This is a genomic window from Pseudomonas sp. Pmew2 (assembly GCF_058129885.1).
This window is the reverse complement of record NZ_CM176702.1, coordinates 4,669,072-4,726,742: the sequence shown is the minus strand read 5'-3', so window position 1 is coordinate 4,726,742 and position 57,671 is coordinate 4,669,072. Positions and strand designations below refer to the sequence as shown.

The 57,671-nt window shown below is 57.8% G+C and carries 41 protein-coding genes and 5 pseudogenes (2 of these 46 only partly in view); 36 read left to right on the top strand and 10 right to left on the bottom strand.

The features are described 5' to 3' along the window. The 11 genes and pseudogenes from hmpA to tadA form a co-directional block, all read left to right on the top strand. A protein-coding gene (gene hmpA / locus AC4ANK_RS21800) for an NO-inducible flavohemoprotein (protein ID WP_057425446.1) crosses the window boundary here: on the top strand, positions 1 to 220 show its end. It extends 968 nt beyond the left edge of the window; only the last 220 of its 1,188 coding nucleotides appear in the window; its start codon lies off the left edge, out of view; its stop codon occupies positions 218 to 220. Between the two features lie 152 nt (positions 221 to 372). After that, a pseudogene (locus tag AC4ANK_RS21795) lies at positions 373 to 612 on the top strand (YbfB/YjiJ family MFS transporter); the annotation flags it as partial. Positions 613 to 641: 29 nt separating this feature from the next. Beyond that, positions 642 to 1,622 (top strand): IS5 family transposase, encoded by a 981-nt coding sequence (locus AC4ANK_RS21790; protein ID WP_044424202.1) that lies wholly within the window; start codon positions 642 to 644, stop codon positions 1,620 to 1,622. Positions 1,623 to 1,690: 68 nt separating this feature from the next. Continuing rightward, a complete protein-coding gene (locus tag AC4ANK_RS21785) occupies positions 1,691 to 2,728 on the top strand; it encodes a YbfB/YjiJ family MFS transporter (protein ID WP_460414672.1) in 1,038 nt (345 codons plus the stop codon). 4 nt (positions 2,729 to 2,732) lie between these two features. Continuing rightward, positions 2,733 to 3,791 (top strand): NAD(P)H-dependent flavin oxidoreductase, encoded by a 1,059-nt coding sequence (locus tag AC4ANK_RS21780; protein WP_002552503.1) that lies wholly within the window; start codon positions 2,733 to 2,735, stop codon positions 3,789 to 3,791. Between the two features lie 93 nt (positions 3,792 to 3,884). Then, the gene (locus AC4ANK_RS21775; protein WP_235805484.1) at positions 3,885 to 4,220 is read left to right on the top strand and encodes a tautomerase family protein; all 336 of its coding nucleotides are present in this window, start codon (positions 3,885 to 3,887) and stop codon (positions 4,218 to 4,220) included. A gap of 252 nt (positions 4,221 to 4,472) precedes the next feature. Then, positions 4,473 to 4,718, top strand: coding sequence for a hypothetical protein (locus tag AC4ANK_RS21770; protein WP_044323872.1), 246 nt, complete (start codon positions 4,473 to 4,475; stop codon positions 4,716 to 4,718). Between the two features lie 135 nt (positions 4,719 to 4,853). Further along, the gene (locus AC4ANK_RS21765; protein WP_460384506.1) at positions 4,854 to 6,425 is read left to right on the top strand and encodes a phage tail sheath family protein; all 1,572 of its coding nucleotides are present in this window, start codon (positions 4,854 to 4,856) and stop codon (positions 6,423 to 6,425) included. A gap of 144 nt (positions 6,426 to 6,569) precedes the next feature. Further along, entirely contained in the window at positions 6,570 to 8,552 is a 1,983-nt protein-coding gene (locus AC4ANK_RS21760) for a tetratricopeptide repeat protein (RefSeq protein WP_002552505.1), read from the top strand. A 178-nt stretch (positions 8,553 to 8,730) separates the two neighbouring features. Further along, positions 8,731 to 10,104: a multicopper oxidase family protein gene (locus AC4ANK_RS21755; protein ID WP_002552506.1), complete on the top strand. Its 1,374-nt coding sequence runs from the start codon at positions 8,731 to 8,733 to the stop codon at positions 10,102 to 10,104. Beyond that, a complete protein-coding gene (tadA, locus tag AC4ANK_RS21750; protein WP_002552507.1) occupies positions 10,104 to 10,613 on the top strand; it encodes a tRNA adenosine(34) deaminase TadA in 510 nt (169 codons plus the stop codon). The genes AC4ANK_RS21755 and tadA overlap by 1 nt, the downstream gene beginning before the upstream one ends. Here the strand turns inward: tadA and mltF are convergent. Further along, on the bottom strand, positions 10,610 to 12,100 hold the full coding sequence (mltF, locus tag AC4ANK_RS21745) for a membrane-bound lytic murein transglycosylase MltF (protein WP_002552508.1): 1,491 nt from the start codon (positions 12,098 to 12,100) through the stop codon (positions 10,610 to 10,612). The two genes, tadA and mltF, sit on opposite strands and share 4 nt — an antisense overlap. Positions 12,101 to 12,313: 213 nt before the next feature. On the opposite strand from mltF, the gene purL reads away from it, so the two are divergent. Continuing rightward, positions 12,314 to 16,210 (top strand): phosphoribosylformylglycinamidine synthase, encoded by a 3,897-nt coding sequence (gene purL, locus AC4ANK_RS21740; RefSeq protein ID WP_460384510.1) that lies wholly within the window; start codon positions 12,314 to 12,316, stop codon positions 16,208 to 16,210. A gap of 5 nt (positions 16,211 to 16,215) precedes the next feature. Beyond that, on the top strand, positions 16,216 to 16,515 hold the full coding sequence (locus AC4ANK_RS21735) for a YqfO family protein (protein WP_460384512.1): 300 nt from the start codon (positions 16,216 to 16,218) through the stop codon (positions 16,513 to 16,515). Between the two features lie 147 nt (positions 16,516 to 16,662). Here the strand turns inward: AC4ANK_RS21735 and AC4ANK_RS21730 are convergent. Next, positions 16,663 to 17,085: pseudogene (locus tag AC4ANK_RS21730) on the bottom strand (L,D-transpeptidase family protein); the annotation flags it as partial. A 204-nt stretch (positions 17,086 to 17,289) separates the two neighbouring features. After that, entirely contained in the window at positions 17,290 to 17,841 is a 552-nt protein-coding gene (locus AC4ANK_RS21725; RefSeq protein ID WP_002552512.1) for an NUDIX hydrolase, read from the bottom strand. A gap of 150 nt (positions 17,842 to 17,991) precedes the next feature. Here AC4ANK_RS21725 and AC4ANK_RS21720 point away from each other — a divergent pair, with 150 nt between their 5' ends. The 5 genes and pseudogenes from AC4ANK_RS21720 to purT all read left to right on the top strand — a co-directional run bounded on the left by AC4ANK_RS21720 (position 17,992) and on the right by purT (position 21,979). Then, the gene (locus AC4ANK_RS21720) at positions 17,992 to 18,588 is read left to right on the top strand and encodes a CoA pyrophosphatase (RefSeq protein WP_054097612.1); all 597 of its coding nucleotides are present in this window, start codon (positions 17,992 to 17,994) and stop codon (positions 18,586 to 18,588) included. Positions 18,589 to 18,679: 91 nt separating this feature from the next. Then, positions 18,680 to 19,204: a gamma carbonic anhydrase family protein gene (locus tag AC4ANK_RS21715; RefSeq protein WP_002552513.1), complete on the top strand. Its 525-nt coding sequence runs from the start codon at positions 18,680 to 18,682 to the stop codon at positions 19,202 to 19,204. Beyond that, positions 19,204 to 19,422, top strand: coding sequence for a DUF1289 domain-containing protein (locus AC4ANK_RS21710; RefSeq protein ID WP_002552514.1), 219 nt, complete (start codon positions 19,204 to 19,206; stop codon positions 19,420 to 19,422). Before AC4ANK_RS21715 ends, AC4ANK_RS21710 begins: the two co-directional genes overlap by 1 nt. An 805-nt stretch (positions 19,423 to 20,227) precedes the next feature. Further along, the gene (locus AC4ANK_RS21705) at positions 20,228 to 20,695 is read left to right on the top strand and encodes a hypothetical protein (protein ID WP_002552515.1); all 468 of its coding nucleotides are present in this window, start codon (positions 20,228 to 20,230) and stop codon (positions 20,693 to 20,695) included. Between the two features lie 103 nt (positions 20,696 to 20,798). After that, positions 20,799 to 21,979 (top strand): annotated as a pseudogene (purT, locus tag AC4ANK_RS21700) (formate-dependent phosphoribosylglycinamide formyltransferase). A gap of 56 nt (positions 21,980 to 22,035) precedes the next feature. Here the strand turns inward: purT and AC4ANK_RS21695 are convergent. The 3 genes from AC4ANK_RS21695 to AC4ANK_RS21685 form a co-directional block, all read right to left on the bottom strand. Then, positions 22,036 to 23,346 carry an MFS transporter gene (locus AC4ANK_RS21695; RefSeq protein ID WP_002552517.1) on the bottom strand — a complete coding sequence of 437 codons (1,311 nt, stop codon included), beginning with the start codon at positions 23,344 to 23,346 and terminating at the stop codon, positions 22,036 to 22,038. 149 nt (positions 23,347 to 23,495) lie between these two features. After that, positions 23,496 to 24,743, bottom strand: coding sequence for a CNNM domain-containing protein (locus tag AC4ANK_RS21690; RefSeq protein WP_002552518.1), 1,248 nt, complete (start codon positions 24,741 to 24,743; stop codon positions 23,496 to 23,498). A 12-nt stretch (positions 24,744 to 24,755) separates the two neighbouring features. Beyond that, on the bottom strand, positions 24,756 to 25,568 hold the full coding sequence (locus AC4ANK_RS21685) for a cytochrome C assembly family protein (RefSeq protein ID WP_002552519.1): 813 nt from the start codon (positions 25,566 to 25,568) through the stop codon (positions 24,756 to 24,758). A 213-nt stretch (positions 25,569 to 25,781) separates the two neighbouring features. Here AC4ANK_RS21685 and ffh point away from each other — a divergent pair, with 213 nt between their 5' ends. The 12 genes and pseudogenes from ffh (at position 25,782) to AC4ANK_RS21625 (ending at position 40,697) form a co-directional block, all read left to right on the top strand. Next, positions 25,782 to 27,158: a signal recognition particle protein gene (ffh, locus tag AC4ANK_RS21680; RefSeq protein ID WP_002552520.1), complete on the top strand. Its 1,377-nt coding sequence runs from the start codon at positions 25,782 to 25,784 to the stop codon at positions 27,156 to 27,158. A gap of 247 nt (positions 27,159 to 27,405) precedes the next feature. After that, positions 27,406 to 27,663 (top strand): 30S ribosomal protein S16, encoded by a 258-nt coding sequence (gene rpsP / locus AC4ANK_RS21675; RefSeq protein WP_002552521.1) that lies wholly within the window; start codon positions 27,406 to 27,408, stop codon positions 27,661 to 27,663. Between the two features lie 5 nt (positions 27,664 to 27,668). Further along, positions 27,669 to 28,208 (top strand): ribosome maturation factor RimM, encoded by a 540-nt coding sequence (rimM, locus tag AC4ANK_RS21670; RefSeq protein ID WP_002552522.1) that lies wholly within the window; start codon positions 27,669 to 27,671, stop codon positions 28,206 to 28,208. A gap of 5 nt (positions 28,209 to 28,213) precedes the next feature. After that, complete coding sequence (trmD, locus tag AC4ANK_RS21665) at positions 28,214 to 28,966, top strand: tRNA (guanosine(37)-N1)-methyltransferase TrmD (protein ID WP_002552523.1); 753 nt, start codon at positions 28,214 to 28,216, stop codon at positions 28,964 to 28,966. 44 nt (positions 28,967 to 29,010) lie between these two features. Next, positions 29,011 to 29,361 (top strand): 50S ribosomal protein L19, encoded by a 351-nt coding sequence (gene rplS, locus AC4ANK_RS21660; RefSeq protein ID WP_002552524.1) that lies wholly within the window; start codon positions 29,011 to 29,013, stop codon positions 29,359 to 29,361. Positions 29,362 to 29,463: 102 nt separating this feature from the next. Next, positions 29,464 to 30,360, top strand: coding sequence for a site-specific tyrosine recombinase XerD (gene xerD, locus AC4ANK_RS21655; protein ID WP_002552525.1), 897 nt, complete (start codon positions 29,464 to 29,466; stop codon positions 30,358 to 30,360). A gap of 547 nt (positions 30,361 to 30,907) precedes the next feature. Then, positions 30,908 to 31,636: a hypothetical protein gene (locus AC4ANK_RS21650; protein WP_031596216.1), complete on the top strand. Its 729-nt coding sequence runs from the start codon at positions 30,908 to 30,910 to the stop codon at positions 31,634 to 31,636. A 215-nt stretch (positions 31,637 to 31,851) separates the two neighbouring features. Continuing rightward, on the top strand, positions 31,852 to 32,592 hold the full coding sequence (dsbC, locus tag AC4ANK_RS21645) for a bifunctional protein-disulfide isomerase/oxidoreductase DsbC (protein ID WP_002552526.1): 741 nt from the start codon (positions 31,852 to 31,854) through the stop codon (positions 32,590 to 32,592). A gap of 145 nt (positions 32,593 to 32,737) precedes the next feature. After that, positions 32,738 to 34,042: a homoserine dehydrogenase gene (locus AC4ANK_RS21640; RefSeq protein WP_002552527.1), complete on the top strand. Its 1,305-nt coding sequence runs from the start codon at positions 32,738 to 32,740 to the stop codon at positions 34,040 to 34,042. 105 nt (positions 34,043 to 34,147) lie between these two features. After that, on the top strand, positions 34,148 to 35,557 hold the full coding sequence (gene thrC / locus AC4ANK_RS21635) for a threonine synthase (protein WP_002552528.1): 1,410 nt from the start codon (positions 34,148 to 34,150) through the stop codon (positions 35,555 to 35,557). A 182-nt stretch (positions 35,558 to 35,739) separates the two neighbouring features. Continuing rightward, positions 35,740 to 39,296: pseudogene (locus tag AC4ANK_RS21630) on the top strand (ATP-binding protein). A gap of 123 nt (positions 39,297 to 39,419) precedes the next feature. After that, on the top strand, positions 39,420 to 40,697 hold the full coding sequence (locus AC4ANK_RS21625; protein WP_002552530.1) for an EAL domain-containing response regulator: 1,278 nt from the start codon (positions 39,420 to 39,422) through the stop codon (positions 40,695 to 40,697). On the opposite strand, the gene AC4ANK_RS21620 is transcribed toward AC4ANK_RS21625, so the two are convergent. Then, positions 40,670 to 41,332, bottom strand: a complete 663-nt coding sequence (locus tag AC4ANK_RS21620) for a response regulator (protein WP_002552531.1) — start codon at positions 41,330 to 41,332, stop codon at positions 40,670 to 40,672. The two genes, AC4ANK_RS21625 and AC4ANK_RS21620, sit on opposite strands and share 28 nt — an antisense overlap. Before the next feature lie 287 nt (positions 41,333 to 41,619). Between AC4ANK_RS21620 and AC4ANK_RS21615 the strand changes: the two genes are divergently transcribed. Next, entirely contained in the window at positions 41,620 to 41,916 is a 297-nt protein-coding gene (locus AC4ANK_RS21615) for a DUF3509 domain-containing protein (RefSeq protein WP_002554776.1), read from the top strand. A gap of 182 nt (positions 41,917 to 42,098) precedes the next feature. On the opposite strand, the gene AC4ANK_RS21610 is transcribed toward AC4ANK_RS21615, so the two are convergent. Then, positions 42,099 to 42,938 (bottom strand): TIGR02285 family protein, encoded by an 840-nt coding sequence (locus AC4ANK_RS21610; protein ID WP_032074451.1) that lies wholly within the window; start codon positions 42,936 to 42,938, stop codon positions 42,099 to 42,101. Positions 42,939 to 43,271: 333 nt separating this feature from the next. On the opposite strand from AC4ANK_RS21610, the gene AC4ANK_RS21605 reads away from it, so the two are divergent. The 3 genes from AC4ANK_RS21605 to AC4ANK_RS21595 all read left to right on the top strand — a co-directional run bounded on the left by AC4ANK_RS21605 (position 43,272) and on the right by AC4ANK_RS21595 (position 46,812). Next, positions 43,272 to 43,814, top strand: coding sequence for a YaeQ family protein (locus AC4ANK_RS21605; RefSeq protein ID WP_002554774.1), 543 nt, complete (start codon positions 43,272 to 43,274; stop codon positions 43,812 to 43,814). 62 nt (positions 43,815 to 43,876) lie between these two features. Next, a complete protein-coding gene (gene recJ / locus AC4ANK_RS21600) occupies positions 43,877 to 45,592 on the top strand; it encodes a single-stranded-DNA-specific exonuclease RecJ (protein WP_002554773.1) in 1,716 nt (571 codons plus the stop codon). Between the two features lie 113 nt (positions 45,593 to 45,705). Beyond that, positions 45,706 to 46,812, top strand: a complete 1,107-nt coding sequence (locus AC4ANK_RS21595; RefSeq protein WP_002554772.1) for an NADH:flavin oxidoreductase/NADH oxidase — start codon at positions 45,706 to 45,708, stop codon at positions 46,810 to 46,812. A gap of 59 nt (positions 46,813 to 46,871) precedes the next feature. Here the strand turns inward: AC4ANK_RS21595 and AC4ANK_RS21590 are convergent, their stop codons facing one another. After that, positions 46,872 to 48,959, bottom strand: coding sequence for a hybrid sensor histidine kinase/response regulator (locus AC4ANK_RS21590; RefSeq protein ID WP_002554771.1), 2,088 nt, complete (start codon positions 48,957 to 48,959; stop codon positions 46,872 to 46,874). A 288-nt stretch (positions 48,960 to 49,247) separates the two neighbouring features. On the opposite strand from AC4ANK_RS21590, the pseudogene AC4ANK_RS21585 reads away from it, so the two are divergent. Next, positions 49,248 to 49,992 (top strand): annotated as a pseudogene (locus AC4ANK_RS21585) (tellurite resistance TerB family protein). 57 nt (positions 49,993 to 50,049) lie between these two features. Here the strand turns inward: AC4ANK_RS21585 and AC4ANK_RS21580 are convergent. Continuing rightward, positions 50,050 to 56,019 carry an NEL-type E3 ubiquitin ligase domain-containing protein gene (locus AC4ANK_RS21580; RefSeq protein WP_002554769.1) on the bottom strand — a complete coding sequence of 1,990 codons (5,970 nt, stop codon included), beginning with the start codon at positions 56,017 to 56,019 and terminating at the stop codon, positions 50,050 to 50,052. A gap of 290 nt (positions 56,020 to 56,309) precedes the next feature. On the opposite strand from AC4ANK_RS21580, the gene AC4ANK_RS21575 reads away from it, so the two are divergent. Beyond that, a protein-coding gene (locus AC4ANK_RS21575; protein ID WP_460384524.1) for a methyl-accepting chemotaxis protein crosses the window boundary here: on the top strand, positions 56,310 to 57,671 show its 5' portion. It continues 261 nt past the right edge of the window; the window shows 1,362 of its 1,623 coding nt (coding positions 1–1,362); it begins with the start codon at positions 56,310 to 56,312; the stop codon falls past the right edge of the window.

Genomic DNA, 57,671 nt, shown 5'->3' with positions numbered 1-57,671 from the left:
CGCGGAGCGGGCCGATCATGAGGTCTACACGCCGGACGCCATTGGCTTTCCCTCAATCACTCACCTTGAAAAATGGCTGCCTGCCGACCGCGATGTCGACGCTTATTTTCTGGGCCCCACACCCTTCATGGCATTCATGAAACGGGCCTTGAAGGATCTGGGAGTGCCAGAGAATCAGGCCCGGTATGAGTTTTTCGGCCCGGCGCAAGCCTTGGCGTGAAGTTGAAAGGCAAACATCTGACCAGGCAACAGAGCTGTTGACGCACGGTGCTTCAAGCCAAGTGCAATCGCACATACCTCCAGATCAGCGGCTAAAACATCCGTATTTGTTTTAGCCGATTTGGCTGGAAAGCAATAGTTGAGATCAAAGTGATGCACAACCAGCCGTTACCGGCACAAAATAATCAAGGTCAAAGCTTGCTATGGTCTGCTATCGCTGCGGCCATGGTGATGGCCATTGGCATGGGCTTTGGACGTTTTGCCTATACCGGTGTCTACCCTGCGATGGTTCACGAGGGCATAGTGAGCCTGCATGACGGGACATTGGCTGCATCAGCCAATTATGCCGGATACCTGTTAGGGAATCTCCGAACAAGTCCCGGTTATGCGAAAATCGCCTGACCACCTGATCCGAGCCTCCCATGAGCCAGATGAGCTTTTCCGATTTCGAATATGCCAGCAAGCGCAAGCAGACACGCCGCGAACGCTTCCTCGCCGAGATGGATCAGGTCGTCCCCTGGACAGGTCTGCTGGGCCTGATCGAACCGTTCTACCCCAAGGCCGGCGGTGGCAGAAAACCTTATCCGCTGGAAACCATGCTGCGCATTCACCTGCTGCAGAACTGGTTCTCCCTGAGTGATCCGGCCATGGAAGAAGCGCTCTACGAAATCACCCCCATGCGCCAGTTTGCACGCCTGACGTTGAGTGCGCCGATACCGGAAGACACCACGATCATGAACTTCCGGCACCTGCTGGAGAAACATCAACTGGCTCCTGCAATCCTCGCGGTCATCAACGGTTATTTGCAGGAAAAAGGCCTGTCGCTGCGCCAGGGCACCATCGTCGATGCCACCATTATTCATGCCCCAAGCTCGACCAAGAACAAAGACGGCGAGCGTGATCCCGAGATGCATCAGACAAAGAAGGGTAACCAGTATTTCTTCGGTATGAAGGCCCACATCGGCGCTGACGTTGAGTCTGGACTGGTTCATCACGTCCATGGCACTGCGGCCAATGTGGCCGATGTCACTCAAGTCGCCGAACTGCTCCACGGGGAAGAAAACGCGGTCTATGCGGACGCTGGCTACACCGGTGTCGAGAAGCGTGAAGAGCACGAAAATCGTAACGTGATCTGGCAAATCGCGGCGCGGCGCAGCACGTATTCCAAGCTGAACAAACGCAGCCTGTTGTACAAAGCCAAGCGCAAGATCGAGTACTGCAAAGCGCAGACACGCGCCAAGGTCGAGCATCCGTTTCGGGTCATCAAGCGCCAGTTTGGTTACGTGAAAGTACGCTTTCGTGGGCTGATGAAAAACACGGCCCAACTGACCACGCTGTTCGCCCTGTCGAACCTGTGGATGGCTCGAAAGCGACTAATGGGTTTGGGTGAGTTGCGCGCTTAACACGGAAAACCGAGCGAAAAACGCGCTCGACTCACACTGCATCAGACCGTTTTCAGAAAAATAGCGCTATGTGCCTGGCAAATTACGGCTTGCCACCGCTGCGCGGCAAGTTGATCGGAGCATCCTTAGGCGCTTTACTGGCTGCGCGCTTATCAAGCGGTCATTCACGCAAGTGGGTAATCGTGTCTATCCTCGCCAGCGTGGTAGGTCTGATTGCGCTGGCCTATATCGCACAGCCTTGGTTGATTATCAGCATTCGAGGCGTGGCAGGGCTGTTCAGTGCGCTGTCCATGATCGCTGTATCGCAGTGGTTATTGCAGCACAAGGGGCATCATGAGGGGGCCCCCATACTCTTTTCAGGAGTGGGCATAGGAATCTTCCTTTCAGCAGAAATACTGGCTATTGCTCAAGGCGTCGGATTCAACAGTTTCAACCTGTGGCTTACGCTGGGCGTGAGCAGCGCCGTACTAAGCGGCATTGCCATAAAGAAGCTGGATAAAAGCCCCACCCATTTGATGGCCCCTTCAGTGAGTGATGCTTCTGGGCGTCATATGCCATTAGGAGCATGGCCTTTGATTGCGGTCTATGGTTTGGCGGGTTTTGGCTACATTATCACGGCGACGTACCTTCCCATGCTGGTAAAAAGTGCCTTTGAAGATATGAACCCTGTTCACATCTGGGCTGTTTTCGGTCTTGGAGCCGCACCTTCCTGTTACCTCTGGCACAAACTTCACTTGAGATTTGGCACTCACGTTGCGCTCCGTGCAAACCTCCTGCTTCAAGCGTTCGGTGTCATTCTGCCTGTCATATCACCTAGCGTGGCGGGATACGTGGGCAGTGCGTTAATTGTCGGCGGAACATTCATGGGTACCGTAACCATAGCGATGCCCGCCGCAAAACGAGTGTCACACACGATTAAGCACAATCTTATCGCTGTCATGACTGCAGCCTACGGCATAGGTCAAATCATTGGCCCCTTATTAGCGAGCTACCTGTTCGCATACAGCGGCTCGTTCAACACTTCGCTGATCGCTGCGGGCGTTGGCCTGGTGCTCTCAACACTGCTGACCGTTCGATTTCCTTCACCGCTCCAGACAGATAGGTAGTTACATGAACAATACTGATTTCTGGACCAACATAGGGGTCCGGCTACCCATTATTCAGGCGCCGATGGTTGGCGTTTCAACTCCAACTCTTGCCGCCGAAGTTAGTAACGCAGGAGCCCTTGGATCAATCGGCCTTGGCGCTAGCACCCCGGACCAGGCACGAGCCCTTATAAGACGGACGCGCGAGCTAACTGACCAACCGTTCAACGTGAACATGTTCTGCCACAGCCCCGCTCGTTTTAACCAAGCGCAGAACGATGCCTGGCTGGCCTATAGTGCAAAATGGTTCGCCGAGTTCGATGCAGCGCCTCCTCAGGAAATACGCGAGATTTATACAAGCTTCCTGAGTGACCGGGCGATGCTTGAAGTGCTATTAGCCGAGCGGCCCGCTGTAGTCAGCTTTCACTTCGGCACACCCGAATCAGCATGGGTAGCTGAGCTGCGAGAGACGGGCATCGTTACACTGGGTTGTGCCACCACGCTCAAGGAAGCACAAATGCTTCAGAAGACAGGTGTAGACGCCATTGTCGCGCAAGGCTATGAGGCAGGAGGGCACCGTGGCGTATTCGACGATGCGCCTGATCAGGACCACGAGCTTGGGTTGTTCCCATTGACTCGCATGCTGACAACACACATAGGCTTACCGGTGATCGCAGCCGGTGGGATCATGGACGGCGCAGGCATTAAAGCGGCATTGGCACTGGGGGCCATAGGTGTACAAATGGGAACCGCCTTTATCCTGTGCCCCGAGTCCTCAGCTTCGCCCGAGCATCGCGCAGCGCTTGTCTGCGCAAGAGCCCATGAAACTCGAGTAACCAGCTATGTATCCGGCCGTCCTGCCCGTGGCTTGGCGAATCGTCTGTACCTGGAAAGCAGCGAACAAAAAATCCCTGTCCCAGCCGAATATCCGTTGGCTTATGACGTGGCCAAAGCACTGCATGCCGCCGCTGTTCTCAAAGGCTGTCATGATTTTGCCGCTCAATGGGCCGGGCAAGGGGCGCCGCTTGCACGCGCGCTACCTGCAGCAGAATTGATCAAAACCCTGGTGGAAGAGATGCGTTGAGCGTCTACATCCACACTCATCCTGTAGAGAGACAATCAATGCCATTGCTGAAAATTGATGTATATAGAAGGCCGCTCGGACCAAGAAATCGAGATGCTGCTGGACACTATCCATGAAGCCATGGTGAACGCATTCCAAGTCCCTGAGCGTGACCGTTACCAAGTGTTGAATGAACACAAAGCGAATCGACTGATCATTCAGGATACTGGTCTTGGGTTTACCCGGTCTGACAAAATGGTTGTCATCACCGTCATTAGCAGACCGCGTGCAGCAGAAATGAAAAAGCGGTTTTATGCCCTTATAGCAGAAGGGTTAGAGCGCAACTGCGGCATCGAAGCAGAGGACGTCATGGTTTCGATAGTCATAAACAGTGACGAAGACTGGAGTTTCGGTCTGGGGCGCGCTCAATTTCTAACAGGCGAGCTATAACAGTAATTCCGCAGACTAACCTCTGCGGAGTTTGTCAGTGCTTATGAGCTCGTCCGCAGACGGTCGGGCTCACAGGGCAGGCATTACTCACGACGGTGACGCCGGGCATGGTACAGAGGCGGGTAACTGGAAAGACTTTGTCGAGAAGGGCTACTCAGCCTTGAAGGGCGATCATCGTCTGGATAAGACCAGTGATTCACATGTTCGAGCGATGGTTCAAACAAGAATAATGTTCAGGCGTTTGCAGGGGAGTTGGGTAAAAAACTCTGGCATTTGCCTGGCATCAGTAATGTGCTGGTCGCAGTAGATAAGTCGAAAGTCGTATTGGCGGGTGCGGTGAAAGCCGGTGCAGGTGCTGCGATCGAGACCAGCATTGCGGCTGCTGAGGGCGCGCGAACGATAAAGCTCGCCACGAGCCTTTCAAAATCACATTCAGGTGTTGCTTTGTCCGTATTTTGCGGGCAAAACGATAACATCCAGGCACACGCGAACTCGTAAAAACAGGCAAACTTCACTTCAGGGTTCTGGCGTACGGTTGCGGGATCTCTCAGCAGGACAACCTGCTGAGCGTATTTCAGTAAAAGGCCTGCCGACACCGAGGCCGTTAACTCTAAACTCCATCAAGGACGAGCAATGGCTTCCAACTATCCTACGCCAGGTGTATACATCAATGAAGTTAACGGCTTTGCCAACTCGGTGGTGCCAATAGCCACTGCAGTGCCTGCTTTTATCGGCTACACACCGAGAGCGGATTACCAGGGCGAGTCGTATTACAACAAGCCTCAGAAGATCTCTTCGTTCATGGAGTTCCAGGCCTTTTTCATGCTGGACAACCTGCCGCCGCCTGCTGATCCTGCCAGGCAGTACAGTCCGGAGTATTACCTGGTTCAACAGAAGGAGCTGCCGACATCCGGCGAATACCTGACGCTGAACAATCAGTATTATTCCATCCTTCCAGACCCGAGTACGATCTACTACCTCTACAACAGCGTGCGCCTCTTCTATCAGAATGGCGGTGGTGATGCTTACATCGTGGCGGTCGGTCCCTATGGCCCGCCCAGCAAAAAACCTGCGACCGACCCGGCTGCTCCGGTAATCAATCCCAACGTCCAGCTGGCTGATCTGCAGCGCGGGCTGGCCCTGCTCAAGAATGAGCTGGAGCCGACAATGTATATCTGCCCCGAGGCAACGCTGTTGTCTGTGGCCGACAATGGCACATTGATGCAGGGTATGTTGTTGCAGGCACAGGAAATGGGCACTGCGATGTGCATATTCGACGTCATTGGCGGTGCCAACCCCGACCCTATCCTTTATACCCAGGACATCCAGACCTTCCGCGACAGCACAGGCAACACCGGGCTCGAGTACGGCGCCAGCTACTACCCGTTTATCGGCACCACGATCATGCAGCAGCCGGACATCGACTTCACCAATCTGTTTGGCGGCGATACGACTCAACTGGCTCCTTTGCTGAATCCGCCATCGGCACCCAATGCTGCGGTCGCCGCCCTGCTTGAGATGATCCAGAAGCCACCAGCCGACCCGATGACAAACAGTCAGTTGCAGGCCGCGCTGCTTGTCGCCAGTCCGCAGATTGTCACGCACGTGTTGTCGAGCGCCAACACGTTGCCTCCAAGCGGCGCCATCGCGGGAGTCTATACCGTCAACGACAATAACAACGGGGTGTGGGGTGCACCTGCAAACGTCAGCATCGTCGGGGTCGCCAGCCTGCCTATTTGCTTGTCGGACTCGCAACAGGAGCCGCTCAACATCGATGCCGTTTCCGGAAAATCGGTTAACGCCATTCGTTTTTTCAACGGCCAGGGCATTTTGATCTGGGGGGCTCGCACGTTGGATGGCAACAGCCAGGACTGGCGTTACGTATCCGTGCGCAGGACCATGACCTTCCTTGAACAGTCGGTCAAGCTGGCCGCACGCCAATACATCTTTAGCCCGAATACGTCCGACACCTGGTTGGCGGTTAAAAGCATGATCACCAGTTTCCTGATGGGGGTCTGGAGGTCAGGTGGTTTGCAGGGCTCGTCGCCTGCGGATGCCTTTCAGGTCAACGTCGGGCTGGGCAGTACCATGACGGCCGATGATGTGCTCAATGGCTACTTGCGCGTTTCCGTTCTTGTGGCGACCGTCAGACCTGCTGAATTTCTGGTCATCATGTTCCAGCAAGAGCAGGCGAAGTCTGCCTGACAGGAGCACTCAGCAACGCTCGGCTTTATTTACTGACGATTGAGTGCCTGGAGCAAAAAGCACGGATGCCAACAATCCTTGCTTGAAGATTTCCGCAACTCATCGTGTTCTGCCCACTCACCCGAAACCGTGGCGACTCTATCTATGTTCAAACGCATTCTGTCCGCTCTCAGTGGCAAAAAGTCTCCAGCGCCTGCGGAGACTCGCGTTAGGCACTCTGATGCAGCAGCGCCGGAGTTAAATGAGGGCGAGTTGATCACCGTTTATGACAGCCACGGACGCGAGATAAAGATCACGCGCAACGAGTGGCGCGACAAGGTGTTTCTGCCCAACCTGCAACAGCAGTGGGGCAGTGCGGATGAACTCTACAGCCTGATTGTCTCGGGTTTGAGCGACGGGTTTGCGGCTGATCTGCTTCCTGCGGCCAAGCGCTTGGTAGAAATCGACGATAACCCTGAGCGCAGTTATGTTGTTCACGCAATCGTGCTGATGCACAACGCTCAGCTTGATGCTGCTGCAGCCACCCTGCGGGCCGGGATGGCGAAAGTCGGCGTGTCGGGAATCATTCTGACCAATCTGGCCAAGGTGTTTGCCGTGCGTGGTGAGCAATCAGTTGCAGAGGCAACGCTATGGCAGGCGGTTGAAGCCGACCCGAATCAAGAGAATGGTGTGATGTGGTGGCTGAGCATCCAGCAGGAGCGGGGCGGCGAGGCGGCCTATCTCGCTGCTCTTCACACAGTAGCGGCGTTGCCGGGCAGTTGGCGTGCGCAGCTGTGGATGGCGCGGCATTACCTGCAACAGCAGAACGTCGAGCAGGCGCGCGTGCTGTATGAAGAAGTGTTGGCAGGTGGCCAGTTCGACCGAAGCGCGCTGCAGATGATCTCGGGGGATCTGGGCAACAATGGCCACATCCCGCTGATCGTCGAGCTTGTCGGGCCTGCTTATGATGAGCACAAACATGATTCGACGGCAGGTCTCAACTTGCTGCGTGCCTATCAGGAGCTGGGCAGGGTGGATGAAGGCGAGGCGTTGCTTACTCGCTTGTATGCACTCGGCTTTGCACCAATCAAAAGTCACCTTGACCAGTTTGCGCACGCTTTCGAGGACGTGCGCAGGCAGGAAGACAAAGGCGTTCCGATTGATCCTGCCAGCGTGACGATCAATACCGTGGCGCTTACCAAGCCGGTCTGGCACTACGGTTTGCGCAATGCTGACTGGCTCTTCGCGCAAAAACCGGAAGGTGCGCCAGAAATTGGTTTCTTCGCCTTGTCCAAAATCATGGAGAAAGCAGAACCTGCCGAATCGCAGCGCGAGGATGATATCGGGCGCTATACGCGTGCCATCCCTCTTTACATGGCTGAGTCGGTTCACTACTGGAATGACTATGCAGCCAATTGTTATGTCCAGGTCGCGGAGGGTGCGGGGCCGGTTGTATCGGGGGTTGAAGTCGACGGCAACACATTGTTCGATATCGTCCCGCCAACGACGAAGTATTTCGTCACGGGCGAGGTGGGTTGTTCGGGTGAGGGCGATCAGGCCCAGTGGCGGATTTCACTGAGCCTGTGGAACTGCACGAGCCGCGCCCGGCAAACCGTTGAAAACGGTAGTGCAGGCAAAGCGGAACTTGGCGGGCTGGTACTTGATCTTCAACAGCGCTTGCTGGGCGGTATCGGGCTCACGCGTGAGCAACCACTGGATGTGTTTTACCGGCAGCCCACCGCTGAGGTCTTGCCGGTGTATCTGACCCAGTTGGGCCAATCATTCATGCTGACGTTGCTTGCGAACGACCATTTACCCAAGTCGTCGATGTGGGGCGAACGCGCGATGCTCGAATGGCCCCTGAATATGGCGCTCCAGTGGCCTGAGATAGAAACCGCAAAACTGATGTACCTCTCCGGGTTGGGAAAGGCTTTCGATTACAAGTCGGAAACAGTGGCCGAGCACAAGCAACGAAGCCTGCAAGTGCTGAGCGAACTGGAACGGGCGAACAGCCCGGCATCGCGCCTCGCACCGCTGATATGGAAAGGGTTTGGCATGCAGGCAGAGTTGCAGGGTCACCGCGCCAATGTACCGCCTGATGCAGAGCCGGCATATATCGAATGGCTGGAGCGGGTTAGTCAGTCGTAGCGGGGTTAATTGATGCAAAAAGCCGGAGTGGGCGTCACTGCCTTGCCCGGCTTTTTTACGCCTCAACTTCAGTTCGTGGTATCCACCCTTATCTTTACGCAAATGCAGGTGTATCGTATTCGCCCCTCGCATTTGCTCGCAGATGCGCTCAGTCGTCGTTTTCGAGGTCCCGCCGTTCATGTCCTTTACCCGTCGTCAGATCCTCACAGGCATCGCCGGTCTTGCTGTAGTCGGCCTTGGCGCGGGTGGTGCTTCGCGTTACTGGATGGGGCGTCGTGAGTCGCAAGCGGGTTCGGACTTCGTGCTGATCGCTGCACCGCTGGATATAGAACTGGTCTCTGGCCACAAGACACCTGCCTGGGCGTTTGGCGGTTCTGCGCCGGGCACCGAATTGCGGGTGCGGCAGGGCGAGTGGTTGCGCTTGCGCTTCATCAACCAGCTGCCGGTCGAGACGACCATTCACTGGCATGGCATCCGCTTGCCGCTGGAGATGGACGGCGTGCCATACGTTTCTCAGTTGCCAGTGAAGCCGGGCGAATATTTCGATTACAAATTCCGTGTGCCGGATGCCGGTAGCTATTGGTATCACCCGCACGTCAGCAGCAGTGAAGAGCTGGGCCGCGGGTTGGTCGGGCCGCTGATCGTTGAAGAGCGCGAGCCCACCGGTTTCGCCCATGAGCGCACGGTCAGCCTGAAAAGCTGGCATGTGGATGAAGTTGGCGCGTTTACCGAGTTCAGCGTGCTGCGTGAGGCGGCACGTGAAGGTACGGCGGGGCGGCTTTCGACATTGAATGGTGTTCCGCAGGCGGTCATTGAATTGCCTGCTGGGCAGATTACCCGTGTGCGCTTGCTCAACCTCGACAATACCGTGACCTACCGCCTCAACCTGCCGGACGCCGAGGCGCAGATTTATGCGCTGGATGGCAACCCGGTCACGCCGCGGCTGTTTGGCGACGAGTACTGGCTGGGGCCGGGCATGCGCATCTGTCTGGCAATCAAGGCACCGCCTGTGGGTGAGGAAATTTCATTGCGTAACGGCCCGGTGCGTTTGGGGACATTTCGGTCAGTCGCCAATAACGAAGCGCCCGGTCAATGGCCACCTGAGCTGCCGGCCAATCCGGTGGCCGAGCCGGATATGGATAACGCCGAGAAGATCAATTTCAACTTCGAATGGGTGGGCTCAATGTCGGTCAACATCGACAACGGCAAGCCGCCCAGCTTGTGGCAGATCAACGGCGAAGCGTGGGACATTACCGACAAGACTTGCGCCGACCGGCCTATCGCCAAATTGAAGTTGGGCAAGAGCTACATCTTTGAATTGAAGAACATGACTCAGTATCAACACCCGATTCACTTGCACGGCATGAGTTTCAAGGTGATCGCGTCCAATCGGCGCAAGATCATCCCGTACTTTACCGACACGTTCTTGCTGGGCCGCAACGAGCGGGCGCGGGTCGCGCTGGTGGCGGATAACCCCGGTGTGTGGATGTTCCACTGCCATGTGATCGATCACATGGAAACTGGTCTCATGGCCGCCATCGAGGTGTCGTGATGCGTCAGCCGCAAATCATCGACCGCAGCAAGGATCAGGACTTCATGCGCGAGGCACTGGCGCTCGCCGCGCAAGGCGCATTGCTGGGCGAAGTGCCAGTCGGTGCAGTCGTGGTGCAGAACGGCGAGATCATTGGTCGTGGTTACAATTGCCCGATCAGCGCAAGCGACCCCAGTGCGCATGCCGAAATGGTCGCTATTCGTGATGCCGCCAGGGCGCTGGACAATTATCGGCTGTCAGGCAGTACGCTTTACGTGACGCTGGAACCATGCAGCATGTGCGCCGGGTTGATCGTGCATTCGCGGGTGGCGCGCGTGGTTTACGGCGCGCTTGAGCCCAAGGCAGGCATCGTTCAAAGCCAGGGGCAGTTTTTCAGTCAGGGCTTTCTCAATCACCGCGTGCTGTTTGAGGGCGGGGTATTGGGCGAGGAATGCGGGGCAATGCTGAGCGAGTTTTTCAGAATGCGCCGGGCGGCCAAGGATGCAGACAAAAACCAGGGCGGCGTTTAGAGCGCAGGCTTGTCCGGGCTGCTGCCTGAAGCAGGTGCAGGCGGCGCAGGCGGTTGGGTCTTGTCGACGCCGGGAACATGCAGGTTGCCATCGGCGACCTGGCTGCCCTCAAGCTGAGGCTGCGTGACCCAGGTCAGAATGTCGTAATAGCGACGAATGTTGGCAACGAAATGTACCGGCTCGCCGCCTCGGGCGTAGCCGTAACGTGTCTTGCTGTACCACTTCTTCTGCGCCAGACGCGGCAGCATTTTTTTCACGTCCAGCCATTTATCAGGATTCAGCCCCTCGTTCTGGGCCAATTTGCGCGCATCTTCGAGGTGACCGCTGCCAATGTTGTAGGACGCGAGAGCTAGCCAAGTGCGATCTGGCTCTTTAATCGAGTCGTCCAGCTGATCCTTTACATAGGCAAAATACTTTGCCCCGCCCTGAATGCTCTGTCTCGCGTCGAGCCTGTTGGTCACGCCCATCGCCTGAGCGGTGTTCTGGGTCAGCATCATCAGGCCGCGCACACCGGTTTTCGAGGTAACGGCCGGTTGCCACATTGATTCCTGATAGCCGATGGCGGCCAGCAATCTCCAGTCGACCTGTTCTTTCTTGGCCGATGTCTGAAAGTGTTTCTCGTATTTGGGCAGGCGTTCCTGCAAATGCTGGGCAAAGGTATAGGCGCCAACGTAGCCAAGTACATCGACGTGGCCGTAGTAACGGTCTTTCAGACGTTGCAGCGTGCCATTCTTCTCGACCTTGTCGAGGTAAGCGTTGATTTCGTTGAGCAGGCTGTTGTCTTCGCCCGGTGCAACCACCCAGCGTTGTTCGCGGGCTTCGCCCAGGTCGAAGGCTACACGCACGTTGGGAAAGTACACCTGGTTCATCGCCAGCTCGTTGGAGTCGACCAGCGTCAGGTCAATCTGGCCTTCATCGACCATACGCAGGAGATCGACGACCTCGACCGCGTCCGACTCTTCATATTCAAGGCCGGGATTCTGCGCCTTGAGTGCCGCAAGCTGCTCGGCATGCGCGCTACCTTTCAGGACCACGATACGTTTACCCACCAGGTCGCCCGGGTCGGTGGGACGCGACTGGCCGTTGCGGTAGACAACCTGAGGGGTCACTTCCAGATAAGAGTGCGAGAAACGCGCCTGTTGCTTGCGCTTTGGCGTCTCGATCAGGCCCGCAGCACCCAGGACCGGACCGCCCGGTTTGTTCATCTGGTCGAACAGATCGTCCAGATTGTCGGCCGTTTCGATCTTCAGTTCGACGCCCAGATCGTCGGCGAAACGCTTGACCAGCTCGTATTCGAAGCCGGTTTCGCCGTTGCGATCCTGAAAATAAGTCGCCGGGCTGTTACGGGTGATCACCCGCAGCACGCCGTCCTCCTTGACTCGCTCCAGTGTGGTGGGTTTCTCCACACAGGCGCCGAGCATCAGGAAGAGTCCGGTTGCGATGAGCCACTTGGCGCAACGTGGGCGGAAATCTGGTCTGAAGAACATCGGTGCAGTATACGCAAAGCGCACCGGGCGCCATATCTCGACAGTGAAGCCTGCGTCTGATAGGCGAGGGGGTTTTACAGGCATTTTCAGACTTTTTTTGCGTGGAGCGACATTCGGGCGCACCCGATGCCGCCGTTTTGGGTGATCAAAGGCCCGCTTTAGGCTAGAATGTGCGGCCTCAAAGCACACCCCCTTCTCGAGGCTGTCCCGAAGATGTTGATCCTGCGCGGTGCTCCTGCCCTTTCTGCCTTCCGCCACAGCAAATTACTAGAACAACTGAAACAAAAAGTTTCAGCTGTCAGTGGCTTGTACGCCGAATTCGCCCACTTCGCGGACGTCAACGACGTTCTTACCAGCGAAGAACAGCAGGTTCTCGACCGTCTCCTGAAATACGGCCCCAGCGTGCCGGTTCAAGAGCCGAGCGGCCGTCTGTTTCTGGTGTTGCCGCGTTTTGGCACCATTTCACCTTGGTCGAGCAAGGCCAGCGACATCGCCCGAAATTGCGGCCTGACGAAAATCCAGCGCATCGAGCGCGGGATTGCCTTCTATGTAGAAGGTCAGTTCAGTGAGGCCCAGGCTCAGGCAATCGCCGACAGCCTGCACGACCGCATGACGCAACTGGTGTTGGGCGATCACGAGCAGGCCGCTAGCCTGTTCAGCCACGCCCAGCCCAAACCGCTGACCGCGGTGGACATTCTGGGTGGCGGTCGCGCGGCGCTGGAAAAAGCCAACGTCGAACTGGGCCTGGCCCTCGCTGAAGATGAAATCGATTACCTGATCACCAGCTTCAACGGTCTCGGGCGCAACCCGCACGACATCGAGCTGATGATGTTTGCCCAGGCAAACTCCGAGCACTGCCGTCACAAGATTTTCAACGCCAGTTGGGATATCGACGGCCAGAGCCAGGAAAAAAGCCTGTTCGGCATGATCAAGAACACCTATCAGATGCACAGCGAAGGCGTGCTGTCCGCCTACAAGGACAACGCTTCGGTGATCGTCGGCAACGTTGCCGGCCGCTTCTTCCCGGACCCGGAAACCCGCCAGTACGGCGCGGTGCAGGAGCCGGTGCATATTCTGATGAAGGTCGAAACTCACAATCACCCGACTGCCATTGCGCCGTTTCCTGGCGCAGCGACCGGTTCCGGCGGCGAGATTCGCGACGAAGGTGCAACCGGTCGCGGTGCCAAGCCCAAGGCAGGTCTGACCGGTTTCACCGTGTCCAACCTGCAGATTCCCGGTTTCGTGCAACCTTGGGAAGTGCCGTACGGCAAGCCCGAGCGCATCGTCACTGCGCTGGACATCATGATCGAAGGCCCGCTGGGCGGCGCGGCGTTCAACAACGAGTTCGGCCGTCCGGCGCTGACCGGCTACTTCCGTACCTTTGAGCAGTCCATTACCACGCCGCACGGCGATGAGGTTCGTGGTTATCACAAGCCGATCATGCTGGCTGGCGGTATGGGCAACATCCGCGAAGATCACGTCCAGAAGGGCGAGATCACTGTGGGTTCCAAACTGATCGTGCTGGGTGGCCCGGCAATGCTGATCGGCCTGGGCGGCGGCGCGGCGTCTTCGATGGCGACCGGTACAAGTTCTGCCGACCTGGATTTCGCTTCGGTTCAGCGTGAAAACCCTGAGATGGAGCGTCGCTGCCAGGAAGTGATCGACCGCTGCTGGCAGCTGGGCGACCGTAACCCGATCAGCTTCATCCATGACGTCGGTGCCGGTGGTCTGTCCAACGCCTTCCCCGAACTGGTCAACGATGGCGATCGTGGTGGGCGTTTCGAACTGCGTAACGTGCCCAACGACGAGCCGGGCATGGCCCCGCTGGAAATCTGGAGCAACGAATCCCAGGAGCGTTACGTGCTGGCCGTCGGCGTCGAAGATTTCGACCGTTTCAAGGCCATCTGCGAGCGCGAGCGCTGCCCGTTTGCGGTTGTCGGCGAGGCCACCGCCGAGCCGCAATTGACCGTGACTGACAGCCATTTTGGCAACAGCCCGGTGGACATGCCGCTGGAAGTGTTGCTGGGCAAGGCGCCGCGCATGCACCGTTCGGTCGAGCGCGAAGCCGAGATCGGCGATGACTTCGACCCGAGCACGCTGGATATCGAAGAAAGCGTGCAACGCGTACTGCGTCACCCGGCAGTTGCCAGCAAAAGCTTCCTGATCACCATTGGTGACCGCAGCATTACCGGTCTGGTTGCTCGCGATCAGATGGTCGGCCCGTGGCAGGTGCCTGTGGCTGACTGCGCAGTGACCGCTACCAGCTTCGACGTCAACACCGGCGAAGCCATGGCAATGGGCGAGCGCACGCCGCTGGCTCTTCTGGATGCTCCGGCTTCGGGCCGTATGGCGATCGGCGAAACGCTGACCAACATTGCGGCCTCACGTATTGAAAAGCTGTCTGACATCAAACTGTCGGCCAACTGGATGTCGGCTGCCGGTCATCCCGGAGAAGACGCGCGTCTTTATGACACCGTGAAAGCGGTGGGCATGGAGCTGTGTCCGGAGCTGGGTATTACCATCCCGGTGGGCAAGGACTCGATGTCCATGAAAACCCGCTGGAGCGATGAAGGCACTGAGAAGAGCGTGACTTCGCCGCTGTCGCTGATCGTGACCGGCTTTGCACCAGTGGTCGACATTCGTCAGACCCTGACGCCCGAGCTGCGCATGGACAAAGGCATCACTGACCTGATCCTGATCGATCTGGGCCGTGGTCAGAACCGCATGGGCGCTTCTATTCTCGCACAGACCCACGGCAAACTGGGTCGTGTGGCACCAGACGTCGATGACGCTGAAGACCTCAAAGCCTTCTTCGCCGTGATTCAGGGCCTCAATTCAGACGGTCATATCCTCTCCTATCATGACCGTTCCGACGGTGGTCTGCTGGTCAGCACGCTGGAAATGGCCTTTGCCGGTCACTGCGGCCTGAACCTGCACCTCGACGGTGTGGCCGACAACGTTTCCGAGCTAAGCGCGATCCTCTTCAACGAAGAGCTCGGCGCGGTCATCCAGGTGCGTCAGGACGCGACTCCGCTGGTGCTGGCGCAATTCAGCGCTGCCGGTCTGGAAGATTGCGTTGCGGTGATCGGTCAGCCGATCAACAACGACGAAGTCTCGATCAGTTTCCACGGCGAGCCGGTCTTCAGCGGCCAGCGCCGCCTGCTGCAACGTCAGTGGGCCGAGACCAGCTACCAGATCCAGCGCCTTCGCGATAACGCTGAATGCGCTGATCAGGAATTCGATGCGCTGCTGGAAGAAGACAATCCGGGCCTGACCGTCAAACTGGGCTTCGACGTTAACGAAGACATCGCTGCGCCGTACATCAAGACGGGCGTCCGCCCTCAGGTTGCCGTGCTGCGCGAGCAGGGTGTCAACGGTCAGGTCGAGATGGCGGCAGCCTTTGATCGCGCAGGCTTCAATGCGATTGACGTGCACATGAGCGACATCCTTGCCGGTCGTGTCGACTTGAACGACTTCAAGGGCATGGTTGCCTGTGGCGGCTTCTCCTATGGCGACGTGCTGGGTGCCGGTGAAGGCTGGGCCAAGTCGGCACTGTTCAATAGCTGCGCCCGCGATGCGTTCCAGGGCTTCTTCGAGCGTGCCGACAGCTTCACGCTGGGTGTGTGCAACGGTTGCCAGATGCTGTCCAACCTGCACGAGCTGATTCCGGGCAGCGAGTTCTGGCCCCATTTCGTGCGTAACCGCTCCGAGCAGTTCGAAGCGCGCGTGGCAATGGTTCAGGTTCAGGAGTCGGCGTCGATCTTCCTGCAAGGCATGGCCGGTTCGCGCATGCCAATCGCTATCGCTCACGGTGAAGGTCACGCAGAGTTCCGCAATGACGACGCGCTGCTTGAGGCGGACGTGTCCGGTACTGTGGCACTGCGCTTCGTCGATAACCACGGCAAGGTCACTGAAACCTACCCGGCCAACCCGAACGGCTCGCCGCGCGGTATCGGCGGCATGACCACCCTGGACGGTCGCGTGACGATCATGATGCCGCACCCGGAACGCGTGTTCCGCGCGGTGCAGAACTCGTGGCGTCCCGAGGACTGGAACGAGGACGCTGCCTGGATGCGCATGTTCCGCAACGCGCGGGCCTGGGTTAACTAAGGCGCGTGTACAAGCTCGCCTTCTTTGTTCCGCCGAGCCATGTGGACGAGGTCAAGAGCGCTGTATTCGCTGCTGGTGCAGGGCGAATCGGCGCTTACGATCACTGTTCATGGCAAGTGCTCGGCCAGGGCCAGTTCCGCCCGCTGGATGGCAGTCAGCCATTTGTCGGGCAGAGTGGAGTGGTCGAATCAGTGGAGGAATGGAAGGTCGAGCTGGTCGTGGCTGATGATCTGATTCGGCAAGCAGTGTTGGCTCTCAAGCAGAGCCATCCCGCTTACGAGGTATGGCGGCTGGCAGAGTTCTGAGGCGCTGCACTGGCCTCTTCGCGAGCAAGCTAAGCGTCGCCTGGCCGCTCCCACGATGTATAACGATTGACAGCTATCGTGCGACGCTCCGCGTCGGCATGCCGCTCTGGACGCTCTACGTCCAATCCTGACTGCTCGCTGCAATGATCAAGGCCGAATCTCGATCATCGTCCCGTCTCTCACCAGATCCCATATCTCCCGCATGTCGTTGTTCTTCAGCGCGATGCATCCGTTGGTCCAGTCCAGCGTGTGGAAGTACCATTCCGGGTACTCTTCATCCACCGGCGTGCCGTGAATCATGATCATGCTGCCCGGTTTCACGCCTTCGCGACGTGCCCGTGCCGAGTCCGAAATGTTCGGGTAGGAAATGTGCATCGACAGGTTGTAGTTATTGCTGGGCTTGCGCCAGTCGAGCCAGTAGAAACCTTCTGGCGTGCGTTGGTCGCCTTCCTGCAATTTGGTGCCCTTGGGGTTCTTGCCCAGAGAAATTCGATAGGTCTTCAGCGCCTCGCCACCGCTGATCAGTTGCAACTGGCGAACCGATTTAAGCACCAGCACCTTGTCGATCGGTTTGCTGGCAATACTCTCGGTATTGATGACTTTATTGTTGATGATTTTCTGTTCGCTGCCCTTGGGCACGATGGTCTGGGTAAACGCAGCCTGCGAAAGCGGTACGAATGACATACAAAAGAAGGCGAACAACCAGCGCATTACGATTTCCCTGAAGATGCTTCTTTCTATAAAAAGCGCCGATATTGTGTGCGACCCTGACTTTCAGGTGTCCAGCAACGGACGTGACGGGGGAAGGGCGCTGGTATGAACCGGGTAAACCTGCCGACGCCGATCCGCGAAGAAGTATTCTAGGGTACGCCCGACTGTCATGAAAGCCAGGTCCGACCACGGAATGTCGGCTTCGTCGAATAACTGCACTTCAAGACTCTCGATTCCTGCCGCAAACGCCTCAGTCGCCATTTCTGCCCGATAGAACACATGCACCTGATTGATATGCGGAACGTCGATCAACGTGTACAGATGCAGCTCGGTCAGAGTGGCGCATGCTTCCTCGATGGTTTCGCGCCGGGCGGCCTGTTCGATGGTTTCGCCGTTTTCCATAAAACCTGCCGGCAGTGTCCAGAAGCCCAGGCGCGGTTCTATGGCCCTGCGGCACAGCAGGACCTTGTCGCCCAGCGTCACCAGACAGCCCGCCACGATGTTCGGATTCTGGTAATGAATGGTGTGACAATGCTCGCAGACATACCGCAATCGGCTGTCGCCTTCGGGAATACGCTGGATAACGGGGTTGCCACACTGGCTGCAAAATTTCATGGGGTCAGTCGATAGTGAACGCAGTCGCTATCTTGGCCTGTCGTGCTGCGGCTCGGCAACCCTCTGTGTGACAGGAGTTGCCTTGCGAGGGGTTGGGCGCAACCTCGCTTTGGTGCATGATGCCAGACAGGCAACAGATCGAGATTTCCCATGCTGGATGAGCTACTTCGCCGTGTAGTCAGTCATACGCCCGAAACCCTCGACTCGGATCGACGATTCCCCGAGGCGGCTGTTTTGGTGCCTGTCACCCGCAGTGAGCAACCCGAGCTGATTTTGACCTTGCGTGCCAGTGGTCTGTCGACACATGGTGGCGAAGTGGCTTTTCCGGGGGGGCGACGCGATCCAGGCGACCCGGACCTGATTTTTACTGCCCTGCGCGAGGCCGAGGAAGAAATCGGACTGCCTCCCGGGCTGGTCGAAGTAGTCGGCCCGTTAAGCCCGCTCATCTCCAAACATGGCATCAAAGTCACGCCGTATGTCGGTGTCATACCTGACTTTGTCGAATACCAGCCCAATGACGGCGAGATCGCGGCGGTGTTCAGCGTACCGCTGGAGTTCTTCCGTCAGGACACCCGTGAACACACGCACCGCATCGATTACGAAGGCCGCAGTTGGTACGTGCCCAGTTACCGTTACGGCGGGTACAAGATCTGGGGGCTTACCGCGATCATGATCGTCGAGCTGGTCAATGTGCTGTACGACAGCAAAATCAGTCTGCATCATCCGCCTGAACGCTCGACCACCTGAACCTGAGTGGCCTGCAGCAGAAGTGCTGTCCACAGAAAGTGCTTTTCATAACAATCCGTACCCATGAGTACGACCCGCCTGAGGAGGCTGCATGAAATATCGCCTGGGGGAATCCCGTGTCCAGACCGACCCGCAGAGCTGGGTTGCTCCCAATGCAGTCCTGATCGGCAATGTCAGGCTGGAAGCCGGGGCAAGTGTGTGGTTCAACGCGGTGTTGCGTGGCGACAACGAGCTGATCCATATCGGTGAAAACAGTAACGTGCAGGATGGCACAGTAATGCACACCGACATGGGCTCGCCCCTGAGCATCGGCAAGAGCGTGACCATTGGGCATAACGCGATGTTGCATGGCTGCAGCGTTGACGATTACAGCCTGATCGGCATCAACGCGGTCATCCTCAACGGGGCGAAAATTGGTAAATACTGCATCATCGGCGCCAATTCGTTGATCGGAGAAAACAAGGTCATTCCCGACGGGTCGCTGGTCATGGGGTCGCCGGGTAAAGTGGTGCGCGAACTCACCGACGTGCAGAAGAAAATGCTGGAAGCCAGCGCCGCCCATTACGTACACAATGCCCAGCGTTACGCCCGTGACCTGGTTGTGCAGGAAGAGTGATGAGCACTGATACCCCGATTGAAAAGCCGGTCCGTTCTCCCTGCGTGAGCATTTGTGCGCTCGATGAGCAGGATATATGCACTGGTTGCCAGCGAACCGTGAGCGAGATCACCCGGTGGAGCCGGATGAGCAACGACGAGCGCCGTGTTGTGCTCGGGCTGTGCGACGAGCGCGCCAGGGCCAGCGGGTTGATGTGGACGGTGGGCGGGGCACGCTGACGTTCCCATGGCCTTACAGGAGCGAACTTGCTCGTAAAGAGGCCGGTGCAGTAGAAAAATTTGCTGCGTTTGGAATATAGCCTTCGCGAACAAGCTCGCTCCCACAGGTTATCCGTGGGCTTTGCGGGAGCGAACTTGCTCGTAAAGAGGCCGGTGCAGTAGAAGAATTTGCTGCGTTTGGAATATAGCCTTCGCGAACAAGTTCGCTCCCACAGGTTATCCGTGGGCTTTGTGGGAGCGAACTTGCTCGTCAAGAGGCCGGTACAGTAGAAGAATTTGCTGCGTTTGGAATATAGCCTTCGCGAACAAGTTCGCTCCCACAGGTTATCCGTGGGCTTTGCGGGAGCGAACTTGCTCGTCAAGAGGCCGGTGCAGTAGAAAAATTTGCTGCGTTTGGAATATAGCCTTCGCGAACAAGTTCGCTCCCACAGGTTATCCGTGGGCTTTGCGGGAGCGAACTTGCTCGTCAAGAGGCCGGTGCAGTAGAAAAATTTGCTGCGTTTGGAATATAGCCTTCGCGAACAAGTTCGCTCCCACAGGTTATCCGTGGGCGTTGTGGGAGCGAACTTGCTCGTCAAGAGGCCGGTACAGTAGAAGAATTTGCTGCGTTTGGAATATAGCCTTCGCGAACAAGTTCGCTCCCACAGGTTATCCGTGGTCGTTGTGGGAGCGAACTTGTTCGCGAAGAGGCCGGTGCAGTCGATGCATTATCTTCGTCAGAAATAGCGCTTTCGCCTACGCCTGGGCACGGTCCTTGCCCGCGTTTGCTATCATTGCCGCTCGCTTGCACAGGCCCAAACCCTCCATGCTTTTCCTGATCGCTTACATCGGCAGTGTCGTGCTGATCAACTTCGCCTTCTCCAGTGCGCCGCATCTGGACATCATCTGGTCTGCCTGGGGCGGGCTGGTGTTTGTGCTGCGCGATATGGTGCAGATTCGCTTTGGTCATGGCGCGATCATCGCCATGCTGGTGGCGCTGGTACTTTCGTATGTCACCAGCGATCCGACCATTGCCCTGGCCAGCGCCATTGCGTTCGCGGTCTCCGAGTGCATTGACTGGCTGGTGTTCAGTATTACCAGGCGCCCGTTGCGTGACCGGTTATGGATCAGCTCGGCACTCAGTATTCCGCTGGATACCTTTATCTTCTTCGGCATGATCGACGCCCTGACTGCACCAGTTGTGCTCACTGCACTGGCATCGAAGTTCGCCGGCGTGACCCTGGTCTGGATGATCATGGCCTGGCGAGCGCGCAACAATGCTTGTCCGGGCTGAGCGCCCATTTACCGGGGCTTCGTGGTAAATTGCGCGCCTTTCTCCACAGCGGTTGCTTGCATAAGGCAGGCAGCCCTCGATATCTGCTTCACGAGGACCTGAGATGACTCAAATCGGAACTCCACTGTCGCCCACCGCGACTCGCGTACTGTTCTGCGGCAGCGGCGAACTGGGCAAGGAAGTCGTGATCGAGCTGCAGCGCCTTGGCGTTGAAGTGATCGCTGTTGACCGTTATGAGAACGCGCCCGCGATGCAGGTTGCTCATCGCAGCCATGTGATCAACATGCTCGACGGTGCTGCGTTGCGTGCAGTCATCGAGGCCGAGAAGCCGGATTTCATCGTTCCGGAAATCGAAGCCATCGCCACCGCAACCCTGGTTGAGCTTGAGGCCGAAGGCTTCACCGTGATCCCGACCGCGCGCGCCGCGCAACTGACCATGAACCGTGAAGGCATTCGTCGTCTGGCGGCCGAAGAGCTGAAGCTGCCAACTTCGCCTTACCACTTTGCCGACACCTTCGAGGCGTACAGCAAGGCGGTCGAAGACCTCGGTTTCCCTTGCGTGGTCAAGCCGTCATGAGTTCGTCGGGCAAAGGGCAGAGCCTGCTCAAGAGCGCTGATGACGTGCAGAAAGCCTGGGATTACGCGCAGGAAGGCGGTCGCGCTGGCAAGGGCCGCGTCATTGTCGAAGGTTTCATCGACTTCGATTACGAAATCACCCTGCTGACCGTGCGTCACATCGGTGGCACCACGTTCTGCGCGCCGGTTGGCCATCGCCAGGAGAAGGGCGACTATCAGGAATCCTGGCAGCCGCAGGCCATGAGCCCGGTAGCGTTGGCGGAGTCCGAGCGTGTTGCAAGGGCAGTGACCGAGGCATTGGGTGGTCGTGGCATGTTTGGCGTCGAGCTGTTCATCAAGGGCGATCAAGTGTGGTTCAGCGAAGTCTCGCCGCGCCCGCACGACACCGGTCTGGTCACCCTGATTTCTCAGGACCTGTCGCAGTTTGCCCTGCACGCTCGCGCGATTCTCGGCCTGCCGATCCCGTTGATCCGCCAGTTCGGGCCATCTGCTTCCGCAGTGATTCTGGTCGAAGGCCAGTCCACTCAGACCGCTTTCGCTAACCTCGGCGCGGCGCTGGCCGAGCCTGACACCGCGTTGCGCCTGTTCGGCAAACCGGAAGTCAACGGTCAACGCCGCATGGGCGTTGCCCTGGCTCGCGATGAGTCCATCGAAGCCGCGCGGGCCAAAGCGACCCGAGCATCGCAAGCGGTAGACGTAAAGTTGTAAGGGTGCAGCTGCAAGCTACAAGCAGGAGTGTGGTACTCTTGCTTGCAGCTTGAGGCTTATAGCTCCCTATCCCGAGTTTCCTTCAGGCTCAACACCGCCAGCACGCTTATCAGCGCAGCTGCAGATACATACCCGCCCACCCAGCTCAAGCCGCCCATCGCCACCAGTTTCTGAGCGAAGAAGGGGGCAACCGACGCGCCGACGATTCCGCCCAGGTTGTACGCCGCCGATGCGCCTGTGTAGCGAACCTGTGTCGGGAACAGCTCTGGCAGCAGTGCGCCCATGGGGGCAAACGTAATGCCCATCAGAAACAGCTCGATGCACAGAAACAACGCCACAGCCCAGGTGCTGCCGTGGGTTAACAGTGGTTCCATGGTGAAACCTGACAGAATCGCCAGCACACCGCCAACAATCAGTACCGGCTTGCGCCCGAAGCGGTCGCTTGCCAGTGCCGCCAATGGGGTGGCAGCCGCCATGAACAGCACCGCAAAGCACAGCAGCCCCAGAAACGTTTCACGGGTATAGCCCAGCGTGGCCACACCGTAACTCAATGAAAACACCGTCGAGATATAAAACAGCGCATAACAGACGACCATCGACGCTGCACCAAGCAGCATGGGCCTCCAGTGCTGGCTGAAGGTTTCCACGATCGGCAGGCTGACGCGTTGGTGATGGGCCATGGCCTTGGCGAAGATCGGAGTTTCTTCCAGCTTCAGGCGCACATACAGCCCGACCATGACCAGCACGGCGCTGAGCAGAAACGGGATTCGCCAGCCCCACGCGCGAAACTGCTCGTCGCTCAGGGTCATGGCCAGTGCCAGAAACAGGCCATTGGCGGCCAGAAAACCGATTGAAGGTCCCAACTGTGGAAACATGCCGAACCAGGCGCGTTTGCCTTTCGGGGCGTTCTCGGTCGCCAGAAGCGCAGCGCCACCCCATTCCCCGCCCAGGCCAAGCCCCTGACCGAAGCGCAGTACACATAGCAGAATCGGTGCCCACGCGCCGATAGTCGCGTAACCGGGCAATACGCCGATCAGCGTGGTGCAGATACCCATCAGCAGCAGAGACGCCACCAGGGTCGATTTACGCCCGATCCGGTCGCCAAAATGACCGAACAGCGCCGACCCGAGCGGGCGTGCGAGAAAGGCGATACCGAAGGTCAGAAATGACGACAGCATCTGTGCCGTACCTGAGGTCTGCGGGAAAAACACCGGACCTATCACCAGCGCGGCGGCAGTGGCGTAAACGTAAAAGTCGTAGAACTCGATAGCTGTGCCGATGAAGCTGGCTGTGGCGACGCGGGTTGCCGAATTCACCGGATTTACGGACTCGGTATTATTTTCGCGAGAGAGCGGGGTGCTGGTCATGCGGATTCCCTGGCTGTCGACTCGCCGGGCGGCAAGGACCGTGCTCCGGCTAGCATTCATTATTGTGATTGTGGGTAAAGCGTCGAGCAGAGTAACCCGAATGGGTCGAGAGACAAGGGTATCGCCGGGATCTATTTGAAGGCAGAAATCTATTTGAAGGTGCGAACGAGGGTGTTCTGCCACATAGCCACGCGCTTGACGCGATTGTCTTCGGTCTCGAGAATTTCCAGCCGGTAAGGCCCTATTTTCAGGCAGACCGGAGCCTCTGGAATGGTTTCCAGTGCTTCGGTAACCAACCCGTTAACGGTTTTCGGACCATCCGAAGGCAGGTGCCAGCCAAGGCTTTTATTGAGTTCGCGAATGGATGCAGCACCCTCTACCTCAAGGCGTCCGTCTTCCTGTTGCTTGACGTGGGGATTGTCCAGCCGCTGCTCGCTTTCGAATTCGCCGACGATTTCTTCAAGAATGTCTTCAAGGGTGACGATACCCAGCACTTCCCCGTACTCATCAACCACCACGCCGAGGCGGCGCTGCTGTTTGTGGAAATTCAGCAACTGCAACTGCAACGGAGTGCTTTCCGGAACGAAATAAGGCTCGTAGCAGACTGCCAGCAACTGCTCTTTGGTCAGTGTGCCTTTGGGCAGCAGGTGGCTGATGTCGCGTGTATTGATGACGCCTTGAACCTGATTTATGTCGTTGTGATAGACCGGCAGGCGCGTGTGACGTGAAATGATCAGGCGCTCGATGATCAGCTCCATCGGATCATCAAGGTTGACGCCATCCACCTCGTTGCGCGGTATCAGGATGTCATTGACCGTTATGCTGTCCAGTGCGCGGATGCCCGACAGCACGCTGGCGCGCGGATAATGCTCGTGAACAATGTCGTGGCGGTTGGTTTTCTGCACATCGTCTTCAAAGTTCTGCTCCTGTTGCTGCACTTGGCGTGACAGAAACGGGCGCAGCAGCGTCTTGGCGAGCACGTTGAACACGTAGGCCAGCGGCCAGACGATCTTCATTGGAATGCGCAGTACGCCATTGCCCAGTAGCAGTGTCGAGACAGGGTGACGGTTCGCCAGGCGGCGCGGTATGTATTCGGCGAACACCAGCATGACGCTCACGGTACCCAGCCATGCCACGGTCGGGCCGTTGTAGAACCAGTAATTGGCAGCAATCAGTGTTGCGATTACGGTAATCAGCACTCTTATCAGCGTATTGCCCAGGATCAGGCTGTTCAGGTTGAACGCCAGCTCGGGAAGCGGCGCGGCCTTGTCCGAACGGCTGGCGGCGCGCATTGCCTTGAGTTGGTGGTGCGCGGCTTCGACTGACGTCAGCAGACCAGCCCAGAGCATAAGGAGGGCGAGAACGCCAAGCAGTGGGCCAAGGGGCAGATTATCCATGATCAGGGCCCGTCAGATGTGCAGGATGAATTCGCGTACCAGCTTGCTGCCGAAGTAGGCGAGCATCAGCAGGCAGAAGCCGCCCAGGGTCCAGCGAATGGCTTTGTGACCTCGCCATCCAAGGCGGTTGCGCCCCCACAGCAGTACGCTGAATACGACCCAGGCCAGGCAAGCCAGCAGGGTCTTGTGCACCAGATGCTGGGCAAACAGGTTTTCAACGAACAGCCAGCCGGAAATCAGCGACAGCGAAAGCAGCGTCCAGCCAGCCCAGAGGAAGCCGAACAAAAGGCTTTCCATGGTTTGCAGCGGCGGGAAGTTCTTGATCAGTCCGGAAGGGTGCTTGTGCTTGAGTCGGTAGTCCTGCAACAGCAACAGCAACGCCTGGAATACGGCAATGGTGAACATTCCGTAAGCCAGCAGCGACAGCAGTATATGGCTCAGGATGCCGGGTTCTTCCATGATCGGCTGTACGGTGCCGCTGGGGGCGAACTGAGCCAGCAGCACGGTCACCATTCCCAATGGGAACAGCAGCACCAGCAGGTTTTCCACCGGAATACGTGACGTGGCGATCAGAGTCACAACGATCACTGACGCGGCGATCAGGCTGGCCGAGTTGAAAAAGTCCAGACCCAGGCCGACGGAATGCGTCAGTTGGGAAAACAGACCGATGGCGTGTGCGATCACCGCCAGCGTACCGAGCAAGCAAAGCAGCCGCTTGTCGGGCTTGACGGCCTGGCTCAGGCGCAGGCTCTGATAGACGGTCGCAGCGGCGTACAGAACGGCGGCGGCGAGGCTGGGAAGCAGGCTGGGTGGCAAAGGGGACATAGATCCTGATGGACGGGCCTGAAAAGACGTTGAGTTTGGCATATAACCGGCAAATCACGAAAGACCACAGAAGCAGACTGCGTGGTGTCCGTGCGGCGGAGTCTTCGCTATAATCCGCGACCTGCTCAAGCCGCAGGCTCGCCGAGCGCCATTTCTGCATTACGGGCCGGGCCGCATCAACCGGGGTTCGACGAGAGCCTGAAAGGATCGCGCATGTTTGAAAACCTGACTGACCGCCTCTCGCAGACGCTGCGCCATGTTACTGGCAAGGCCAAGCTGAACGAGGACAACATCAAAGATACCTTGCGCGAAGTGCGTATGGCGTTGCTTGAAGCCGACGTCGCCTTGCCGGTGGTCAAAGACTTCGTCAACAACGTCAAGGAGCGCGCCGTCGGCACCGAGGTGTCGCGCAGCCTGACGCCAGGCCAGGCGTTCGTGAAGATCGTCCAGGCCGAACTCGAAAGCCTGATGGGCGCTGCCAACGAAGATCTGGTGCTCAATGTCACGCCGCCTGCCGTCATCCTCATGGCGGGCCTGCAGGGTGCGGGTAAAACCACCACCGCTGGCAAGCTGGCGCGCTTCCTTAAAGAGCGCAAGAAGAAAACCGTGATGGTGGTGTCGGTCGACGTCTACCGTCCTGCCGCCATCAAGCAGCTCGAAACCCTGGCCAACGACATCGGTGTGACGTTCTTCGCCTCCGATATCAGCCAGAAGCCGGTCGACATCGCCCTGGCGGCCATTAAAGAAGCCAAGCTCAAGTTCATTGACGTGGTCATCGTCGATACCGCCGGTCGTCTGCACGTCGATGTCGAGATGATGGGCGAGATTCAGGCGCTGCATGCTGCGACCAAGCCAGCTGAAACGCTGTTCGTGGTCGATGCCATGACCGGTCAGGATGCGGCCAACACCGCCAAGGCCTTCGGTGATGCACTGCCGCTGACCGGTGTGATCCTCACCAAGGTCGACGGTGATGCTCGCGGTGGTGCGGCCCTGTCGGTGCGTGCAATTACCGGCAAGCCGATCAAGTTCATCGGTATGGGCGAGAAGAGCGAGGCGCTGGAGCCGTTCCACCCAGATCGTATCGCTTCGCGAATCCTTGGCATGGGCGATGTGCTCAGCCTTATCGAGCAGGCTGAACAGACTCTCGACAAGGATAAAGCCGACAAACTGGCGAAAAAGCTCAAGAAAGGCAAAGGCTTCGATCTCGAAGACTTCCGCGATCAGCTGCAGCAGATGAAAAACATGGGCGGCCTTGGCGGCCTCATGGACAAGCTGCCAAGCATCGGCGGCGTCAATCTGGCGCAGATGGGCAATGCCCAGGGCGCGGCCGAGAAGCAGTTCAAGCAGATGGAAGCCATCATCAACTCGATGACGCCTGGCGAACGCCGTGACCCGGACCTGATCAGCGGCTCGCGCAAGCGCCGTATTGCAATGGGCTCGGGTACCCAGGTGCAGGACATCGGGCGTCTGATCAAGCAGCATAAACAGATGCAGAAGATGATGAAGAAGTTCTCCGCCAAGGGCGGAATGGCAAAAATGATGCGCGGCATGGGCGGAATGCTCCCCGGCGGCGGCATGCCAAAAATGTAATTGCGTCGCGTGCAAGCTTCTTTGCACGCGTCCCACACGGGGGGCGACCCCCGGTCAGCCCGCGTTATGCGGGCTTTTACCTGCTGTCATACCGACAGCGCCCTCGCAAATCTGGAAGGCATGCCGATAGGCGCCGGAAAAAGACATTTGCAAAAGTCGGGATATTCCTTAGAATATGCGGCCTTTCGGGCACCTATGCCCGCTGTGCATCTTAGATTTGCAGCACCGACTACAGGAACGATGTTCAATGCTAACCATCCGTCTTGCCCTTGGCGGCTCCAAAAAGCGCCCGTTTTACCACTTGACCGTAACCGACAGCCGCAACGCTCGTGACGGTTCCCACAAGGAACAGGTTGGTTTCTTCAACCCGGTTGCCCGTGGTCAGGAAATCCGTCTGTCCGTTAACGAAGAACGCGTCAACTACTGGTTGAGCGTTGGTGCACAAACTTCCGAGCGCGTTGCCCAGCTGCTCAAAGAGCACAACAAGACCAAGGCCGCGGCCTGAGTCTTATGAACGCGACGCCTGCATCTGCCGACGATCTGATCGTCATTGGCAAGATTTACTCGGTTCATGGCGTTCGCGGCGAAGTGAAGGTCTTTTCCTTTACTGATCCGATTGGAAACCTGTTGGACTACAAAACCTGGACGCTTCGGCGCGAAGGCAGCGTTGAGAAACAGGTGGAGCTGGTCAGCGGACGCTTGCAAAGCAAGTTTCTGGTCGCAAAGCTCAAAGGTCTCGATGATCGTGAAGAAGCTCGTCTTCTCTCCGGTTACGAAATCTGCGTGCCGCGTAACCTGTTCCCTGATCTGGACGATGGCGAGTACTACTGGTACCAGCTTGAAGGCCTCAAGGTCATCGACCAACTCGGGCAACTGCTCGGGAAAATCGATCACCTGCTCGAAACCGGTTCGAACGATGTAATGGTTGTAAAGCCCTGCGCGGGTAGCCTGGATGATCGTGAACGCCTGTTGCCCTATACGGAGCAATGTGTGTTGGCAATCGATATGGCTGCTGGCGAGATGAAGGTGGATTGGGACGCGGACTTCTGAATGCCATGGCCAGCCTGCGCATAGAAGTCATCAGTCTGTTTCCCGAGATGTTTTCCGCCATCAGCGAATACGGCATTACCAGCCGTGCGGTGAAACAAGGGCTGTTGCAGCTGACTTGTTGGAATCCGCGGGATTACACCACTGATCGCCATCACACTGTGGATGATCGCCCATTTGGCGGTGGTCCTGGCATGGTGATGAAGATCAAGCCCCTCGAAGATGCTCTGGTTCAGGCCAGGCAAGCGGCAGGGGATGCGGCGAAGGTTATTTACCTGTCGCCACAAGGCCGTCAGCTGAATCAGTCTGCGGTACGCGAACTGGCGCAGGAGGAAGCGATTATCCTCATCGCCGGTCGTTATGAAGGCATTGACGAGCGTTTTATTGATGCTCATGTCGATGAAGAGTGGTCGATTGGTGACTATGTTCTTTCCGGTGGCGAGCTGCCGGCTATGGTCCTGATTGACGCGGTTACGCGGCTGCTGCCTGGAGCTTTAGGGCATGTGGACTCCGCGGAGGAAGATTCCTTCACGGACGGTCTGCTGGATTGCCCGCACTACACCCGACCTGAGGTGTATGCGGATCAGCGTGTTCCCGACGTGTTGCTAAGTGGCAATCACGCGCACATCCGGCGTTGGCGTTTACAGCAGTCCCTTGGGCGGACCTATGAACGACGCGCTGATCTTCTGGAAAGCCGCTCGCTTTCTGGAGAAGAGAAGAAGCTGCTGGCGGAATACATCCGCGAGCGGGACGATAGTTAACGTATCGATGGTCGATCCATACGGATTACCTTAGGAGCACCAGCATGACTAACAAAATCATTCTTGCCCTCGAAGCAGAGCAGATGACCAAAGAGATCCCTACCTTTGCACCAGGCGACACCATCGTCGTTCAGGTTAAAGTGAAGGAAGGCGACCGCGCTCGTCTGCAAGCATTCGAAGGCGTTGTAATTGCCAAGCGTAACCGTGGCGTGAACAGCGCTTTCACTGTTCGTAAAATCTCCAACGGTGTTGGCGTTGAGCGTACTTTCCAGACTTATAGCCCGCAAATCGACAGCATGGCTGTGAAACGTCGCGGTGACGTTCGCAAGGCCAAACTGTACTACCTGCGTGACCTGTCCGGTAAAGCAGCGCGCATCAAGGAAAAACTGTCCTGATACAGTTTTTCGATGCATAAAAAAGGCAGCCTTCGGGCTGCCTTTTTGCTATCTGATGTTTGAAAATTCGTCTTCGGCGTATCACGCACATACTGAGTTGAAATGGCTGCCATCGACCACCCGCTGATTGACCGGTTTCTGGATGCGCTCTGGCTTGAAAAGGGGCTGTCCGATAACACCCGCGATTCCTACCGCAGCGACCTGGCGCTGTTCAACGGCTGGCTGCAGGAGCGCAACGTCGATCTGCCCAGTGCCGGACGCGAGGTCATCCTCGATCATCTTGCGTGGCGCGTTGAAAATGCCTACAAACCGCGCTCCACGGCGCGTTTCCTGTCCGGCGCACGTGGCTTCTACCGCTACCTGCTGCGCGAAAAGCTGATTTCCGTCGATCCCACCCTGCAGATCGACATGCCTCAGTTGGGCAAGCCATTGCCCAAGTCACTCTCCGAAGCCGACGTCGAAGCGCTGCTGGCAGCACCCGACCTGAGTGAGCCCATCGGCGAGCGTGACCGTGCCATGCTTGAAGTGCTGTATGCCTGCGGTCTGCGCGTGACCGAACTGATCAGCCTGACACTGGAACAGGTCAACCTGCGCCAGGGCGTACTGCGGGTGATGGGCAAAGGCAGCAAGGAACGGCTGGTGCCCATGGGCGAAGAGGCCATCGTCTGGGTCGAGCGCTACCTGCGCGGTGCCCGCGACGAGCTACTGGGCGGGAAACCCAGCGACGTACTGTTCCCCAGCACTCGCGGCGACCAGATGACCCGTCAGACCTTCTGGCACCGCATAAAGCATCAGGCAACGGTTGCGGGCATCGGAAAATCCCTGTCACCGCATACCCTGCGCCACGCCTTCGCCACCCATCTGCTTAATCACGGAGCTGACTTGCGTGTAGTGCAGATGTTGCTGGGGCACAGCGATCTTTCGACGACCCAGATTTATACCCATGTGGCACGGGCGCGGTTGCAGGAGATGCATGCGAAGCATCATCCGCGGGGTTAGTGGGCTGGTGGTATTGGAGCCTAAGCAAACTGAATGTCGGTTTTGCTGAAGCGTTCGCTGACAACGGGGGCTGCAAAGGCCCCCATTCCGATCTGCGCAGGAAAAATCTCTAATCCATCCTGGAAACATCCCGAGTGACGACGGCCTGTCGGCCCCGCGAGCCTTATGTGGTAGGCTTTGCCGGTTTCGCATATCAAGGCTGGCGCTCCTTTTTTCGACCGCCGCCATTCTGCCCGTCGTCATAGAAGTTTTCAGGCTTCTGCTCCAGATTTCTCCGCCGCCGCTTCATGCCGGTCGGCACCGTCAGTATGTCTGCTTTGGATGGTACAGCCCTCGGTATCATCAGTATCATCACCCGAGCGGTTGCACGGTATGCATGTGACGCGTCATCCTCGAGGTTGATGTTCTGATATCACTGGCACGGACGAGTGCGACTATTTTTAAGAGGGGTTATCTCCAATCGTTCTTGAGGCGTGCGGATAAAGTTTCTTCGGGCAGCTACTATCAGGATGGGGTTATCTGAAACTCACTATCAAGGATGATTGATATGACTGACGAAAAAAAAGGACGTTCATTTCTGGCGACGCTAGACCTCAAGGACGGTACCAAGCTGGGGTTTTCCAAACTTAATGCGAGAGGATACGAAGCGGAAGGGGTCGAGGAACTCTGTGCCAATTCATTGCTCACACAATCGATCAAGATTCGCTTTGAACCCAATGATGAGGGCTACTACGTCATGTTTTTCAAAGGGTTCGCGGCGCCGGATAAAGTTTCGTTAACGCCTGAAGATCCAATAAAGACCGTTGCGTACCTGACCGATGCGGATCCGGTCTATATGCAAGAAGAAAAGGTGTTTAAATCTGCCTCTCCGTCTGATGTTGCCTCAAATACAGACCATGCTTCAGTGTCTGTTTCAGATGACAAAACGCTGCTGCCTGAAAACCAAACAACGGCCTCTCAACCTCCAGAGCAAGAGTCGCCCATCTATTTAGCCGTTGGCGCCAGCGGCTGGGTCCATAAAACAAAAGAATCTGGAAGTGCTTACCTGGCCGGAATATCAGATTGTGGAGGCAGTAAGTTCTCGATTGACCGCACAGACGCTCAAGACGTTTATTTGAAGTCGTGGCGAAGCAAGAACTTCATGCAGACTTACAAACGTGAAGACTTTCCAAATGGCGCATGGTTCGCATGGATGACTGATTGCGATGGCACAGATGCGGTGCTGAAACTGACGATCATTGAACGCTATAACGCCGATGGTTCAGTCAGAACATAGAGCGTGAGTGAAGCGTTCGCTGACAATGGGGGCTACAAAGGTCCCCATTCCGATCTGCGCAGGAAAAATCTCTAATCCATCCTGGAAACATCCCGAGTGACGACGGCCTGTCGGCCCCGCGAGCCTTATGTGGTAGGCTTTGCCGGTTTCGCATATCAAGGCTGGCGCGCCTTTTTTCGACTGCCGCCAGTCTGCCCGTCGTTATAGGAGTTTTCATGCGTTTGCCCCAGATTTTCGCTGCCGCCGCTTTACTGCTGGCCGGCACATTCAGTATGTCTGCCCTGGCTGATGCAGCCCCCGACCAAGCCATCCGCAAGACCCTCGATTCGCTGGAATTGCAGTTGCCGGTCGAGAGTATTTCGCCGAGCCCGCTCAACGGTCTTTATGAAGTGAAGCTCAAGGGCGGTCGTGTGCTGTATGCCAGTGCCGACGGCCAGTTCGTGGTTCAGGGCTACCTGTTTCAGGTGCAGAACGGCAAGCCGGTCAACCTGACCGAGAAGACCGAACGTCTGGCCATTGCCAAGACCATCAACGCCATTCCGCTTTCTGAAATGGTGATCTACCCGGCGGTGGGCGAGACCAAATCGCACATCACGGTATTCACCGACACTACCTGCCCGTATTGCCACAAACTGCACGAAGAAGTCGGGCAGTTGAACAAAATGGGCGTTGAAGTCCGTTACATGGCATTCCCGCGCCAAGGCCTGGGTTCTCCGGGTGACGAGCAGTTGCAGGCCGTGTGGTGTTCCAAGGACCGCAAAAGCGCCATGGACCGCATGGTAGACGGCAAGGACATCAAGGCCGCCAAGTGCGACAATCCGGTGAGCAAGCAATATGAGCTGGGTCAGTCGATCGGCGTCAACGGCACCCCGGCGATTGTCCTCGCCGACGGTCAGGTGATTCCGGGCTATCAGCCTGCTGCTCAGGTTGCCAAACTGGCAATGGGCGCCAAATAACGCTTTGTCACATCAGCATGCTTCATATGAGCATGCGCTACACGAGGCCGTGTTTTTGGCGCCTCTTCACATTTGTAGCCGCATGGCAACGTGCGGCGGATTTCACGGCTGATCAAGCATCAGCTGTTTTTCGGGGAGTTCATCAGTGAAACCGGTCAAAGTAGGCATATGTGGGCTGGGTACTGTCGGTGGCGGTACTTTCAATGTACTTCAGCGTAACGCCGAGGAGATCGCCCGCCGTGCCGGGCGAGGAATCGAAGTTGCGCAAATTGCGGTTCGTACACCAAACCCCAACTGCCAGATTGCCGGTACGCCTACTACCAGTGATGTGTTTGCCGTTGCGACCAACCCTGAAATCGACATCGTCGTTGAATTGATCGGTGGCTACACCATCGCCCGTGATCTGGTGCTCAAGGCCATCGAGCATGGCAAGCACGTAGTGACCGCCAACAAGGCGCTGATCGCGGTTCACGGCAACGAAATTTTCGCCAAAGCGCGTGAAAAGGGCGTAATCGTTGCTTTTGAAGCAGCTGTCGCTGGCGGCATCCCGGTCATCAAAGCCATTCGCGAAGGGCTGTCGGCAAACCGTATCAATTGGGTTGCAGGCATTATCAACGGCACTGGCAACTTCATCCTCACCGAAATGCGCGAGAAGGGCCGTACCTTCCCGGATGTTCTGGCCGAAGCCCAGGCGCTGGGTTATGCCGAGGCCGATCCGACCTTCGACGTTGAGGGTATCGATGCAGCGCACAAGCTGACCATTCTGGCCTCCATTGCCTTCGGCATCCCATTGCAGTTCGACAAGGCCTACACCGAAGGCATCACCAAACTGACCACCGCCGACGTGAACTACGCTGAAGCGCTGGGCTATCGCATCAAGCACCTGGGCGTTGCACGCAGCACGGCCCAGGGTATCGAGCTGCGCGTACACCCGACGCTGATCCCGGCCGATCGTCTTATTGCCAACGTCAACGGCGTGATGAACGCGGTGATGGTCAATGGCGATGCGTCCGGCTCGACGCTGTTCTACGGTGCCGGTGCCGGTATGGAGCCTACGGCTTCCTCGGTAGTGGCCGATCTGGTGGACGTGGTGCGGGCGATGACATCCGATCCGGAAAACCGTGTGCCGCATCTGGCCTTCCAGCCCGATTCGCTGTCCGCGCACCCGATTCTGCCGATCGAAGCCTGTGAAAGTGCCTACTACCTGCGCATCCAGGCCAAGGATCACCCGGGCGTGCTGGCCCAGGTGGCGAGTATCCTGTCCGAGCGCGGCATCAACATAGAGTCGATCATGCAAAAGGAAGTCGAGGAGCACGATGGTTTGGTGCCGATGATCCTGTTGACGCACCGTGTTGTGGAGCAGCGCATCAATGACGCCATTCAGGCCCTGGAAGCTCTTCAGGACGTGGTTGGCCCGGTGGTTCGTATTCGCGTAGAACATCTTAATTAACACCAGCTGCGAGCCGTCAGCTTCAAGCTACAAGTCAGACGCCAGTCGTTTTGAGCTTGACGCTTGAAGCTTGAGGCTTTCAGCTCAAACCAAAGGTTTGATCCCATGCGCTATATCAGTACTCGCGGCCAGGCGCCGGCCCTGAACTTCGAAGATGTGCTGTTGACTGGTCTGGCCAGCGACGGCGGTCTGTATGTGCCGGAAAACCTGCCACGCTTCACTCAGGAAGAGATCGCCTCCTGGGCCGGTCTGCCGTATCACGAACTTGCCTTTCGGGTGATGCGCCCATTTGTGGCTGGCAGCATCCCGGATGCCGATTTCAAGAAGATTCTTGAAGAGACCTACGGTGTCTTCGCCCACAGTGCTGTGGCACCGTTGCGTCAGTTGAATGGCAACGAGTGGGTACTTGAGCTGTTCCACGGTCCTACCCTGGCGTTCAAGGACTTCGCGCTGCAATTGCTCGGTCGCTTGCTGGACTACGTGCTGGCCAAGCGTGGCGAGCGTGTGGTGATCATCGGCGCTACCTCGGGTGACACCGGCTCTGCAGCCATCGAAGGCTGCCGTCGCTGTGACAACGTCGACATCTTCATTCTGCACCCGAACAATCGGGTATCGGATGTCCAGCGCCGGCAGATGACCACCATCTTTGGCGACAACATCCACAATATTGCAGTAGAAGGCAACTTCGACGACTGCCAGGAAATGGTCAAGGCCAGCTTCGCCGATCAGGGCTTCCTGAAGGGCACGCGTCTGGTCGCCGTCAACTCGATCAACTGGGCGCGAATCATGGCCCAGATCGTCTACTACTTCCATGCATCGCTGCAGTTGGGCGGTCCCGCGCGCTCGGTATCGTTCTCGGTTCCGACCGGCAACTTCGGCGATATCTTTGCCGGTTACCTGGCACGCAACATGGGGCTGCCGGTCAATCAACTGATCGTCGCCACCAACCGCAACGACATTCTGCACCGTTTCATGAGCGGCAATCAGTACGTCAAGGAAACCCTGCACGCTACGTTGTCGCCTTCCATGGACATCATGGTGTCGTCGAACTTCGAACGCCTGTTGTTCGATATGCACGGTCGCAACGGTTCTGCCATTGCCGAGTTGATGAGCACGTTCAGGCAGGGCGGCGGTTTCAGTGTCGAAGAAGAGCGCTGGACCGAAACCCGCAAACTGTTCGATTCGCTGGCAGTCAGCGACGAGGACACCTGCACGACCATTGCTGAAGTGTTTGCCAGCACCGGCGAACTGCTTGATCCGCATACCGCTATCGGGGTGAAGGCTGCTCGCGAATGCCGTCGCAGCCTGGACACGCCGATGGTGATTCTGGGTACGGCGCATCCGGTCAAGTTTCCGGAGGCAGTGGAGAAGGCCGGTGTAGGAAAAGCGCTTGAGCTACCTGCACATTTGTCTGATTTGTTCGAGCGTGACGAGCGCTGCACTGTGCTGCCAAATGACCTGAAAGCCATACAGGCATTTGTCAGCCAGCATGGCAATCGCGGCAAACCGCTCTGACAGAAGCGTCGTGTAACAACTTAAGGCCCGCCACTTGGCGGGCCTTTCTGTTTCTACGTGCCAAACTTCGCTGGTTTTCGAACCATAGAGTTGGGTCATTTGTAGTGAAGCAGGCAAGCATGCAAAGCGTAGTCAGGGAGGCAGACAGCACATTGAGAGGCCGCGCGTGGCGCATGGCATGCATGTTGTTGGCGCTGGTTTTTGTCGGGCCAGCCGATGCGGCGCAAAGCTTGCCGTTTACCCTGACAGCCCCTTTCGTGGCTTCAGCGGATCTGGCCCTGGCAGATCAGGATCGTGCCTGGCTCGATCAACGCAAGGTACTTCGGGTCGGCATTGCGATTGCCGACTACGAGCCGATTGATATCACCAGTGACCGCAACCGTTATCAGGGCATCAGTGCCGACTATCTGGGGTTGGTCAGCGACCAGTTGAACATTCCGGTGCAGGTGACCGGGTTTGCCAGGCGTGACGAGGCCATCGAGGCATTGCACGACGGCAAGATAGACCTGCTGACCAGCGCCAATGGCTTTGAGCGGGGCGTGAAAGGGCTGTCGTTCTCAACCGAATACATGCCTGACCGATCTGTTGTCGTTGGTCGTGGCAACGATCTGAGCCCGCCGCCAAGCCTGGCCGGCAAGAAGGTTGTGCTGCTTGATGGCTATGCCGACTCGGACGTCGCTCACCGCGTTTATCCTGACAGCGAGCTGATTATCGCGCCTAACCTCTACAGTGCTCTGGAGGCCCTGAGCCAAGGCGAGGTCGACGCTTTTATCGGCAACGAAGTCATTGTCCGGGCCTACACCGCCCTGCGTCCTTATCTCGGATTGCAGATCAAGTTCGAAAGCCGGTTGCCTCCGGTAGGGTTTTCTTTTGCAGTGCGTGACGATGAGCAGCGCTTGCTGACCTTCATCAATCGTGCGCTGGACAGTATTGAACCGTCGATCGGTCGTGAAGTGCTCGGCCGCTGGACGATGGGGCTGGGCGCTGACGTGGAGGGACAACGCATTCGCCTTACCGGTGCCGAGCGGCGCTGGCTGCTCAAGCATCCGAGCGTGACCATCGCCACCACACAGCATCCGCCGTACATCTACAAAGACAAGAATGGCCAATGGGTGGGGCTGAACGCAGATGTGCTGTCCCGTATCTCACGCATGACCGGGTTGCAGTTTGTCCATCAGGAAGTGCCTTCCACGCAGCAGAGCATTGAAATGCTGCGTGCCGGTCTTGCCGAGATGAACACCTCGCTTGCAGAAAATGCCGAGCGTCGGCGGTTTCTGGACTTTACCTATTCCTTCGGAGGCAACAGCTGGATGTTCGTGGTGCGCTCCGAGCGCTCATCCCGAGTATCGCTCGACAGTCTGGCCGGTAAAGTGCTGGCACTGCCTGCCCGGCATGCGCTCGAGGACCTGATCAGGCGCGAGCACCCCTTGATCCAGCTGCGTCTGTTGGACACCTACGACCAGGCCCGCGCCCTGGTGGAAAGCGGTGTTGCCGACGCGACCATTCAGAATGAAGTAGGTGCCTACCTGTTCCCGGCCGGGCAACTGAAGGTCGCCCGCAGTGTCGATGGCCAATGGTCACCGACAGGTTTTCGGTGATCAAGACCCAGCCCGAACTGCTGGGCATTCTGAATAAGGCGCTGGAAGAGTTCCCGGTGGCCGAGTTGCGCTCGATCCGCTTGAAGTGGCTGGGCTCGGCACTGCCTCAGCCTTCGCTCTGGGGGCGGATACCGCAGTGGGTATTCTGGGTACTGGCCCTGGCCTTACTGACCGGGCTGGTGTCACTGGTCTGGAGCAGTCGCCTCAAGGTACAGATTCGCCAGCGCCTCAAGGCTGAAAGGCAGCTCAATGACCAGCTGGCCTTCAAACACGCCTTGTTCGATGGTATCCCCAATCCGATTTATGTTCGCGATCTCAAGGGACGACTGATTTCCTGCAACCGTAGCTACGAGCAGAGCCTTGGCATCAGTTTCGAGCAGATGAATGGTCGACGCCTTACGGATGTCAATCTGATACCGCGTGCATTGGCTGAGCAGATGCATACCGACTACCTCAACTTGCTGGAAAATCACCAGCCAGTCTTTTCCGACCGCACCATCGAACTGTCCGGAAAACGCATGGACGTCTGGCAATGGACGGTCCCTTTCTTCGCTGCCGACGGACAGCTGCAGGGGTTGCTGGGCGGCTGGGTCGATATCACCGAGCGCAAGCGGCTTGAGCAGCAGCTCCAGGAAGCAATGCGTCTGGCCGCTCAGGCCAACGAGGCGAAGAGTGTCTTTCTGGCCAGCATGAGTCATGAAATTCGTACCCCAATGGGTGCAATCATCGGTTTGCTGGAGCTGGAATGCGCACACGCTTTACGCAAGGGGCATACACCGTCGCAAGGCTTGCAGGTCGCCCATCGCTCGGCTACGGAGCTGGTGGCACTGATTGGCGAAAGTCTTGATTTGGCCAGAATCGAAGCGGGCGGCATGCAGTTGTCATTGACAGTCACATCCTTGCAGGCTCTTTTCGAGGGCGTAATCGAGCTTTTTTCAGCGCAGGCCCGGGAAAAGGACCTGGAACTGCGGCTGGAATTCTCCGAACAGGCTCAGGGCGATTACTGGCTTGACCCGCTGAGGCTGCGTCAGGTGCTGCATAACGTCTTGGGCAACGCCTTGAAATTCACCCGGCAAGGGTCGGTCGTCTTGAGGGTGGCGGCGCTGGATGACTCATCGCGTGTACGCATCGGTATCCAGGACAGTGGCGAAGGTATCGAGCCAGAGCGTCAACAGCAGATATTCCAGCCCTTTACTCAGGCCAGCGATGACACTGCCGCACATTACGGTGGGAGTGGGCTGGGACTGAGCATCACTCGGCAGTTGGTGCAGTTGATGAAGGGCGATATCAGCCTGCACAGCTCGCCGGGCGAGGGTACGCTGGTCAACATCGATTTGCCGCTGGTCAGGGTGAGCGAGCCGGTTTTGCCCTCCTGCGATGTCCCGGATGCACCTGTGGATACGCGCAGCCTTCGCTTGTTGGTGGTCGATGACATGTCGGCCAATCGGCTGGTGTTGACCCGCCAGCTGGAGTTTCTTGGTCATCAGGTGGTGGCTGTCGAAGATGGCAAGGCTGCGCTGTCGAGGTGGTGCGAAGAGCCGTTCGATGCGGTCATCACCGACTGCAACATGCCGGGTATCAGCGGTTATGCATTGACCGAAGCCATTCGACAGATCGAAGAGAAAGAGCAGCGCCGGCGCTGCCCGGTCATTGGCTGTACCGCTAACGCAATGAGCGACGAGGCTGCACGGTGTGAGCAGGCGGGGATGGACGGTCTGCTGATCAAACCGCTTTCCCTGGCGCGTCTGGCCCAGGAGCTGGCGGATCGGGTACGTGAGCCGACGTTCGACATCAGCACGCTGCAAAACATGACCCGGGCCAACCCGGAACAGATGCAACGGTTGTTGGGCGAGTTGTGGAAGAATCTCAGGCATGAACACGCCTTGCTGGAGCCTGCGGTGCTGGCAAATGACTGGAACACCTTGAGCGCTTGCCTGCATCGGCTCAAGGGCGCGGCGAGTCTGGTTGACGCAGTGCCGTTGGCCAAGGCGTGCGCGGCGCTCGATGAAAGTGTGCGGCTTGAGTGTGTGGCCAGTGTGCCTGAGCGCTGGTTGGCGCTGGAGGCTGCGATGACCGGCCTGCGCGCTGATATCGAGTTGCAATTGGTGGCAGTGCCCGACATTGCACCGGCTTGCGATTGATGCTTGCTGAAAAAAACGTTAATCGCTACCGGGTTTAGGACATGTCCTATGGGGCATGCGTGCGGGAGGAGCTACAGTAAGTGTTCCCCTGAGCCGCTGGCTCTGACTCCCGTAGGCGTGACCGTGCACTCACTCAAGGTTCTGATTCTCGAAGACCATCCTTTCCAGCTGATGGCTCTGCACCAGATGCTCAACGCCAATCAGGTGTTCGATGTGCTGGCTGCCGAGAGCGTTGAGGTTGCCAGGCTTTCCCTGCAAAGCCGTGGTCCTGTCGACATTGCTATCTGTGACTTGCAGATGGACGGCCCCGACGGCCTTGAGCTGATCCGCTTTATGGCCGAAAACGGGTTGGCGAGGGCTCTGATCATTGTCAGCAGTTCAGCTGCCTGCGTGCTGGAAGGTGTTGCGCAGCTGGCGCTCAGCCAAGGCTTGGAAGTGTTGGGGTATGTGCAAAAACCTGCTTCGGCTGCTGTACTCCATGACCTGCTTGAGGCGTACGGGCCAGGCCGTGCCGGGAGTGCACCACAGTCACCGGTAAAGCGTGCGTTCGGGGCACTGTCTGCCGTGGAGTTGTTTGATCCGAAAGACAATATGCCCATAGACGTTGCGTCTGTTGCCGAACAGTGGATTGCCTATTTTCAACCCAAGGTGAATCTGCAGGGCAAGTTGCTGGGTGTCGAGGCGCTGGTCCGCTGGCAGCACCCCACACATGGCTTGCTGGCTCCCGGACGATTCATGGACGCCATCGAAGCTGAGGAACTGACCGTTGCGTTGACCTGGCGTATGCTGGATCAGGCCCTGCAGTTCTCTGCACAGTTCATGCGCGAGCAGGGCGAAGTACTCTCGGTTGCGGTCAATATCGACCCGCAAGTGCTGCAACAGGCGGATTTCGCCGGGCAGATCATGCAGGCGCTCACCCGTCACAGCGTGCCGGCAACTGCGCTGACCCTGGAGATTCTCGAACAGGATGCCGCCCGCCCGGAAACCTGGCAGATGGAGGGCCTGTTGAGGTTATGCATGCAGGGCTGCAAATTGTCTATCGATGACTTTGGCATGGGCGCTTCGAACATCGACAGGCTCCTGCAGTTGCCCTTCAGCGAGTTGAAGATACCGACCGAGTTTGTACGTGGCATGGCCGACGATGCGCGCAAGTCTGCAGTGGTGGCTGGAGCCATGCTCATGGCACAGCGGCTGTCCATGTCGGTAGTGGTGGAGGGGGTCGAAACGATTGACGACTTTCACAGCCTGCTGGCATTGGGCAACCCGGCCATTCAGGGTTATTTCATTGCGCGTCCGATGCCTTCATCAGAGTTGGTGCGCTGGGCCGCCGAGCGCGAGTCTCATCTGCAGGCCATGCTGACAGACGGCCGGCCTCAGGACATGCCGCTTTCCTGCAAATAAATGAACAGTGCCGCGTCGTTGGCCAGACCGAGCTTGCGCATGGCCGCGACTTTCTGTGCGCTGACAGTCTGTTTGCTGCGATTGAGCTGCGCAGCGATCTGGCCGACGGTATGACCGGCCGAGAGCAGGCGTAACACCTCCAGCTCCCTGGGCGACAATTTTTCTGCCGGCAACAGCGCGTCAGGGCCGTACTGACGCGCTTCTATCAGCACCCTGCGCACGGAATCGGCGACAAAAAACTCACCGCGCTGCACGCCCCTGATGGCAGCTGGCAATTCTCCGGCAAGGCTGGCCTTGCTCAACAGGCCCCGCACGTTAAGGTCCAGCATGGACTGAAAAAGTCCGGCATTGCTCAGTGTTGTTACAACGATCACCGGCAATGCCGGAAAATCCCGGTGTATGCGCTGCAAAAGACGCAAGCCATCGTTCTGCAGTTCGACCGGCATCATGAAATCAGTCACCAGCACATCGCAGGGATGGCGCGCGAGTACCTGTAGCAGTTCATCCGGATTACAGGCTTCGGCGACAACGGTAGCCAGATCGTCCTGTTCCAGTACGACACGCAGGCCGATGAGAAAAATAGGGTGGTCATCAGCCACGATGACGCGCAACGGGCGATCAGTGGAATCGCTCAAGGTGTGGCTCCATCAAAAAGGCTGACTGGTATTACAGACGACAGCGTTGTTTAACGCAGTGATCAATAGCATAGGCACCTTGTAGGAGGCGTAGCGTAATTATGTTGAGTTTTCCTACAAGCCCACTTCCTGTCGCCATTGGCCTCCGGTTTTTTCCTTGTCACATTCAACAGGCATGCTCGAAATGACAGACCGGTGCTGTGATCAGGCGATAGAAAGAACTTTCTGCTGTCGCCGACGGTCATTGGTTAGCACCTTTGCATTCAAACTGTTGAGTGGTGATCCGGATGGAAAATATCAGCTTACTGCTAAGCGAAGCGCTGGCTCCTTATCAGGCCACTATTGGCCCGGCGGGTACTCGGGGCGAACGTCTGGTTACTCTTAAGGATAAAGCGGGCGTCTGTGTGATCGAGCGTACATTCGGCGCTGATCAACTGAGCGACAAGCGTCAGCTCACCGACGTGGTAGACGGCCTGCGCCGGGATTTGATGGTCGCCGAAGGTCGAATCGAACCCTGCGTCATTGCCGCGATGCGCAATGCTGCAATCAGCCGAACGTTTGTCGGCACTCCGTCTTTTGCTTAACAGTTGCTTAACAGTTATCTGACTCGCGTCAACGATGTCGGAACCTGACGCGCTCGTCGCACTCCTATCCATTACGTCAGGTTTGATCATTGTGCTCCGGTGATCGAAGGTTGGCGTACTGACCATCATGGTCATGTTTACCCCGGGCAGGTCCCCCTCTGCCCGGGGTTTCTTTTAGGTGGTCAGTTCTTCTCGAACAGCGCTTTGACGTCTTCCAGGTAGCTTGCCCGTTGCTCGGGGTCCAGCCACCGCGCGTAAAAGCCCATCAGGCTGCTTTCGCGCAACGTACGCATCTCGCGGTTGATCTGTGCGAGGGCTTTTTTGCCTTCAGGTGAGTTGCTGCAACTGATATAGACGAATTGGTAGGCGGGGTTGCCCATGATCGGCAAGAAGGCCAGTTCATCCGGCCTGATACCTTGTTGCATGGCCTGATAGCGTGCTTCCGGCCAGAAACTGATAAAGGCTTGCAGGCGCCCCAGGCGTTCCATTTGCAGAAGGCTGCCGGTGGCATCGTTACCGTAATGGAGCACCAGCGCATCTTCGTTGACACCTTGCAGCGTATGGTCGATCAGTTCGCCATAGCTGCGTTCGGCGACTATGCCCAATTTGATCGCCCGGGTGGCCATAAGCGCCGCGAAGTCGATTTTTCCGTCCTCGACATACGGCTCGAACGTCGACATGTCTTCCTTGCGTACAATCAGGCCGCTGCTGAATATGGCGCCGATCGGTATGGAGAAGAGCAGGGTTCTGGCTCGCTCCTCAGTCCACAGCATCGTGGGATCACAACTCAGATACGTGGCGTCGTTAAGCATCTGCAGGCCCCTGGCACGATTGACGCGCATTAGCACGTGATCGTATTCGGGCATTCGCGCAGTTAACAAAGGCATGAGCTGATCAATAGCACCTTGCCCGCGCATGACTCCGGAAAAAATCGTCGAAGGTGGTATGTCGCGCATCAGCCAGGTCAATGTCTCCCTTGCCTGGCTGGCGCATGACAGGGCAGCCAGCGACAGGGCGAGCATCAATCGAGCCGCTGTGCAGTACGAGGCAGGAAGGGACATTCGCTGGTTTCATCCTCGAAAAAGATTCAGCAAACTGGAGTAGAGTGGCAGCTCTTTGAGTGGCGCTGCGCCTGTGGCGTCACATTCAAGTGCTTCGGCAGTCCCTTGCCGGGATCCAGGTACTCGGAGCAGATCGTCTATAAAGCCAATCTGTATCAGAATTTTGTTTCAGGCTATCGATTTTTGTATAGCCCGCAAGCAGTAGCAATTGCATCCCCTGCGCGAGCAAGTTCGTTCACAGGCCCGGCATCGGTTAGACTTGCCGTCTTACCTCCAGACTCTAGAAGCCCGTTCATGGCCCAGCCGTCCACGACCTACAAATTCGAACTCAACCTCACCGACCTCGATCGCGGAGTGTATGAGAGCGTCAAACAGACCATTGCCCGCCATCCTTCGGAAACTGAAGAACGCATGACCGTGCGCCTGCTGGCCTATGCCTTCTGGTACAACGAACAATTGTCGTTCGGTCGCGGCCTGTCTGATGTGGACGAACCCGCACTGTGGGAAAAAAGCCTGGATGATCGGGTTCTGCACTGGATTGAAGTCGGACAGCCGGATGCCGACCGCCTGACCTGGTGCTCGCGTCGCACCGAACGCACCAGCCTGCTTGCCTACGGCAGCTTGCGCGTTTGGGAAGGCAAGGTCATCCCGGCGATCAAGAACCTGAAAAACGTCAATATTGCCGCCGTCCCACAGGACGTGCTGGAAGTGCTGGCCAAGGATATGCCGCGGGTCATCAAGTGGGATGTGATGATCAGTGAAGGAACGGTGTTCGTCACCGACGACCGTGGCCAGCATGAAGTCCAGTTGCAATGGCTTGCGGGCGAACGCGGCTGACAGCCGCCGGTTCCGATCGAAAAAACATTCATCGACACTGCAAAGAGAATCAGCTGACCCGCATGCGCATCGAACCCCGTCTATTGCCTGATACCTTGCCGTTTCTCGGCGACCTGCCGCCCTTGCTCACTCGTCTTTATGCTGCAAGGGGCGTGGCCTGCGAGGCCGAGCTGGACAAAAGCCTGACGCGGTTGATCCCTTATCAGCAACTCAAGGGAATCGATGCTGCGGTAGATCTGCTGGTAACGGCGCTGCAGGAGGGTCAGCGTATGCTGATTGTCGGTGATTTCGATGCCGACGGTGCGACTGCCAGCACCGTGGGTGTTCTGGGGCTGCGCCTGCTGGGCGCGGCGCACGTCGATTATCTGGTGCCTAACCGTTTTGAGTACGGTTATGGCCTGACGCCGGAAATCGTCGAAGTGGCGTTGCAGCGCGAGCCTCAGCTATTGATCACCGTGGATAACGGCATTTCGAGCGTCGAGGGTGTGGCCGCTGCCAAGGCGGCAGGCTTGCAGGTACTGGTCACCGACCACCATTTGCCGGGTCACGAGCTTCCGGCGGCAGACGCCATCGTCAACCCCAACCAGCCAGGCTGTACCTTTCCCAGCAAATCGCTGGCCGGTGTCGGGGTTATTTTCTATGTGTTGATGGCCTTGCGTGCGCGTTTGCGGGACACCGGCTGGTTCGAGAGCAACCAGCGTGCCCAGCCCAACCTGGGTGAGCTTCTGGACCTGGTCGCGCTGGGCAGCGTGGCCGATGTCGTGCCGCTCGACGCCAACAACCGCATTCTGGTGCACCAAGGCCTGATGCGTATTCGTGCTGGCCGTGCCCGGCCCGGGCTGCGCGCGATTCTTGAGGTTGCACGGCGTGAGTCTTCGCGCATCACCTCTACTGATCTGGGGTTTATTATCGGGCCACGCCTGAACGCGGCGGGGCGCCTGGACGATATGAGCCTGGGCATTGAATGCCTGCTCTGCGACGACCCGACACTGGCGCGAGAAATGGCCGTGCAACTGGACGAATTGAACCAGGATCGCAAATCCATTGAGCAGGGCATGCAGCGTGAAGCGCTCGCGCAGCTCAAGGACCTGCCGCTGGAGTCCATGCCGTTCGGCCTGTGCCTGTTCGATGCCGAATGGCATCAGGGTGTCATCGGTATCCTGGCCTCGCGCCTCAAGGAGCGCTACCACCGACCTACCATCGCGTTCGCCAGTGCCGCGGAGGGCGTGCTCAAAGGCTCGGCTCGCTCGGTGCCGGGGTTTCACATTCGCGATGCGCTGGACGCTGTGGCGGCCAGTCATCCGCATCTGATCAGCAAGTTCGGCGGCCACGCCATGGCGGCAGGTCTCTCGCTGCCTGAAGAGAATTTCCCGGCGTTTGCCGAAGCGTTCGACCTGGAAGTGCGTCGTCAGCTCGACGAGCAGGACTTGACCGGACGTCTGCTGTCTGACGGTTCGCTGGCCGTCGAGGAATTCCATCTGGAACTGGCCCGCGCACTGCGCAACGCCGGTCCCTGGGGACAGCACTTCCCCGAGCCCTTGTTCCACGGCATATTCCAGCTTGTCGAACAGCGGGTGGTGGGCGAGCGTCACTTGAAGATGGTGCTCAAGACCGAGTGCGGCAGCGTCAAGCTCGATGGCATTGCGTTCGGCGTCGACCGCGACATCTGGCCCAACCCCAACATTCGCTGGGTCGAACTGGCCTACAAACTGGACCTCAACGAGTTTCGTGGCAACGAAACCGTGCAGTTGATGGTGGTGCACATCGCGCCACGCTGACAATCAGCAGGAACCCCTCTCGCTACCGGGTTGTCGACAACAGACTGTCTGCAAAACCTGTTCATTGAATGAACGGGGCCTGGACACCTGATTTTTCATTACGAGAGGTTGCCATGAGCCTGCTGCTTGAACCCTACACCCTGCGCCAATTGACCCTTCGCAACCGTATCGCAGTCTCGCCGATGTGCCAGTATTCCAGTGTCGACGGCCTGGCCAACGACTGGCATCTGGTTCATCTGGGAAGCCGAGCAGTTGGCGGCGCCGGCCTGGTCATCACTGAAGCGATGGCTGTGACGCCGGACGGCCGCATAACCCCCGAAGACCTGGGGCTTTGGAATGATGAACAGATCGAGCCGCTGCAACGCATTACCCGCTTTATCAATGCTCAGGGTGCGGTGGCTGGCATCCAGCTGGCGCACGCCGGTCGCAAGGCCAGCACCTGGCGCCCGTGGCTTGGCAAGCACGGCAGCATTTCCCTCAATGAAGGCGGCTGGACTCCGGTCGGGCCTTCGGCAATTGCTTTTGATCCGCAGCACACGGCGCCTGTGCAACTGAGCGAAACGCAGATTCAGGAACTGATCAAGGCGTTTGTCGATTCCGCACGGCGCGCCCTGACCGCAGGCTTCAAGGTGGTAGAAATTCACGCGGCCCACGGTTATCTGCTGCACCAGTTCCTGTCGCCATTGAGCAACCAGCGCACTGACCAATACGGTGGTTCATTCGAGAACCGCATTCGCCTGACGCTGCAAGTCACCCAAGCGGTGCGCGCAGTGTGGCCTGAAGAGCTGCCGTTGTTCGTTCGCGTGTCCGCCACCGACTGGGTGGAAGACGGCTGGAACGCCGATGAAACGGTAGAGTTGGCGCGCCGTCTGAAGGCGCTGGGTACCGACCTGATCGATGTGTCGTCGGGCGGCACGTCAGCCAACGCAGAAATTCCGGTTGGCCCCGGCTACCAGACGCGTTTTGCCGAACGGGTTCGCAAAGAGTCCGAAATCGCTACAGGGACGGTAGGCATGATTACTGATCCGGCCCAGGCAGAGCATATTCTGCGTACCGGGCAGGCCGATATCATCCTGCTTGCGCGTGAGTTGCTGCGTGATCCGTACTGGCCGCTGCGTGCCGATGAAGACCTGGGCGGGCGTCTGGCGACCTGGCCCGCACAGTACCAACGCGCCACACATCGGGATCAGCCGATTCATGAGTCTGATCTGCGGGATTGATGCCCGTTCGGTTTACGAAAGGAAGCAGCCAATAAGTGAGCGCCGCAGGGCGCTCATTTTTATTCGCCTTCCAGCAGTTCGGTGACGCGTCCGATCAGTTCGGCAATGGCAAAAGGCTTGGGCAGTACATGCATGCCAGGTTCAAGCGTATCGTGGGCCAGCGCCGCGTTTTCAGCATAGCCGGTCACAAACAGTATTTTCAGGTCGGGCCGAACATCCCGGGCGGCGTCTGCGACCTGACGACCGTTCATGCCGCCTGGCAGACCGACGTCGGTAATCAACAGGTCGATAGCCGCTTTGGACTGCAGAATGGTCAGAGCATCGGCACCTCGCTCGGCCTGCAAAATGGTATAGCCAAGGTCTTCAAGCAACTCGGCAATCAGCAGGCGCACAGCGGGCTCGTCATCAACGACCAGAATGGTTTCATCGCTGATGCCAGGTGCGGGTACTTGTAAAGGGCTGTCCTCAAGTGCCACCGCTTCAGGCTCACCTTCATGCATCGGCAGCAGGATGCAGACTTTCGAGCCCTCTCCAACGTTTGAGGTGATGTTGACGCCGCCTCCGGACTGCCGTGCAAAGCCGTAAATCATCGACAGCCCCAGGCCCGTCCCCATGCCTAACGGTTTGGTGGTGAAGAACGGATCGAAGGCCCGTGCCATGACATCTTTGTCCATGCCCGTGCCTGTATCGCTGACGCATAACTCCACGTAACGACCTGCGGGCAACTGATACCTCGCCGCTGCGGCTGCATTCAGATGACGGTTGCCGGTCTGAATCAGCAGCTGCCCGCCGTCGGGCATGGCGTCCTTGGCGTTGATACATAAATTGAGCAGCGAGTTTTCCAACTGATGCGGGTCCACCAGGGTCGACCACAGCCCTCGTGAAGCAATGACCTGCATATCGATGGCAGGGCCCACGGTACGCCGGATCAGTTCATCCATGCCCCCCACCAGAAGGTCGATATCCGTCGCCTTGGGGGCCAGTGTCTGACGGCGCGAGAATGCCAGCAGGCGGTGCGTCAGGGAGGCTGCACGTCTTGAGCCCTCCAGTGCTGCATTGATATAGCGATCCAGCTCCGTGAAGCGCTCCTGTCTGATCCTCGACAGGAGCAACTCCATGTTGCCGGTCACGCCCATCAGCAGATTGTTGAAGTCATGTGCCAAACCGCCGGTCAACTGCCCGACCGCTTCCATTTTCTGCGCTTGAATCAGTGCTTCTTCGGCAATACGCAATGCTTCGATGCGATCTTTCTCGTGGGTCAGATGCTTGCCCAGCGCAAAAATGATTCCATTGCCTGGCGCAGCGGTCCAGCCGAACCAGTGATAGGTCCCGTCCACATGCCGGTAGCGATTCTCGAACAGCGGCAAAACATGATTGATGGTGTGTTTCAGGGCATCCTCGGTATTACGCACATCATCGGGATGCAGCAGGCTCATGATCGAGCTGCCCAGCAGCTCTTGTTCAGTGTGGCCCAGCAGTACTGTCCAGGCTGGGTTCACCCGCAGGAAAATGCCGTTGAAATCGAGTATCGCCAGCGGATCCGGGGAAATCTCCCAGAATGTATCCAGCTCCAGGGTCCGCTGTGCCAGCCTGGCGGTCTGCCGCCGTTCCAGATTTACCAGATCCTCGATCAGTTTCAGGCGTTCGCGCTCACTGTCCTGCAACGCTTGCTGACTGAGGACATGCTCGGTGGTTTCGTTGGTGATGCAAAACATGCCAACGATCATCCCTTGCTCGTCGATCACCGGCGAGAAGGAGAATGACCACCATGTCTGCTCGACCTCACCATAGCGCGCCATGCTCAGCGGCATGTCCTTGTAATGGCACGGCTTGCCGGCGTATGCATCGATGACCAGTGGCGCGACCTGATCCCACACATCAGCCCAGAGGTCCGGAATAAGCGCGCCAATGGCGTTATCCTTACGCGGGCCGAGGATGGGGGTATAAGCATCATTATGGAAAAACACCAGCTCCGGTCCCCAGAGCAGATACATCGATTCCGGCGAATTCAGAATCAGATTCAGGGTGTTTTTCAGCGATACCGGCCAATGCTCGATGGGTCCGAGTGGTGTCTGGCTCCAGTCCTTTGATCGGATAATCCCGGCAGCCGTGCCGTTAGCTGTCGGGAAACCAGTGGGCGATATCACTTCAGGCAAGCTCCTGACGGTATGCGTCTTGCGTTCATATGGGTGTACTTAAGGTTGATCGATCTGGACGAGCAGTCTTTTTAACTGCTTTTCGTACCGACTGCTCCACTATTGACCCCTTATCAGAGCCGCGCGTTGCACGTGTTTCGCTGATATCGGGAATGATTGGATGAATGGGGCTGGTCGGGAATCGTAACATCCGGAAGCACACCGGGAATCTTGAGTCAGTGACTTCCTGTCAACTTATTGGTCAATCACTCATGTGACAAACCTTGTAGGAGGCTTTCTGTGAATACGCGTGGCTTACTCGATCAGTTGCTCAAATCCGGACAAAGCATGTTGCAGGACAAGGCTAACGGCAAATCCGGCAAGCAGTCTTCGGGCAGCGATTCATTGATCAATGGTCTGGGCAGCCTGCTCGGCGGCGGTAAAGGCCAAGGGACCTCCCAGAGCGGTCTTGGCGGTCTGCTGTCCGGCGCCGGTGGCGGTGCGCTGGCTGCAGGTGCCATGAGCCTTCTGCGCGGCAAACGGTCGCGCAGTATGGGCGGTAAGGTGCTGACTTACGGAGGCTTGGCGGCATTGGGCGTACTGGCCTATAAGGCCTATAACAACTGGCAGTCCAGTCAGGGCCTCGTTGGTCAGCGTGAGCCGCAAACCATTGATCGCTTGCCCGAGGCTGAAGCCGAGCAGCACAGCCAGGCCATCCTGCGTGCCCTGGTCGCCGCTGCAAAAGCCGATGGTCATGTGGATGAGCGTGAGCGAGAACTGATCGAGGGCGAGTTCAGCAAATTGAACAGCGATCAGGCGCTTCAGCAATGGCTTCAGGCCGAGCTGAACAAACCGCTACCCGGCAGAAGTGGCTCGCGCCGCGACCACGCCTGAAATGGCGGCGGAAATGTATATTGCCAGTGTCATGCTGGTGGATGAAGAGCATTTCATGGAGCGCGCCTATCTCGATGAGCTGGCGCGCCAGTTGAAACTGGAGCCCGGTCTCAAGTCCGAACTGGAAGCACAGGTGCGGGGCGCCGAGTAAGCAGCCACGTCCGCTGCCGGGCCGCCTGGCGCACTGTGCGTCAGGCGGCCCATGCCATCAATGATGCTCCAGCCCCTCGGCGTTGGTCAGCTCCCTTATCAGCATTGTTTGCTGTGCCTTGAAGCTGGCTTCGAATTCGCGAATGCGTTTTTCGTATTCCGGATTGTCCAGGCTGATGTTGCGCTGTTCGAATTCGTCGGTGAGTCGGGTCAGGTCAGTCCTGTAAATACGTTCGAGTGCATCGAACCGTCCAGCATAGGTTTCGCGCAGATAGTTGATCCAGTAATCCTGCTGCTCGGCGAAGCGCAGGAATGGTTCGCCTTGTTCTCCGGACTGCACGCGAAGCAGGGCTGTATCGAACTCACCCGGCCTGATGGCGGCGTGGGCCTGATACAACATGCCTTCCGGTGGTACGGGCAGGTCCAGCGCGCTTGCCCAGTGTATGCGATACGCCAGACGGACTTCAGCTTCATCGCGGCTCCCGGTCTGCTCTCGGGCAGCAGCATCCAGTTCGGACAGGCGATAAAGGCGGGTTGTCAGCCTGTACAGCAGTGCACCTCGCTGCTCCGGCACAACATCGTGCAGTGACTGACGAATGAACACCATCACCTCCATCTGGTTGAACTCCAGCAGGATGCCGTCCGGGCAGGTGTTGTTGTCACGGAACAGCCTGAGTGGTTCTTCGGCGATAGCACTCAGGGTCATTCCCAGTTGAGGGTCCTGACTCACCGCGCCGAGTACTCGCCAGACGCGCTCCTGCAGTGCTGCCCGGTTGGCCGTATTGCGATAGTCGGCACTGTGGCGCAGCGAACCGATCAGGTCCAATAGCCTTCGGTTGTGGTCGCTGATCTCCAGTTGCTCCCAGAGCGCACGCCGCGCGGCGATGAGCGGGCTGCTGTCGTCCAGCCAGGGTTCGGCAGTCACTGGCTCTGGAGTCGATGCCCGACTGTCTTCTGACTCGTAGTCTGATATCGATGAGTCCGAATCATGCTGCTCCGTCCAGTCCATCGCTGCGAGTTCGGGTGGCAGGTCCATGTCAAAGGTGAAAGAGCGTCCATAGCTTTCTGAAAAGTGTGCTCGACGCATGCTGTCTTCGGAAAGCGGGTTGTTCAGCAAGCTTATTTCCGTGTGCGCAGATTCGCTGCCGGGATTGGCCAGAATATGCTCCGGCAAGTCAGTAATCAGATTGCCCTCCAGCAGGAGCGTCCCCAGATGTGCTGGAATCATGTCATTCACCCAGGTCGGCCATTCGGTTAATCCGACGTTATTGAGTGATAGCCAGTTGAGCGCGGTATTGCTAAGGGCAGACAGATCGCTGATCGCACCCATCCGGTTGCCATCCAGTTCCAGCCTTGCAAGCGTCGGAATGCGGCTGAAGAAATCGATGTGCTTTTGCTCGATCACCATTCCCTGGTCAATCAGCAATAGCGAACGAAGTGATCGAAGTTCAAGCAGCGCCGGAGGCAGTTGCAGCAGCGGTGCGACATGCCCGTTCATTTCCAGTGAGTTCAGATCAGTCATACGGCGCAGCAACTGGTCCAGATCAGATCCCGTAGCCGTGACTCTGCTCAGGCGCAGATAGCGTATCTGACGATAGAAGAACTCCGGCAGCTGGCGGGGAAAGTCGGCCAGCGAAAGGTTTTCCAGGCGCAGTGGACGGTGGATTTGCCCCAGGCTGAACGCTCGCCAGTGATCAGTCAGTATCCTGCCGATCTCGCGGCGGGCTTCGATGGTCCGTTCACTCGTAATGGCCAGCGAATTTGAGGCGTGTGTCCACTGATCAAGCGCGGCAGATAATTTGGCACCTTCGCGCAATTGCATGTTTATAGCGGCTTGCACAGCCAGCGGCGTGTCCATCAGGAAGCGAAACGAACAGTCGGGTACAGCCTCGTTGATGCGTGCGTGCATCACCGTATGCCTGGACAGGCTGTTGCCGCGCAAATCGATCAGGGTCTGATGCTCGGGGTTGAGGGGATTGTCGAGGATCCAGTCCGGCAGTTCGGTCAGGTTGTTATGAGCCACCGACAGCTCACGAATATTGTTCGGGATTATGTCCGTCAGCCAGGAAGGCCAGCGGTGCATGCCGACTCGCTCCAGTATCAACCGGTCAAGATGCAGCCAGCCAAGGTCCATCGGCAGCAAGCTGACCAGCCGGTTGCCGCTGAGGTTCAGCGACCTGAGATCAGGCATATCGCGCAAGTGGTCCATCTGCGCCTGATCCAGAAAAATGCTCTGGTTTATCAGTCCCAGTTCAGTAAGTTGCGGCAGCACACTGGACACTTGCTGGGGCAGGTTGAGGAAGGCCGATAGCTGCGGATCCGCACCGGCGCCGGGTTCGCCGACCAGAATGAGTGAGCGCGTGTGGGGGAAGCGTTGCAGAAAGTGTCCAAGTTCGAAGCTGTTGGTCAACTGTCTGGGTAGATCCGTGGCTACCGGTGTTGAAAGCTCTGCGCCCGGGCGAACTCGGGGTTCGATCGAGATATTCTCCAGATAGAGTCCGCTCACCCGCGCGTATACAAAATCTGGTAGGTGTCGTGGGAAGTCAGTCAGGGATACCTGCTGCAGATACAGTGGCTCAAGCGTTCGTCCGATTTCAGGCAGGTTATTGATGCGCCAGTGGTTCCAGATCGCCTCGCTGATACGCGCCCGGCTATCGATATGCGCCTGACTCATGGGGGGCATTGCCACGACTTCAAAGGTCCAGGCGTCAAGACTTTCCCGCAGCATGATTTGCTCGCCCAGCAGGCTGTTGAGTCGTTCATCGATAGCCCGATTATCCCTGCCTGTGTGGCGCAGGCGGCTGAGAATGTCTTCGGGGAACGCGTCTTCCAGTTCCAGCAAACGGATCTTGTCCAGCAGACTTTCATCGGTCATATGCCAGTCGGTTCTGCCATTACCGCTCAAGGGATAACCAAGGCGGCCATCGGCCAGACGCATGGGGGACTTGGAGCCGGGTTTGAGCGCCTGCATGTTCAGCAGTGGCGCGAGAGTCTGGCGAGGCAGAGGGTTTTTCTGAATCAGAGCCTCCAGCGCCTGCCCCTGGCCGGTATGGGCAAAACCCAATTGGCTGCGCTCGGCATCGGGCAGGGCGTGAAGTACGGATGAATACAGATCGTCCAGCCCGTGCAGGTGCTGATCGTCAGCGTCACGGGTCTCATAACGATTGCCATCTTTGAACAGCACCTTGCGAACGGGAGCCTCCTGAGCCCCGATACTGTAGAGCAGTTGGCCGCCAAAGAAGCGATTGTGCACCTCCAACCTGACCTGAGAAGGCCATTGCGCAAGGGCTTCAAGGCTGTGCAGGGCAAGGCAATCGGTATCTGCGCTGGATACCGAGGTCAGGTAAAGGCCCTCATAGGCTCGTGCCAGCCGTACTTGCTGCAAATAGGCACTGGCTTCTTCGGCCATGCGTAAGGGTACGCGGCGCTCTGTAGTGAGTTGTAGCCGCTCGGCTGGCGAGGCGTGGCTGGCCAATTCCTCGACAACCAGCGGCGGCAGGCCGGCAAACGCCTGCTGGAGGGTTTGCGCGCCGTCCGTATCAGCGACTTTCAGGGCGCGGTAACGTGATTCGAACAACCAGGCTCTGGTTGTCCGGGCACGCGCCACCAATTGTGCGCGTAAAGCGATCAGCCGCGGTGCGATGCCCGGCTGACCCGCACCGAACTCTTCGTTGAGCAGAGTCCGGATTTCGATGTTGTTCAGTTTTTCCAGGACCTGGCGCAGGGCATCTGGCTGATCGGCACGAATATGCATGTCGAGGGGGGCAGCAGCGCCAGACTGCTGCGCCGCAACGAACCGATGGAGCGTGTTGCCTTGGGCATCCACCAGCACCAGAGCGCGATTGTTCGGCCAGCCAGGGTCATGGCTCAGCAGTTCAAGTTGGAGGGGCGCTGCTGCGTCTGCATCGTTGGCTTCCATCTGCTCTATGAAACGATCAATTTCCTGATCCAGCCTGAAACGGCGCGCTGTGTCTTCGAGCAAGGCCGGTGGGCGGAGCTGATCAGCCAGTGCCTGGCGCATCACGGATTCAGGCGTATTGCTGACCTTCAGGATGCGTCTGGCTGCGCTGTCGGAAAACGCTTCGCTGGAATACCCCAACCGTCGGAACAGCGACAGGCCTTCCATCTCCAGCGGGCGATCAAGTTCATGCAGCCATGCTCCCGCGCCGTTGTGGCGCAGGGCGGGTTGATAGCCGTGCGGGTTGGCTGGGTGCTCTATCAGATAACCATCGCCGGTCGGGGCAGGGCTCACCGAATAGGTGCGTCCTTCAAGTGGCAGCCACTGCTTGCCTTGCCATGTATACAGGCCTGTGGCGTTGGGCAGCAGACCCTTTGGCAGCACGATGTCATGGCTAAAGGGTGTCAGGTCCGGTTTCCAGAGACGAGTCATTCCACTCGGTAATTCCACGGGTTTGAGGCCGTTTACGAACTCGGGCACCTGTATCGCAGGTATGCCTGCTGAGCCCGTCGCCGCAGCGCCAAGGGCCGACATCAGGGCAATATTCTCCACCACGTCGAACAGGTAGGTGAGCGCCTGCTGTTTTTCGTCCTTGGCCCAGCTTTCTATGCCCTCATAGACTTCATGGGCCAACTGAATGGCTGTGACGGCCATCATCACTTCGCCCAGTACCGGAACGACAAAAGCGGCGATGTTCAAGACGTCGAAGGCTTTGTCCTTAAAGTACTGCACACGCTCGTCGACAGTTTTCTGGTCCTGCGCCGCCGTTGGCACGCCATGAAACAGCGCATTTTCCTTCAACGCTGCACGTTTGCGATCGTACAGGGCCTCCGGCAAGGGGCCTTGCAGAGGAGTCTCTCTCAGGTCCAGCCGGGCGTTTCGGTCCGCTTCACGTTCCAGCCACTGGCGCTCGAAGAACCCCCCTTTCTTGACTTTGGGGTGCAGACGCTCGGACAGCTTTTCAAACAAGGCACTTCGATGGCGCGCCGGTATGAAACGCATGAAAAAATTCAGATATCCATCGATGAACATCCGGTCGCGCAACGAGTTTATAAACGCCTCGACCGAGTCGTATTCCTTCAATGGCGCAACCGGATCGTCTGGAATGTAGACGACAATTTTTTCTGCCTGAGTTGCCATGTCGCGGTCTTTGCCAATAACGAACGGGCCGTCAAGTTCGACATCCCCCAGGCACAGCACGCTGCAGTTGACCGGCCTGTTATCAAGTCGGACGTTTTGCTTGCTGTCGAGAATATCCAGTAACGCGCCCTGCAATGGCGGGCTGACAAGTTCCTGCAGGGAGGCAATCTGCAGTTGAAGCCGGATGGACGATGACTGAAGTTTCAGGAAGTCCTTGCGCAGCCTGGATGCCGCAGCGTCCGCCGTTTCTTCGGGTGTCGAAGGTGCATTGAAGACGGACTCCAGGTGGGTCTGGTATTTACCGCCCAGGTCCAGCTCGCGGCACATCGCTGCGAACCCGGTCGCAGATATCGGCAAGGACTGGCCGGCGATCTGTTGACCGATGATTTCAAAGGCGGAAAACACCTGAGCCTCTATGCCCGAGTCCGAATCCATCGCGCCAGGCGCGGTTTCCCACTTTTCGAAATTCTGCAGCGCAGCCTTGAGCAGGCTCTGACAGGCGGCCCTCAAGGCAATGTTGGCTTGAGTGATGGGGTCTCGGGATGCCGCCTGGAACGACTGGTCGACCCTGGCCCGGCTGGCGTGAAACAGCCAGGTCCGGGCGACGTCGACGTCCAGACCGAAGCGGTCCTTGATCGCCGCCGTCAGAAGAGGGGTCGCGAAGTCTTCCAGTGTCGAGAGGCGATCAAGCGTCGGACGAACCTTTTGTTCATTCTGGCGATGCTCGGCATAGAGCTGCTGAAGTTTATCGACTTGCTCCGGGCTGGACGTGCGCGCGCTCGTCAGCCATTGCAAGGGGCGTCCGGAGGTTTTGCGCAGAGTTGCATGGGTTGACGGTTCTGCGTCAAGCAGCCATCGGGGTGATTTATCTTTTATAAGTTGCACATGCGGGGCGGCAGGTGCCTTGCCCGGCGAAGTTTGGTCCAGCATTGAAGTGCCTTGTCGTGAGTGAGCAGGCGACAAAGCTTACGTTTGAGGTCAGGCCGGCAAGTGCTAACTATTTATCGGCTGCACAGGTTCCTGACGTGTTGTGTTCAAGTAGTGGTGGCAAGTGCCGACAAGAAGGCAGGAAAGCGGGTTAATGAGCAGGTGCCATGATTTGGTTTTTCATTCCCCGTGTACCGGTTGACGGCTGGGCTATACTCACGCCGCTTGGACCGCTCGTCGGTCCGCTTCTTGAACACGGCCCGATGCCGTCGTTGAACTCTTGAGGGCTGACTGTGAAGAACTGGACCTTGCGCCAACGGATTCTGGCGAGTTTCGCCGTCATCATCGCAATCATGCTGTTGATGGTCGTTGTATCTTATTCACGACTGTTGTCCATCGAGTCCAGCGAGGAAGATGTCCGTCTTGATGCGTTACCCGGTGTCTACTACAGCACGCTGGTGCGCAGCGCATGGGGCGAAAGTTACATCCGCACCCTGGAGCTGATTGCCGAAGGGCAGGGGCGTGCGCTGACCAAGCAGGAAAAGGACCAGTTTCAGGGGTTTGACGAAAACCTGCAGGCACAGATGAACGGCTACAAGAAGTCCATCTTCGATGATGCAGACAGAGACAGCTTCGCGCTTTTCGAAAAGCGCCGCGAAACCTATTCGCGCATGCTCGCCGATGTTCACGGCAAGTACGATAGCGGCGACTACGCAGGCGCGCGCGCCGAATTCTATGGCGAAGTGAACCCGGTCTGGCTCACGGGCCGCAAGCAGCTCAATGATCTCATCGTGGCCAATAAACAGCTGGCTGATCAGGCCACCGCCAACATTGTCAACGCCGTGCTGGCTGCCAAGATCAGCATGATCCTGTCGCTGCTGGTGGCAGTGCTGGCGGCTGCGGCCTGCGGGCTGCTGCTGATGCGTTCGATCATGGCACCGATGCAACTGATCGTGCGGATTCTGGACATCATGCGTACCGGAGATCTGAGCACCCGCCTGAACCTGTCCCGCAAGGACGAGTTCAATGCGGTCGAAACCGGCTTCAACGACATGATGACCGAGCTGACTGCGCTGGTTGCGCAGGCCCAGCGTTCTTCGGTGCAGGTAACGACTTCTGTCACTGAAATCGCTGCGACTTCCCGCCAGCAGCAGGCCACCGTTACCGAGACCGCGGCAACCACCACCGAGATCGGCGCGACCTCGCGGGAAATTGCTGCCACCTCGCGCGACCTGGTGCGAACCATGACCGAAGTCACCTCCGCAGCAGACCAGGCGTCGATTCTCGCCGGTTCCGGCCAGCAGGGGCTGGCACGCATGGAAGACACCATGCATCAGGTGATGGGCGCTGCCAATCTGGTCAACGCCAAACTGGCGATCCTCAACGAGAAGGCCGGCAACATCAATCAGGTCGTCGTTACCATCGTCAAGGTGGCCGACCAGACCAACCTGCTGTCGCTTAACGCGGCCATCGAGGCCGAGAAGGCGGGTGAGTACGGCCGTGGTTTCGCGGTGGTCGCCACCGAAGTGCGGCGCCTCGCCGACCAGACCGCTGTCGCCACCTATGACATTGAACAAATGGTGCAGGAAATCCAGTCGGCGGTTTCCGCAGGCGTTATGGGCATGGACAAGTTTTCCGAAGAAGTGCGCCGTGGC

Coding starts and splice junctions, on each gene's coding strand:
- AC4ANK_RS21790 (WP_044424202.1), top strand. CDS start 642: ATGAGCCAGATGAGCTTTTCCGATTTCGAATATGCCAGCAAGCGCAAG.
- AC4ANK_RS21785 (WP_460414672.1), top strand. CDS start 1,691: ATGTGCCTGGCAAATTACGGCTTGCCACCGCTGCGCGGCAAGTTGATC.
- AC4ANK_RS21780 (WP_002552503.1), top strand. CDS start 2,733: ATGAACAATACTGATTTCTGGACCAACATAGGGGTCCGGCTACCCATT.
- AC4ANK_RS21775 (WP_235805484.1), top strand. CDS start 3,885: ATGCTGCTGGACACTATCCATGAAGCCATGGTGAACGCATTCCAAGTC.
- AC4ANK_RS21765 (WP_460384506.1), top strand. CDS start 4,854: ATGGCTTCCAACTATCCTACGCCAGGTGTATACATCAATGAAGTTAAC.
- AC4ANK_RS21760 (WP_002552505.1), top strand. CDS start 6,570: ATGTTCAAACGCATTCTGTCCGCTCTCAGTGGCAAAAAGTCTCCAGCG.
- AC4ANK_RS21755 (WP_002552506.1), top strand. CDS start 8,731: ATGTCCTTTACCCGTCGTCAGATCCTCACAGGCATCGCCGGTCTTGCT.
- tadA (WP_002552507.1), top strand. CDS start 10,104: ATGCGTCAGCCGCAAATCATCGACCGCAGCAAGGATCAGGACTTCATG.
- mltF (WP_002552508.1), bottom strand. CDS start 12,100: ATGTTCTTCAGACCAGATTTCCGCCCACGTTGCGCCAAGTGGCTCATC.
- purL (WP_460384510.1), top strand. CDS start 12,314: ATGTTGATCCTGCGCGGTGCTCCTGCCCTTTCTGCCTTCCGCCACAGC.
- AC4ANK_RS21725 (WP_002552512.1), bottom strand. CDS start 17,841: ATGAAATTTTGCAGCCAGTGTGGCAACCCCGTTATCCAGCGTATTCCC.
- AC4ANK_RS21720 (WP_054097612.1), top strand. CDS start 17,992: ATGCTGGATGAGCTACTTCGCCGTGTAGTCAGTCATACGCCCGAAACC.
- AC4ANK_RS21715 (WP_002552513.1), top strand. CDS start 18,680: ATGAAATATCGCCTGGGGGAATCCCGTGTCCAGACCGACCCGCAGAGC.
- AC4ANK_RS21710 (WP_002552514.1), top strand. CDS start 19,204: ATGAGCACTGATACCCCGATTGAAAAGCCGGTCCGTTCTCCCTGCGTG.
- AC4ANK_RS21705 (WP_002552515.1), top strand. CDS start 20,228: ATGCTTTTCCTGATCGCTTACATCGGCAGTGTCGTGCTGATCAACTTC.
- AC4ANK_RS21695 (WP_002552517.1), bottom strand. CDS start 23,346: ATGACCAGCACCCCGCTCTCTCGCGAAAATAATACCGAGTCCGTAAAT.
- AC4ANK_RS21690 (WP_002552518.1), bottom strand. CDS start 24,743: ATGGATAATCTGCCCCTTGGCCCACTGCTTGGCGTTCTCGCCCTCCTT.
- AC4ANK_RS21685 (WP_002552519.1), bottom strand. CDS start 25,568: ATGTCCCCTTTGCCACCCAGCCTGCTTCCCAGCCTCGCCGCCGCCGTT.
- ffh (WP_002552520.1), top strand. CDS start 25,782: ATGTTTGAAAACCTGACTGACCGCCTCTCGCAGACGCTGCGCCATGTT.
- rpsP (WP_002552521.1), top strand. CDS start 27,406: ATGCTAACCATCCGTCTTGCCCTTGGCGGCTCCAAAAAGCGCCCGTTT.
- rimM (WP_002552522.1), top strand. CDS start 27,669: ATGAACGCGACGCCTGCATCTGCCGACGATCTGATCGTCATTGGCAAG.
- trmD (WP_002552523.1), top strand. CDS start 28,214: ATGGCCAGCCTGCGCATAGAAGTCATCAGTCTGTTTCCCGAGATGTTT.
- rplS (WP_002552524.1), top strand. CDS start 29,011: ATGACTAACAAAATCATTCTTGCCCTCGAAGCAGAGCAGATGACCAAA.
- xerD (WP_002552525.1), top strand. CDS start 29,464: ATGGCTGCCATCGACCACCCGCTGATTGACCGGTTTCTGGATGCGCTC.
- AC4ANK_RS21650 (WP_031596216.1), top strand. CDS start 30,908: ATGACTGACGAAAAAAAAGGACGTTCATTTCTGGCGACGCTAGACCTC.
- dsbC (WP_002552526.1), top strand. CDS start 31,852: ATGCGTTTGCCCCAGATTTTCGCTGCCGCCGCTTTACTGCTGGCCGGC.
- thrC (WP_002552528.1), top strand. CDS start 34,148: ATGCGCTATATCAGTACTCGCGGCCAGGCGCCGGCCCTGAACTTCGAA.
- AC4ANK_RS21615 (WP_002554776.1), top strand. CDS start 41,620: ATGGAAAATATCAGCTTACTGCTAAGCGAAGCGCTGGCTCCTTATCAG.
- AC4ANK_RS21610 (WP_032074451.1), bottom strand. CDS start 42,938: ATGCTCGCCCTGTCGCTGGCTGCCCTGTCATGCGCCAGCCAGGCAAGG.
- AC4ANK_RS21605 (WP_002554774.1), top strand. CDS start 43,272: ATGGCCCAGCCGTCCACGACCTACAAATTCGAACTCAACCTCACCGAC.
- recJ (WP_002554773.1), top strand. CDS start 43,877: ATGCGCATCGAACCCCGTCTATTGCCTGATACCTTGCCGTTTCTCGGC.
- AC4ANK_RS21595 (WP_002554772.1), top strand. CDS start 45,706: ATGAGCCTGCTGCTTGAACCCTACACCCTGCGCCAATTGACCCTTCGC.
- AC4ANK_RS21580 (WP_002554769.1), bottom strand. CDS start 56,019: ATGCTGGACCAAACTTCGCCGGGCAAGGCACCTGCCGCCCCGCATGTG.